Here is a 45,901-nt window from a genome sequence, read left to right on the forward strand (position 1 = left end):
AGGGGTGTTCCAGCGGAGTGAGGCGTTGGTGTTTCCTGGAACACCCCTCATCCGTCGCCTGCGGCGACACCTTCTCCCACAGGGGGAGAAGGAGAACGCTAGGCCTTCCAGGGATCCGCCACCCTTGGCCAGATCGGCCGCGTCAGCTTCTTGTAGTCGGTCACCGCCGGATTGCTCGGATAGGAACTCGGCGCCGAGACATAGATGATTTCGGCGGCGATCGGTTCGAATCCGGCATAGAAATGATTGGTCGACTTGATCAGCAGCACATCCTTGCTCATCGGATCGACGCCGATGTTGGAGAAAACATCCGGTTCGAAGGTTTGCGTGCGGTTGGTGTTGAGGATGATGTCGACCTCGGTGCCTTCGATGCGGACCAGCGCCGTTGGCCCCAGCGTCACCCGGCTTGGCCCGAAACTCTGCCAGCCTTCCGCAACCGTCTTCAGCACCTTGACCCGCGCGTCGATCGGCTCGCCGGCCAAGGGCCCGGCCTTGCCGCCGAAGCGCAGGTCGATGACCGCGCCCTCGCCCGCCGCGTGGCAGAAGGTGACGGCGATCGGATCCCAGATCGTCGCGACGCCGACATTGTCCAGGCCGCGCGCCAGCATCTGGCGGAGCACGAATGTTCCGTCGCCGGCGACGCCGCCGCCGGGATTGTCCCAGATGTCGGCGATCACCACCGGCTTGCCTTTGTTTTCGGCGTGCACGGCGAGCGCCCGGTCGATGCCGTCGGCGGCGTTCAGCATCGGCATCGCCGTTTTTTCGCGCAGCGCGTAGAGTTCGCGTCCCAACCGCTCCGCCAGCGCGTCGCCGCCGGCCTTGTCATTGTCGGTGACCACCAGGATGCGCGTGCCCATCTCGGGCACGTCGGCCGCCATGAAACCGTGGATGACCGAGACCGATAGGACCCCGTCCTTGCCATGCATCGCCTTGATGCGGTCGACGAAGGACCGCATCGGCTCGCGGCTGGTCGGCAGCACCTGGATCATGCGGCAGTCGAAGGTCGAGATGACCGGCTTGATGTCCCCGCGCGCCGCCGCGAGGCCAAGCTCGACGACATGTTCGCCACGCTCGTAGAAATCGGTGTGCGGGAACTCGAGGAAGTAGGCCATGACGTCGCACGCCGCCACGCGCTTGGGCGTCAGATGGCTGTGCGGATCGAACTCGGAAGCGATCACCACGCCGGGCCCGACAATAGCCCGCACCCGTTCCAGCAGGTCGCCCTCGCAATCGTCATAGCCTTGCGCCACCATGGCGCCATGCAGGCCGAGGATGACCGCCTCGACCGGCAGTGCCGCCTCGAGCTGGCCTAGGATCTCGTCGCGCAACGCCTCATAGGTCTGCCGCTGCACCAGGCCGCCAGGCTCCGCCCAGGTGGCCGTGCCTTCGATGACGGTGAGGCCTTCGGCGGCAGCGCGGCGGCGCAAGGCGACGATCGGCGAGGAACACAAAGTCGGCGTTTCAGGATGCTTGCCGGGTCCGGCATAGAAGGCCATCTCGAACGAGGCCCGGTCAGTCGGCACGGGCGAGAAGGTGTTGGTTTCGGTCGCCAGCGAGGCGGTGAAAATGCGCATTGTGGGAATTCCGCTTCACTCTGTCAGTTCGTGGCCGTTGCGGCCGGGCATGTAGACGAGATCGTTGGCCGTGGCGACAGCGGCGCGTGCGATGACATGAAAAACTCCGCTTTGTTGATCGTCCCGTTACTTGACCGCCCCCAGCGCCAGTCCCCTGACGAGGTAGCGTTGCAGCCAGACGAACAGGATCGCCACCGGCAAGGTCGCCAGCAGCGTGGCCGCCATCACATGATGCCATTCGATGGTGTAGCGGCCGGCGACCAACGAGAACACCTGGATCGGCAGCGTATAGCTTTCCTGGCTGCGCAGCATGGTCAGCGCCACGACGAATTCGTTCCAGGCATTGATGAAGGTGAAGATCGCCGTCACGGCGATGGCCGGCAGGCAGAGCGGCAGGAACACTTTTCTCAGCGTCAACCAGCGGCCGGCGCCTTCCATCCACGCCGCTTCCTCGAGATCGCGCGGAATTGTGTCGAAATAGCTTTGCAGCATCCACACCGTGAAGGCGACGTTGAAGGCCATGTAGATGAAGCCGAGTGCGGTCGTCGACTCGACCAGCCCCCACGCCGCCATCAGCCGGAACAGGCCAAGCACCAGCACGATCGGCGAGATCATCTGCGAGATCAGCAGGAACTGCCGGAACGCGCCGTAGCCGGCAAAGCGGAAGCGCGACATGGCGTAGGCCGCCGGAACCGAGATCAGGATGGCGCCGATCGTGGCGATGACCGACACGTAGAGGGAGTTGGCGAGTGCCTGGCCGAAGCCGGTCGCCACCCACATGTCGGAAAAGTTCGACCAGCGGAATTCGCTCGGCCACCAGGTCGGCGACAGCACCTCCTGCCGTGGCTTGACCGCGGTCAGGAACATCACGGCGAACGGGAAGATCGTCACCACGATCAGCGGCGCCAGCAGCAGCCAGGCAATGACAGTGCGTTTCAGCTTGCTCCTCATGCGCGTTGCTCCCGCATCGCCAGCCGCACATAGATCATCGTGAAGATCAGCAATATGGCGAACATTACCAGCGACACCGCCGAAGCCTCGCCGAGTTTTCCGATGCGGAAGGCCAGCTTGTAGAGATGGGTGACCAGGATATCGGTCGAGTTGGCCGGCCCGCCCTGCGTCATCACCCAGATGATCGGAAAGGAGTTGAAGACGTAGATGGTGTTGAGCACGATGGCGATGTTGATGAACGGCTTCAACAGCGGAAAGGTGATCTCGCGGAACTGCTGCAGCGCTGTCGCCCCCTCGAGTGCGGCCGCCTCGTAGAGATCGTCTGATATCGACGACAGGCCGCCCAGGAAGATGGTCGTGGTGAACGGCACCGTCACCAGGATGCCGATCAGCACCTGCATCGGGAAGGCGGTCTCGGCGCTCGCCAGCCACTGGATGTTGTGATCGATGATGCCGAGCCCAAGCAGGGCCGAGTTCAGCATGCCGCTTTCGCCGCTCAGTGCCCAGCGCCAGACCACCGCGGTCATGGTCAGCGACACCGCCCAGGGCAGCATGATGATGACGCGCGCGATGCCGCGGCCGTAAAAGTCGGTGTTGAGGATCAGCGCCACGGGGATGGACAGCAACAGCGCGCCGCCGACGACCAGCACCGTCCACAGGGCGGTGCGCCACAGTGCCGCCGTGAAATCGGGATCGGCAAGCAGAGCCGAGAAGTTGGCGAGGTCGTTGAAGTCGCGAAGCTGGCCGAAGCGGTTGACCTCATGCGTCGAGATCTGGATCAGGTCCCAGACCGGCCAGAAGATGACGACCGCCGCCAGGAACAGGCTGGGCAAGGTCAGGAGATAGGGCAGGAAGCGATTTTGCATCGGCTGGTTTTGTACCGCGTTGCGGGTGAGGTTGCATTGCGCCGGCTTGACAGGGTGACTTGATCCGCCTCGTTCTTCTCAGGACGCCGCTCCAAGATTGCTTGCAAACGACGGCGCTGGCCTCAGCGACCTGCCGCCTCCGCGACGGTCGCGGAAGGGGCGCTTCCTCTCCCCGTCGATCGGGGGAGAGGTGTCGAGCGCAGCTCGACGGAGTGGGGGTCGACCCTTGAGCGCAGGGCGAGACGAGGCGATGCTTGCGCCTTCCTATGCCCGTCCGCGGCGGTTGCCCGGTGGTTCCCCCACTCCGTCTCGGCTTCGCCGAGCCACCTCTCCCCCCTCCGGAGGGAGAGGAAGGAGCCTCACTTTGCGGCCCTATTTTTTCAACACGGCGTTGGCCTTGGCAGCGGCCTCCTTCAGGCCTGCCTCTGGGTCGCCGCCGAGATAGATCTTCTGCATGGCATCGGAGGTGATCTGGGCGACCTCTTCCCAGCCCGGAATGACCGGCGCGAAACGGGCGTCGGGCAGCAGCGCGGTGAAGGCGGCCAGATCGGCGTTGTTGACATAGTAGTCCATCTTGGCCTCCTCCTTGTTCACCGGCAGGAAGCCTTCGCCTTGCGTGAACTTGGCGCGCTGCTGCGTGGTGAACAGGAAGTCCATCAGCTTCCAGGCCTCGTCCTTGTTCTTGGAGTTCTTGAACATGATCATGGAGTCGGTGACGCCATAGGTGCCGCGCGCGCCGCTGGGGCCGGCCGGAATGGCGGCGACGCCATATTTCAGCGTCGGCGCTTCTTCCTTGATCTGGTTGGACAGGAAGGGTGCGGTGATCATCATGCCGACCTTGCCCTGCTTGAACAGGTTCTGCACGTCCTCGCGGTTGTTGGAGGTGACGCCCGGTTCGGTCAGCCCCTCGTCGATCATCGACTTGTAGAGCTTGGCGGCTTCGAGCGCGCCCGGCGTGCCGAGGCCTGACGTGCCGTCCTTGTTCAGGATCTCCGTGCCCTGCGACCACATCGCGTAGTAGTAATAGACGTCGGTCTCGATCTCCTTGCCCTGCAGGCCGAAGCCGAATGTGCCGGAACCGAGCGCCTTGATCTTGCGCGCGTCTTCCTGCAGCTCGGCCCAGGTCGCCGGCGGCTTGGCGATGCCTGCCTTCTCGAACAGCTCCTTGTTGTAATACAGCGCGCGCGCCGAGGCCGCGATCGGCAGGCCGTAGGTCTTGCCCTCCATGATCGAGGGCGACAGGAACGTGTCGATGAACCGGCCCTTGAATTCGGGGGTAATGTAGCCGTCGAGCGGTTCGGCGACGTCCTGCTGGACGAAGTCGATCAGCCAGCGCGTGCCGATGATCGACAGGTCCGCGTTGGTGCCGGCGGTGATGTCGGTGGTCAGCTTCTGCAGCAGCACATCCCACGGCACCACCTCGAACTTGACGGTGATGCCGGGATTGGCCGCCTCGAATTCCTTCTTGACGTCGGCGAAATAGGGGCCAGTCTTGGCGCTGTATTCGGCCACGGTGACGCGAACCTCGCCAGCATCCGCGTGCGCCGTCAATGCCAGCATGCTCATTCCGGCCATCAGGCCGGCAGTCCATTTTGCAAAGCTCATGCGATGTCTCCCATTTGATGTCGCACCCCGCGCGCCTCTTCACGTCGGGAGCGGAAGATTTATGTGACTTTCCTACATTATCCATCATTTGGTGCCTTGCAAGCAGATACTTATGTTGCTTAATTACATTCCGTAGACGCAGCCTGATTAGCTCTGTCTGAACTCCGGGAAGGACGGCCAGGGTGGTTTCGAAAGCCGAGTTCGAAGGCAAGACCGTCGTGGTGACAGGCGCGGGCGGTGGCCTGGGCACGGCCATCGTGGCGCTGATGGCACAAAGGGGCGCCAGGGTGATCGGCTGCGACCAGTCCAGCGACGCTCTGGGCAGTCCGCACCTTGCCGGCCGCCACGTCTTCGATCTTCTCGACAGGGCTTCGATCGAGGCGGCGATCGCCGCCATCCTCGACAGGGACGGCGTGCCCGACATCCTCGTCAACAATGCCGGCTGGACGCGCGCCGAGACCATTTCCGCGCTCGACGCCGGCAAGATCGAGCAGGAACTGGACATTAACCTGACCGGCGTGATGACCTTCGCCGATCCGCTGGTCAAGGCGATGGCCGGCAAGGGCTCCGGCAGCGTCGTCTTCATCTCGTCGGTCAACGCCATCGCGCATTTCGGCAACCCCGCCTATGCCGCGGCGAAGGCCGGCATCAACGCCTATGCCAAGGCGATCGCCGTCGAGCTCGGCCGCAGCGGCCTGCGCGCCAATGTCGTCTGTCCGGGATCCATCCGCACCGCCGCCTGGGACCATCGCCTTGCCAAGGATCCCGAGGTCCTCGGCAAGCTGCAGCGTCTCTATCCGCTCGGCCGCATCGTCAACGCCTCGGAAGTGGCTGAAGCCGTCGCCTTCCTCGCATCCGATCGCGCATCGGGTGTGACCGGCGTGGTGATGCCGGTGGACGCGGGCCTGACGGCGGGTTGCCTGCCCTTCATCGACGACATACTGGGGGGATGACCGTGACCGACGTCGAGTTCCGCGACCTGTCGAAATCGTTCGGGCAGCACAAGATCCTCGAAAACATCAGCCTCGACATCAGGAGCGGCGAGTTCGTCGTGCTCGTCGGCCCGTCCGGCTGCGGCAAGTCGACCTTGCTTCGCATGCTGGCCGGGCTGGAGACGATCACCTCGGGCGACCTGACGATCGGCGGCGTGCGCGCCAACGACCTGCCGCCGCAGCAGCGCAACATCGCCATGGTGTTCCAGTCCTATGCGCTGTTTCCGCATCTGAAGGCGGCGGACAATATCGGCTTTGGCCCCAAGATCCGCGGCGAGGCGCGCGACGCGATCGACCAGAAGGTTAAGAAGGCGTCGGGCGTCCTCAACCTCTTCTCCTATCTCGACCGCTACCCCCGCCAGCTGTCGGGCGGCCAGCGCCAGCGCGTCGCCATGGGCCGCGCCATCGTGCGTGAGCCGTCGGTGTTCCTGTTCGACGAGCCCCTGTCCAATCTCGACGCCCAGTTGCGCGTGCAGATGCGCGTCGAGATCAAGGCGCTGCACCAGCGACTGAAATCGACCATCGTCTATGTCACCCACGACCAGATCGAAGCCATGACCATGGCCGACCGCATCGTCGTGATGGACCGCGGCAGGATCCAGCAGGTCGGAGCGCCGCTGGAGCTCTATGACCGGCCGGCCAACAAGTTTGTCGCCAGTTTCCTCGGCTCGCCGTCGATGAGTTTCGTGTCCGGGGCGCTGAAGGCGGCGCCGGGCAAGACCTGGTTCGAATCGGCGGGGGGCGGCCGGCTGGCGCTTGCGAGCAGGTCGGTGCCGGCGGGTGGCACGGTGGAGGCCGGCATCCGGCCGGAGCATTTCGTCATCGGCGAGGCCGTCGACGCAATGACGATCAGGGTCGATGTCGTCGAGCCGACCGGCTCGGAGACCCATGTCTATGGCGCCATCGGCTCCGATACGGTGCGCGCCGTGTTCCGCGACAGGGTGCCGGTCAGTCCCGGCGACCTGCTGCCGGTCTCGGTCGATCCGGCCAACATCCACCTGTTCGACAAGGCGACGGGCCTGCCCGTGTGACGAGACCGATATGAGGACACCGGCCGACATCATCACGCGCCTGCAGCTGATATCGCAGGATGGCACGAAGTCGGATCGCAAGCTCGCCGACTTCGTGCTTGCCGACCTCGATTTCGTCTCCAAGGCGGCAATCTCCGAGATTGCCGCGCGCGTTGGCGTCAGCGAGCCGACGGTGACTAGGTTCTGCCGCAACCTCGGCTGCGAGGGCCTGCGCGACTTCAAGTTCTATCTGGCGCAGGCCATCGCCATCGGCGGCCAGTATTTGTCGCCCGAACCTTTGAACCGTGACATCCGCGAGCAGCGCATTGCGTCCGCCATCACCGAGGCGGCGATTTCGGCCATCCAGCGCGCCAGCGAAAACCTCGACATGACGACGCTGGTCGGAGTCGCCGCGCGCATCGCCACCTCCGGCAATGTGCTCTGCCTCGGGTCCGGCGGCATCTCGTCGATGATGGCGACGGAGATGCAGAACCGGCTGTTCCGGCTCGGCCTTTCGGCACTGGCGCAAGTCGACGGCCAGCTGCAGCGCATGTACGCCGCCGTTGCCACGCCCGAAACCACGCTGGTCGCCTTTTCCGTTTCGGGCTATGCGCGTTCGGTCATCGACGCCGTGCAGGTCGCCCAGCAATATGGCGCCACCACCATCGCCATCACCGCGCCGGACTCAGCACTTGCCAAGGCCGCCGACACGGTGATCCATTTCCAGCCGCTGGAGGATGGCAACATCTACAAGCCGACATCGTCGCGCTACGCGCTGCTGGCGATCGTCGACATGATCGCCACCTCGGTGGCGGAAGCGCGGGGGCCCAAGGTGCTGGAAAACCTTCGCCGCATCAAGCAGAGCGTGAACACGCTGAAGGTCGATGATCCGCGCCTGCCGCTGGGCGATTGAGAACCCCGAAGTCCATCAGGGCCGGCGCTCGAGCGCCTTGATGCTTTCCACCAGCGTTGCCGGATCACCGAGAACGCGCAAGGTCTTGAGGCGGGCGGTGCCGCCGACGATGACCGACACGGACGACGCCGGCACGCCGAGCGCCCTGGCGACCAGCTTTTCCAGCGCCTTGTTGGCAGCCCCGTTTTCAGGCACAGCGCGGACGCGGGCTTTCAGGTGGCTGCGTCCATCCGCTGAAGTCTCCGCACCTTCAAGCCTGTCCAGTTCGGACTTTGGCGTCAGCCTGACAAAGAGGTCGATGCCATCGCGGCCAATCCTGAAGACTGCGGCCGGTTCCACGGATCAGTAGAACAGCGACCGCACCGTGCTGTCCAGGAACCGCTCCAGGAAGAAGATGATCAGCAGCACGATGATCGGCGTGATGTCGACGCCGCCGAGGTCCGGCAGCAGGCGCCGGATGGGACGGAACACCGGTTCGGTCAGCCGGTAGAGCATGCCGCCGATGTTGTTCACGACCTGGTTGCGCGAATTGACGACGTTGAAGGCGTATAGCCAGGAGAAGATCGCCGCGGCGATGATCACCCACCAGTAAAGTTCGAGCGCGTAGATCAGCGTGTCGATAAGCGCGTTCATTCCAAGCTCCATTGATTGCGCGACATGTAGCCATTGCGCGCGACACCGGCAAGGGCAGGCGACGCGCCTCACCGGCCCGGCGCCCTAGCACCGCGGGATTCGGCAAAACGCCGCCTTGACAGAAAACCACCGTGCCCGATAAATGCGCCATCCGCTGGACGGGGCTGTAGCTCAGCTGGGAGAGCGCGTCGTTCGCAATGACGAGGTCAGGAGTTCGATCCTCCTCAGCTCCACCAGCGGAATTTCCAAGCATCTGAGATCCAAGCCTGTTTTCAAGGCCGATGTCTCCGTCCCCACTTTGTGGCGGCCGGTGGAGACACGACTGCCTTGGTAAGACTGGCTGTCGCTGACCTCTGGCGAGGATCCTTGGCGAGATGCGGGATCAGCCCTCAGCCCATCGGCACGATACGCGCCTGGCCGAATAACCGCGTCCTCCTCGTGACAAATCCCGGAACCACAAAATGACTGCGAAGTTGGTACTTGGCCGGTCGCACAGGTGGGTATCCGATGATGGCGACCGAGATCAGATCAAGACCAACGAAGCAGAAGGATCAGGAGAAACCCCATGGCCAGAGTGAAAACCGGCGCCCCCGGCACTACGGATCAGATGCCGCGATGGGAAGGGCCGCCCGAAAATCGGCCCGCAGGCTACCTGCCGGCAGAAGACAATCCCGATGTCGACCGCGACGCAGCAGGCGAGAACCTGCAGGACCCCGACCGGAGCGATCTTTCCGACGCAACGACGACCAAGGACAATCCCCCTTCCAGAGACGATCGGATCCGCAACCGCGCATACGAGCTTTGGGACGCGGATGGTCGACAGCACGGCAGCCACGAGCATCATTGGCACCAGGCAGCGCGCGAGATTGACGACGAGTAACCACAGGAGGATTCACATGCCACGCGGTGACAAATCGAAATACACGGACAAGCAGGAGCGCAAGGCCGATCACATCGCCGAGGGTTATGAGAAACGCGGCGTATCGGACAAGGAAGCCGAGCGGCGCGCCTGGGCAACCGTCAACAAGGACGACGGCGGCGGCAAGAAAGAGGGCGGTTCGGGCCGGGGCCAACACACGGGCCATCCGGCCGCCCACAACGGCGGCGAGAAGGGCGGCAAGGCTGCCGCATCAAGGTCCGCGGCTGACCGTTCGGCATCCGCGAAGAAGGCCGCCGCAACCCGCAAACGGAATGCGGAACAGCACGCTTGATGGTGCTGACGTCGGCCGTGGAGGCGATTCCGGCCCTCCACGGCCGCCGTGACACAGAGCATTGATTTCCGCCGACGCCATGATGCGCTTAGTCGCGCGTGCCGTCATAGTCATGCTGCGCGCGTTCGAGTTCCGGTCCATAGATCCTGGACCATTCATAGAGCGCGTCGAAGGGTTGCCGCAGCGAGAGGCCGAGCGGAGTGATCGTATATTCGACACCGACCGGCGTCGTCGTCGCCAGAACCTCGCGCCGAATGAGCCCATTGCGCTCCAGCCGCTTGAGCGCGTCGGCCAGCGCCTTGTGCGTGATGCCGTCGAGGCGCCGCATGATCTCGTTGAAGCGCGAAGGCCTGGTGCACAGCACGGTGAGAATCAGGACCGACCACTTGTTGGCGATCTGCTCAAGCACCGGCCGCACCTTTTGGACGTCGATCAACGCCTCGGCGGAGACGGGCTTGGGGCGGCGGGACGGACTGGCCGTCGCGGGCCAGTCTTCAACCAGGGCGGACATAGGTATACTCCTCGATATCTGCTTTACATATAGTGCGTAATTGACCCTAGGTATACAGAATATATCTCTGCGCCATCACCTTTGATGGAGTTCACCATGAGCAGTCTGAAAAACAAGGTCGCCCTCGTTGTCGGCGGCGTAGGCGGCATAGGCGGGGCCGTTTCGCAACGCTTCGCCAGCGAGGGGGCGCTGGTCTACGCCACCAGCCGCAAGTCGGCCGACACCGCGGCCGAAGCGACGGGCGCCGGCGGCATCCGTTCCGTACAGGCCGACGCAAGCAACAGCGCCGACCTTGAGCGCGTCTTCGAGCAGATCAGGTCGGAACAGGGACGCATCGACGTCCTCGTCGTCAATGCCGGCCTTTCCGAACACGCCCGGCTCGAGGATATTTCGGAGGATCATTTCGACAAGACGTTCGGGCTGAATGTCCGCTCTCTCGTCTTCGCGGCAAAGGGTGCCGTCAACCTGATGCAACCCGGCGGAACGATCGTGCTGATCGGCTCCATCGCCGGCGACATCGGCACCAAGGGATACGGCGTCTACGGCGCCACCAAGGCGGCGGTCCGCGCGTTCACCCGTACCTGGGCCAATGAACTCGCTCCCAATGGCATCCGCGTCAATGTCGTCAGTCCCGGCCCGACGGACACGGCGATGATGGCGGCGGCTTCGGAAGAAATCCGCGGGGCCCTTTCCTCCATGATCCCCCTTGGGCGCATGGGCCGGCCGGACGAGGTGGCAGCCGCGGTCCTCTTTCTCGCCAGCGACGAGAGCAGCTTCACGACCGGCGCGGAACTGGTGGTCGATGGCGGCATGGCACAGGTCTGACGCGACCGAATTAGTCGCGCAAAGTGTAGCCCAACGGCAGCTTGACGAGCGAGCTAACGCCTTCCGGGGGTGCCGGCACAGTGGCGCCTCTCAACATGTCGAACGCGCTGCGATCGAGATCCGGATCTCCGGACGACCCGGTTATGCGAACGGAGGTGACGCGGCCGGAGAGATCGATGTTGAAGGCGACGTTCACGGTTCCCACCGAGCGGCGAGCTCTCGCGGCGCTCGGATAGCGCTTGTGCCGATTGATCCACGAGGTTAGCCGCGACTTCCACTTCGCGGCATCGCCGGATCTCAACGCCGGTTGCGCCGACTTCGGCGCCGCTGTGCTGGCGGCGGACGGCGCATCGGCGCTGGCGACCGTGACCGTCCGGGATGGCGAGGCCTTCTCCTTCCTCGGCCGTGGCTTGGTCTTGTCGACCGGCTTTTTCGCCTTGTCCGCGACCGGTCTTTTCTTTTCCTTTGCAATCTCCACCGGCTTCGGCTGGGGCACCGGAATGACCACGTCGGGCGCGACCGCCTGGACGATGTCGGGGACGACCTCGTCCAGCGGTGGCTGGTCGGCCTCGTGGACGACATCGGTTCGAGCGGGATCGGTTTCCTCGGGTGCAAGCGCGCCCGGCGGGTCCGCCTGTTCGGCCGTTTCGGCTCGGGTGGGTTCGGTTTCGTCGGGTGGAACCATGTCCGGTCGATCAACGACCGGTCCCGTCTTGTCCGCCGGCTCTTCAGGCGATATTTCCGTGGCCGGCGTCGGTTCGGTCTGGTCGGGAGTCTGGGCGTCCAGCGCGGCGACCTGTTCCTCCACGGCCGGCATCACCACCATCGGCATCACGTCGATCGTCTGTGCCGGCGGCGGACCGCCATCCGCCTCATTGACCATGCTGAAGTCCTGCACGGCGTAAGCGACCGCGACGTGGGCTCCAAGGACCAGTGCTGCCGCGCCACTCCACAGGCCGAGATCGCGCCAGCCGAAGCGCGACGGCGCTGCCCCGGGGAAGGCGGCCGGCAGCGTCATGGCACAGCTGCTCCGGTTGCCGGCGGCGCTGCGGCATCGGCTGCCTCCAGGCCGACCAGCGCGATCTTCAGATAGCCGGCCCCGCGCAGCAGGTTCATCACCTCCATCAGGTCGCCATAGCCGACCGCCTTGTCGGCACGCAGGAAGATGCGGGTCTGCTTGTCGCCCTTGGTCCTGCCGTCCAACGTGGCGGCGAAAGCTTGGCGCGGCACACTGTCATTGCCGATCGCCAGTGTCAGGTCGTCCTTCAGCGTCAGGAACAGTGGCGTCTCGGGCCTGGGTGCCGGCGTCGCGGTCGACCCCGGTAGATCGACATTGACATCCACCGTGGCCAGCGGCGCGGCGACCATGAAGATGATCAGCAGAACCAGGATGACATCGATGAACGGCGTGACATTGATCTCGTGGTTCTCCTCGAGATCGTCATCCATGGCCGGGCGGATTCTGCCTGCCATGGATCTATGCCGCAGCCGGAGTCGTCGCCGGCGTGACGCGGCGGAAATCCAGGTCCCGGCTGACCAGCCGTTCGACACCGGCCGACGCATCGGCGAGGATCTGCCGGTAGCCCGCGATCGAGCGGGCGAAGACGTTGTAGATGACGACTGCCGGTATCGCCGCGACAAGGCCCATCGCCGTGGCCAGAAGCGCCTCGGCGATGCCCGGCGCGACCACGGCGAGATTCGTGGTCTGCGCCTGCGATATGCCGATGAAGGCGTTCATGATGCCCCAGACGGTGCCGAACAGGCCGACGAAGGGCGCCGTCGAGCCGATCGTCGCCAGCACGCCGGTGCCGCGCGACATGCGTCGCGCCGCCGCCGCCTCTATGCGAGAAAGGCGTGAGGTGACCCGCTCCTTCAGCCCGTCTCCGGAGACATGGTCGAGCGCGCCGGCCGAAAGCGCTGTCTCCTCCTCCGCCGCGCGCAGCAGCAGCACGCCTGGGCCGCTGTTGCGGTCGAGCGCGCTGCTGGCCTGCCTCAGCGTCGCTGCCTCGCCGATCGCCCGCACCGCTAGGCGGATGCGCAGCTTGCCGCCGAATATCTCCAGTGACTTGGCCAGCCATATCGTCCAGGTAACGAGGGACGCGAAGGCCAGCCCGACCATCACCGCCTTCACGATGATATCGGCGGCCATGAACATGCCCCACGGCGACAGATCATGCGGCAGCGCCATCGCCATGGTCGAAGGCACGGCCTCAGCCGGCGCGGCGGTGCCTGATTGGCTTTGGAATGCCTGCGGCGAAACCGTGGCTGGCGCGGCATTCGACGGCGTCGTTACCGCTGGAGCCTGAGCCACCGCGCCATTCGCCGGTGGCTGCTGGGCCAAGGCGCCGCCGGCCGACAGGATCGCGCATGCGGCCAGGGCCGCGAGGAGGCCGTTTCTCGACAAGGGCTTCGTCCTTATTCACATGCGGCCGGCCGCGCCCTGTCCGCATAGGAGGGGGTCCGCCATTCGCGATCCGGCGAATGGCCGACCTGCCTTCAGACCCGGCAAGGCGCTGCCGCTCCCCTGCCTGACTATAAAACATGATTATGATAGTCAACATTGAAGATGGGGCTGGGCCTAACAATGCCGCAACCCGATACTTCATCGTTCTGGAACTGATGCGCCGTAGGGATGCAGGGCCGATGCGGCCCGCCATGTCGCTAAATTGCCTTGCCGTGGCGCCCAGACGCGTCATCATGCACGACAGCCGCTCGCAGCGCCTGTCGGACCGTCTAGATGCCGCCGGCATCACCGTTCTGACATGCAACTACGAAACGGTGGAACTGGGCGGCGGCGGGCTGCATTGCTCGAAGGCGCCCCTGATCAGAGATCCGATCTGACATGACGCTGCTTGCCATCGAGGATATGGCAAAGACCTATGACAAGGTCACCGCGCTCACCGGGATAAATCTCTCGGTCGAGGCGGGCGAATTCGTCACGCTGCTCGGGCCTTCCGGGTCCGGCAAGACGACCTTGCTGATGTCGCTGGCCGGCTTCATCACGCCGAGCAAGGGGACGATCAGCCTCGACGGCAAGGACATAACCCATCTCGACCCGGAGGACCGCGATTTCGACTTCGTGTTGCAGGGCTATGCCCTCTTCCCGCATCTGAGCGTCGCCAACAACATCCCGCGAGCGGCCGGGCGACGTGCTCACCGTATGGCTGCGCCCAGAGGACATCCGGCTCGGCTAGGCCACCGGCGACGGCATCGGCTTTCGCGCCACGGTGATCGAGAATTCCTTCGTCGGCGCACTCGAGCGCATCCTCTTGCGGACATCGGCGGCGAGCAGCTGGTCGCCACGCTGCACTCGGAAGCCGACATCTTTACACGCGGGGGCAGGTCATCGACTGTCGGATCGATCCGGCGGCTATTGGCGTCCTGCCGGGCGCTATAAGGCAAAGATTGAAGGGGCAGCCAAGACAAAGGCGCCTGCAACAGACCGCTGGCAAGCGGTGGAAGGAGAGACCGGATGATCAAGGCGACGCCCTTCGACTTTCCCTATGACGGCCGGCTGGTCGCCGAAAACACCGCCCTTGTCGTCATCGACCTGCAGGAGGATTTCCTGTCGACGTCCGGCTATTTCGCCAGGCAGGGCTATGACCCCTCGCCGTTGCGCGCGATTCTGCCGGCCGTGAACCGGGTGATATCGGCCGCGCGCGCGGCGGGTCTCAGGATTGTCCATACCAAGCAGGGCTACCGGGCCGACATGGCCGACATGACGCCCTACGAGAAATGGCGGCGCAAGCGGGCGGGCCTCGAAGGAACCGACATCCTGCTGCGGTCGAGCCCAGGTTTCCAGATCGTTCCGGAGATCGACGTCGCGGCACACGACATCATCGTCGACAAGACCTGCAACGGCGCCTTCACCTACACCGATTTCGAACATGTGCTGCGCGCGCAGGGCATCACGCATCTGCTGTTTTCAGGCTGCACCACCGATGTCTGCGTGCACACGACGCTGCGCGAGGCCTGCGACCGAAATTTCCAGTGCCTGACCATTTCCGACGCCTGCGCGAGTGGCGATGCGAAGGCGCATGAGGCGGCCCTTCACATGGTCACGGTCGAGAACGGCATCTTCGGCGCGCTGGCGGATTCGGAAGCCGTCATCGCGGGATTGTCCAGGCTGTCCGGCGAGGCGCACCGACATGCCGTCGCATGAAGCGGAAATGACAGCCGCCGGATCGGCGACCAGCCGGTTCTAGTGTCGCTGATGCGGCGACCGACAAGGGGCTTGCCGAGCTCGCCGGAAGCCCGGATCGCCGCAAGGTGAGTGAGGAACGCGTGGCCGCGCTTGGCGGCCGGTCGATCGCCTTCTACGCGACGCTGGGCGCCTACGACTTCGTCCAGGTTTTCGAAATGCCCGACAACGAGGCGAGGATGCAATATGTCCTGACCGCACGGCGCGACGGTTTCGTCGACCCGCTTATCCTGCCGGCCTTCGACCCGGCGACCTTCGGAAAGATCGTCGGAAACGTCCTGGGCTGAAGCGTGCCCAACTTGCCGGTCAGACCCGGGCCTGCATCCTCTGGGCGGGGTGCGGCGCAAAGGCTCCTGCTTGCGGCACCTCCGCTTCGCGGCGCGCCGGCGAGTTGCGCAGCAAGGCCAGCGTGTCCCGCCCGACCGTTGCGATCTCGCGCGGCGTGTCGACGCCGACGATCATGAATTCATCGATGCCGAGCCCCGCATAGGCAAGCAGCGACAGCGCGACCTGGGCCGGCGGCCCGGACAGGTCGACCGCCTTGTGGCCGGCCGCGGACGCGCCCTGGTGGATCCGGACCGGAAGCGCGAAGCGCAATTTGCCGGCTCGGCCATGTTCGGCGGCGGCTGCACGCACCCGCTCCATAAGCTGGCCGACGTCGTCGATCGAGCCCGGCGCCAGTTCGAAGACATCGGCATGCCGGCCGGCCACTCTGAGCGCCGTGCCGGATTGCCCGCCCATGCGAATGGTCAGGTCGGCGCCATGCGGACCCTTGCGGGGCACGTAGCCACCGTTGATGCTGTAGAACGCGCCTTCGTGATCGAAGGGCCGGTCGTTCGACCACAGCCGCTTCAGCAGCACCAGATATTCGTCGATGCGCTGCCAGATGACCGTGTGCCCGACCGGCCGCGTTTCGGCATCGTCGTCGCTCAACGGCTCGCTGAGCATCCGCAGCGCCAGCCGGCCGCCCCTCCTGGCATCGATGGCGGCCAGTTGCCGCGCAGCCACCACCGGGTCGATTACCCCGGCCCAATGGGTGAGGACGACCTCGAGCGACGAGGTGCGGTCAAGCACCTGGGTGGCGATGTCCATGTTGGTCAACAGGCCCGCCGTATCGTCGACGACGATCTTCTGGAAGCCGCCATCCTCGATCAGCCCAAGCCTGGTCGCCGTCTCGGCGAAGTCGTAGAAGAAAGGAGCCGAGTTGTCGGCGGCGTGCGTCCTGCCGGGAACATGCGTGAACTCGAGCGGCATTGCCGTCTCCTCCATCACTGATGCGGTGAAATCCGAACGCCAGCCGCGCGTAATCGCGCCGCGACACGGGTTCATTCAACTTCGGATGCGGGACAGTGGCGTCGAGCCACCTCTGCTCAGGGAATAAAACCCAGGACAATTGCCCCGGTGAACACGAAGGCGAGGGCAAAGACGAGATAGGCAAAGGCACCCGCATAGGCTGGACGGAAGGCCTGGGCACTGGCCCCCCTCTGGTCGCCGCGATCCGTCTGAGCGTTCTGGATATAGGACATATCGACCTCCGTCTCGCCGGTTAATCTATAAAATCAGTAGACTTTGTCGATTGCTATTTTTGGGCCTTTATGGGGGAATTTTCCTTTGATTGCCGCCCGTACTAGAATTTCATACTAATAATTCCGCTTTAGGCCTGGTCTGGCCAATGTGAAAAGCGGGCTAAATCATTGCCTTGTGCGTTCCCGACCCATATCCGCGCAACGGCCGGACCGGCCCTTGCCGCTAATTCCGTCGCGGTATGGTTGACGATGGGCCGTTGACGCTTGGCCATCCGACGCGGGCGCGATAGCATCTCCAGGCAGCGGATTGAACCATCCAACGGGGAGCGGGAGCATGGGCACAAGACTGGCTGGCAAGGTCGCCATCATTTCGGGCGGCGCGACGGGAATGGGCGGGGCGGCATCTGAGCTGTTCGCCGCGGAGGGCGCCAGGGTGGCGATCATCGACCGTAACGGCGAGGCAGCCGCGGCCACCGCGGCGGCGATCCGCGCGCGCGGCCATGTCGCCGAGCATTTTATCGCCGATGTGTCCGACGAGGCGCAAGTCGAGGCGGCGGTGAAGGGTGCGACGGAAAAACTCGGCCCGGTCACGGTGCTGTTCAACCATGCCGGCACCATCGTGATCAAACCCTTCCTTGAGACCACCGTTCAGGAATGGGATTGGCTGCACGCCGTCAATGTCCGCTCGATGTTCCTGATGACGCGCGCTGTGCTGCCCGGCATGATTGCGGCAGGCGGCGGCTCGATCGTCTGCACCTCTTCGATCTCGGCAGTGGCGGCGACACCGATGGAGGTGCTCTACGACACCACCAAGGGCGCCTGCCACATGTTCGCCCGCGCCATCGCTGTCGAGTTCCGCGACCGCAACATTCGCTGCAACGCCGTCTGCCCCGGCTTCATCCGCACGCCGCACGGCCTGCGCGAAGTCGCGGATCTCGGCCGGCTCGGCGTCGATGTCTCCGACGCCGCCCTTGCCGCACAGCAGGGCCGCATCGGCGAGCCGGAAGAGGTGGCCAAGGCGGCGCTATACCTCGCCAGCGATGAGGCGAGCTTCGTCAACGGCGCGCATCTGTTCGTGGACAACGGCTTTACGGCGATGTGATCCGACAGCTTGGCGCCCTTCCTCTCCCCCGTCGACCGGGGGAAGGGAATGACGCCAGGTCCTCTACCTTTCCTCGCGTCGGAACGGCTTCAGCAGCGCCGATGGCGCCACCGCGTTGCGCGACATGACCGCCATGGCGACGATGGTGAAGATGAAGGGCAGCATCAGGAACGCTTCATAGGGGATGTGTCCGAGCCCGCTAGCCTGCATGCGCAGTTGCAACGCATCGACAAAGGCGAACAGCAGCGCCGCGCCCGCCGAGCGCCATGGATCCCAGCGACCGAACACGACCAGCGCGATCGCCACCCAGCCGCGACCGGAGACGACGCCGAAGGTGAAGGCGTTGAACTGCGCCATCGACAGGAAGGCGCCCGCCAGCCCCATCAGCGCGCCGCCGAGGATGACGGCCTGAAAGCGCGTGGCGATGACGCTCACACCGGCAGAGTCCGCCGCGCGCGGGTTCTCGCCGACCATGCGCACCGACAGGCCCCAGGGCGTGCGGTAGAGCACGAAGGCGGCGATCGGGATGGCGAGGATCGCCATGTAGACCAGCGCGAACTGGTTGAACACCGCCTGCCCGAGCACTGGAACATCGGACAGAACCGGGATCGGCAGCGTCTGAAATCCCTTGATGCTTGGCGGCACCGATTGCTGGCCGAAGATCAGCCGGTAGAGGAAATAGGCGAGCCCCGACGAGAACAGCGTCACGCCGATCCCGCAGACATGCTGGCTCAAGCCCAGCGCCACGGTGAACAGCGCATGCAGCGCGCCCATCAGCATGCCGGTCAGCACCGCCGCCAGCACGCCGAGCCACAGGCTGCCGCTGAGGCTGGTGGCGGTGAAGCCGGTCATGGCGCAGAGCAGCATGATGCCTTCGATGCCGAGATTGAGCACGCCGGCGCGCTCGGAGAACATTTCGCCGAGCGTCGCAAACGCCAGCGGCGTGGCGATGCGGATGATGGCGGCCAGGAAGCCGACCTGGAAGATCTGCTCCAACACCGCGCTCATGAGGCAGCTCCGACGCGACGGATGCGATAGGCGGTGAAAAGCAACGCCACCAGCATGGCAAGCAGCGCGGTTCCCTGGATGACGTCGCTGAGGAAGGCCGGCACGCCGGTCGCGCGCGACATCGCCTCGGCCCCGGTCATCACGGCGGCCAGGAAGATCGCCGCCGGCACGACGCCCAGCGGATTGAGCCGCGCCAGCATGGCGACGACGATGCCGGAATAGCCGTAGCCTGGCGAGATGTCGCTCATCACCTGGAAATGCACGCCGCCGACTTCGCCGACGCCAGCCAATCCGGCCAACGCGCCCGAGAGCAGCGCCGTCGAGATCAGCACGCGCTCGACATGGATGCCGCCATAACGAGCCGCTTCGGGGTTCTCGCCGGTGACCCTGATCCGGAAGCCGAGCGTCGTGCGCGCGATCAGGAACCAGATCAGCGGCGCGGCGATCAGCGCCACTACGACGCCGAGATGCAGCCGCGTGCCCTCGATCAGCACCGGGAAATTCGCCGAATCCTCGATCGGCGGCGAGATCGGATAGCCGCTGAAGCTGTCCTTCCACGGCCCTTCGATCAGCGCCATCAGCGCATAATAGATGACCGAGTTGAGCAGCAGCGAGCTGACGACATCATCAACCTTGAACTTCACCCGCAGCGTCGCCGGCACAAGGGCAACGGCGGCACCGGCCGCGGCACCCGCCATCGCCATCAGCAGCATGGCGAGCGCCCCCGGCATCGGGATGGCGCCGACGAAGCAGCTGGCCACCGCCCCGGCGAGCAACTGCCCTTCGGCGCCGATGTTCCAGAATTTGGCCCGGAAGGCGACTGCGACCGCCAGCCCGGTGAAGATCATCGGAGCGGCGCGGACCAGCGTTTCGGTGATGGCGTAGCTGTCGCCGAGCGAGGCCGTGAACATCACGCTATAGGATTCGAGCACACCCGCCCCGGCCAGCGCGATCAGGCCGCTGCACAGGATGAGCGTGGCGGCGATCGCCAGCAGCGGCAGCGCCAGGTTGAACCAGGCGGGTGTCGAAGCGCGGACTTCCAGGCGCAGCATCAACTGTGGCCCTCCGCCCCGGTCATCATCAGGCCGAGCCGCGCGATCGTCGCATCGGCGCTGTCGAGCGTGCCGACGATGCGGCCCTCATACATCACCGCGATGCGGTCGCAGAGCACGAGCAATTCTTCCAGGTCCTCGCCGATGACGATGATGCCGCGGCCCTTGGCCCGCATGTCGAGGAACTTTTCATGGATGAAACGGGCGGCGCCGATGTCGAGGCCGCGCGTCGGCTGCGAGACAACAAGCACCTTCGGGTCGAAGGCGAGTTCGCGCGCCAGCAGGGCCTTCTGCAGATTGCCGCCGGACAGCGCGCCAGCACGGGTCATCGGTCCGGGACACCTGATGTCATAGGCCTTGATCTGCGCCTCGGCAAAGGCGCGGATCGCCTCCGGCTTGAGCAACCCCCGGCTGCTGAATGCCGCCGTGCCGATGCGCGGCAGCACCATGGAATCGGCGAGCGGCAGGTTGGTCACCAGCCCTGTCGTCATGCGGTCTTCCGGAATGCGTCCGAGGCCGAGCGCCTGCACCTCGCGTGGCGAGAACCGCGTGACCGTCTGGCCGGAGATCGTCATCCGCCCGGCATCGGGCGCGCGCACACCGGAAATCACCTCCGCCAGCGCGCGCTGGCCATTTCCCGACACGCCCGCAATGCCGAGGATCTCGCCGGCGCGGACGGCAAGCGAGACGTCGCGCAGCGCCGTGCCTGAGTGCTTCGAGGTGGAGATGCCGTCGAGCGTCAGCAGCGCCTCGCCGGGTGTCGATGGCCCCCTCGCCGGCGGCGCGATCTCGTGGCCGCACATCAGTTGCGCCATGGCGCTCGACGTCGTGTTGGCCGGATCGTCGACACGGCCGGCGACACGACCAAGCCGCAGCACGGTGCAGCGATGCGTCAGCGCCCGCACTTCGTTGAGCTTGTGCGAGATGAAGATGATGCCCAGGCCTTGTGCTGCCATCGAACGCAGCGCCGAAAACAGCCCGTCGACCTCGCTCGGCGCCAGCACGGCGGTCGGCTCGTCGAGGATCAGCAGCCTCGCGCCACGAAACAGCGCCTTGACGATTTCCAGCCGCTGCTGCTCGCCGACCGACAAGGCCGATACGGGCAGATCGGGATCAAGCATCAGCCCATGCTGGCGGCCGATTTCGGCCAGCCGCTCGAGCCCGCCGGCGCGATCGATCCGCCCGCTTTTGCCGGGAATACCGATCAGGAGGTTCTCCAGCACCGTCAGCCGCGGCGCGAGGTGAAAATGCTGATGCACCATGCCGATTCCGGCGGCCAGCGCGTCGGCCGAACTGGTGATCCGCACCGGCTTCCCCTGGATCAGGATTTCACCGGCGTCGGGCGCGTAGGCGCCGAACAGCACGTTCATCAGCGTCGTCTTGCCGGCGCCGTTCTCGCCCAGCAGCCCGAGGATCTCGCCCGGCGCGACGCTGAGGTCGACGGCCTCGTTCGCCTTGACGGCGCCGAAACTCTTGGTGATGCCGCGCATTTCGATGAGTGGGGCGGGCACGGACAAGGCGGAATCCTGTTGGCGTTTGAGCGGCTCCTCACCCTCCCCCTTGTGGGGAGGGTCGGCTTACGATCGCAGCGAAGCGAAGATCGTGATACGGGGTGGGGGTGCGGCGCCGGGCGCCGAAGACCCCCACCCCGCTCCGCTTCGCGGATCGACCCTCCCCACAAGGGGGAGGGTAAGAAGCTCAATCCGAAACCGGCGTGTTCTCGTCGACATCAACCCGGAAATTGCCTTCCAGGATCTCGGCCTTCTTCTTCTCGACCAGGTCCTTGACGTCAGCCGGCAGCGTCTTGTCGAACTTGTGGTATGGCGCCAGGGACGAGCCGCCCTTGGCCATGCGCGAGAAATCGCCGTAGTCCTGCGCGGTGAAGACGCCGGCCTTGACCAGCTTGATCGCCTGTTCGACGGTCGGATACATGTCCCAGACCGGGCCGGTGATGACGGTATCGGGGCCGAGGCTCGATTGGTCCGACATGTTGGAGATGGCGAACACCTTCTTTTCCACTGCCGCCTCGATGACGCCGAAGCGCTCGGCGTAGATGACGTCGGCCCCCGCGTCGATCTGGGCGATCGCCGCTTCCTTGGCCTTGGGCGGATCGAAGAAGGAGCCGATGAAGGCGACCTTCTTCTTGATGTTGGGATTGACCTCTTTTGCGCCGGCAAAGAAGGCGTTGACCAGCCGGTTCACTTCGGGAATGCCCATCGCCGCGACGGCGCCGACAGTGCCCGACTTCGACATCTTGCCGGCGATGATGCCGGAGAGATAGGCGGGCTCATGGATCCAGTTGTCGAAGACGCCGAAATTCGGCTCCGCCGGCCCGGCGCCGGAGCCGAACAGGAAGGCGGTCTTCGGGAACTGTTTGGCCGTGCGGCGCGATTCGCGCTCGGCGGCGAACGCATCGCCCAGCACCAGCTGGTAGCCGCCCTGCGCGTATTCGCGCATCACGCGGCTGAAATCGGCGGTCTGCACCTTCTCCGACCATTTGTATTCGATGCCGAGTTCCTTCACGGCTTTCTGCAGGGCGACATGGATCTGGTTGTCCCATGGCTCCTCGATCGGCGTGGCGAAGATCGCCGCCACCTTCAGCTTCTTGTCCTTGGCGAAGGCGGCATTCGGCAGCATCGCCGCGGCGAGGCCAAGCGCGCCTAGTTCCAGCAGATTGCGGCGCGACAGCCCTTCCTGGGCAAGGCGAAATTTGGTCTTGCGGTTATCCATTGCAGTCCCCTCTGTTCGACAGCCGTGTCGAGCCGGCTGTTCGCGAAAATGTCAGACAGGCAACTATGGAACGGGTCCGGAGTTTTGTCCACATGGTCAAATTTGGCGGGTGGGTGCCCCCATGGAGCACCCTCAATGCTTGATCCTGTCCCGCATCGCGTACCACAGCATCCCCAGCACATAGAGCGGCCCGCGCAGCGCCGTGCCGCCGGGGAACGGCATCGGCGTCAGCGTCGAGAACAGGTCGAGCCGTGACGCGTCGCCGGTGATCGCCTCGGCCAGCAGCTTGCCCGACAGCGTCGACAGGATGACGCCCTTGCCGGAATAACCATGCGCGAAATAGACCTCGCCATAATGCCCGACATGCGGCAGCCGCGACGTCGTCACCGACACCAGCCCGCCCCAGGCATGGTCGATGCGGCAGCCCTTGAGCTGTGGGAAGGTGGCTTCCATATGCGGCCGCACGAAGCCGGCAATGTCGGCCGGCGGCGACGGCGTGTAGCGCTCGCCACCGCCGAACAGCAGCCGTCCATCCGCCGACATGCGGTAATAATTGACGACGAAGCGTGTGTCGGACACCGCGACATTGGCCGGGATGACGTTGCGCTTGCCTTCCAGCGGCTCGGTGGCGACGATGTAGTTGCCGACCGGCATGATGCGGCTGTTGACGCGCGGCTCCAACCCATCGAGCAGGGCATCGCCCGCCAGCACGACATGCCGGGCCCTGACTGAACCCTTCGCCGTCGAGACCCGGATCAAAGGCTCGCGCTCCAGCTTTACCGCTACCGAGTTCTCATGGATGGTGACGCCGGCCGCGGATGCCGCGCGTGCGAGGCCGAGCGTGTAGTTCAGCGGATGCATGTGGCCGCCCAGCGGCTCATACATCGCGCCATGATAGGATGTGTCAACCTTGGCGCGGGCGTCCGCCGCCGACAGGATTTGGGCGTCGCGGAATTTCATTACGCTCTCAAGGCATTTCGCCTCTTCTTCCAGATCCCTGAGATCGGAGCCGTTGACCGCGCCGACCAGATGGCCGGTCAGCCGGAGGTCGCAATCGATGGCATGGCGCTCGATGATGTCGAGGACGAGCCCGCGCGCCTCGAAGGCGAGGTCGAACAGCACTTTCGCCCGCTCGGGACCGTAGAGCTTGACGAGGCCCTTGGCGCCCTTGCGCAGGCCGGGGATCATCTGGCCGCCATTGCGTCCCGAAGCGCCCCAGCCGATCTTGCCGCCTTCGAGCAGCACCACCTTCAAGCCGCGCTCGGCGGCGTGAAGGGCGGCCGACAGGCCGGTGCAGCCGCCGCCGACAACCACGAGGTCGGCGTCTACATCGCCGGCGAGTGCCGGATGGTCGGGCGCCGGATTGGCCGTGGCGACATAGTAGGATTTGTCGATATCGAGGCCCGAATTGAAACCGGTTGAGCTGGAGGCCATGATCACACCTTCAACAGCAGGTGGTCGCGTTCCCAGCTCGTCACCACGCTCTGGAACAGGTCGAGTTCGACGCTCTTGACGCGCAGGTAGGTCTGGAAGAAATCCTCGCCGAGCAGTTTCCGCACCGGGTCGCAAGCCGTGAAACGGTCCAGCGCCTCCTCCATGGTTTTCGGCAGGGTGCTCTTGATCTTGTAGGCGTTGCCCGACGCCTCGGCAGAGCGCGCCAGTTTCTGTTCGACGCCAAGATAGCCCGCCAGCAGCGAACCGGCGATCGCCAGATAGGGATTGCAATCGGCGCCTGGCAAGCGGTTCTCCACCCGCCGCGCGGCGCGGCCGCCGGCCGGCACGCGCAGGCCGCAGGAGCGGTTGTCGTGCGACCATTCGATGTTGGCCGGGGCGCTGTGGTTCGGCCTTATGCGCCGGAACGAGTTCACGTTGGGCGCGAACAGCGGCATGATCTCGGGCACGTATTTCTGCAGCCCGCCGATGAAATGGCCGAACATCTCGGTGTCGGCATCGTCGGCGGTGGCAAACAGCGCATTGCCGGCCTCATCGACAACGGACATATGCAGGTGCATCGAGCTGCCCGCCTGGGCCGCGATCGGCTTGGCCATGAAGGTGGCATGCATGCCGCATTGCTGCGCGGCCTGCCGAGTCAGCCGCTTGAACAACAGCACCTTGTCGGCCAAGGGCAATGCGTCGCCATGCAGAAGATTGATCTCCAGCTGCGCCGTGCCCGATTCATGGATCAGCGTGTCGAGCGGCAGCCCGGCGGCGACGGCATAGTCATAGACGCGCCGCATCACCGGCTCGAATTCCTCTAGCGCGGCCATGTCATAGGGGTGCTGCACGCCCTCGGCCCGGCCATTGGCGCCCACCGGCGCGGTCAGCGGCTGATCGGGATCGGGGTTGGGGGCTGTCAGATAGAACTCCACCTCCGGCGCCACCACAGCGCGCCAGCCGCGCTGCTTGTAGAGATCGAGCACCGCCCGCAGCACATGGCGCGGCGAGGCCATCCATGGCCGGCCATCCATGTGGAAGGCATCGGCGAAGACATAAGCCTTGCCGGCAGCGGCACCCGGCGCCAGGCAGAGCGTCGAGACGTCAGGCACCATGCGCATGTCCGGGTCCGAATAGGCAAAGCCCTCGTCGATCGAGCCGGAATAGCGGCCGTCGATGCTGACCAGGAAGGCGCTGCTCGGCAAAAACAGCGCGCGGTCTTCCAGCGCGTTGAGGAATTTCGCCGTTGGCAGCGCCTTGCCGCGCAGTACGCCGTTCATGTCGGGCACCAGGCACTCGACTTCGTTGATGCCGTGCTGGGCCAGCCAGGCCCCGGGGTCGTTGGAGATCGCAGCGATCGTCATGTTAGGCATTTCGTCCATGTCCGTATCAGAGAAAGTATAGCTTGTGCGGCCTCATCCGCTCCCGGTTTCAACGCCATCTCGGCGCATTGTCCTTGAGGCGGGCGCGCATGGCATTGTCGGCCGGGAGGCCCCTATCCCACAGCTGGTTCCGCCAATCCGGCGGCCGCAAGCACGTATGAATAAGGAGCCGTGGCGGCATCCGTGCCGGCGGCTGACCTGGCCTGTGCGTCAGGCCAGTTCGAACCGCTCCACCGCCCGCATGATGCCGCGCAATTCGGCGAGACCCTTGAGGCGTCCGATCAGCGAATAGCCGGGATTGATCCTGGTCTTGCCGATATCGTCGGCGAGCAGATGGCCATGGTCCGGACGCATCGGTATGCGCCAGTCGGCCCTGCCCTCTCCGCGCCGCCGCGCCTCTTCCTTCATCAGCGCAAGGACGACGTCCGCCATGTCGGTGGAGCCCTCGAGATGCTCCGCCTCGAAGAAGGAGCCATCCTCCTCGCGCGTCACGTTGCGGAGATGCGCAAAATGGATCTTCGGCGCGAATTCCGCGATCATCGCGACAAGGTCGTTGTCGGCCCGCACGCCATAGGATCCGGTGCAGAAGGTCAGGCCGTTCGCCGGGCTGTCGACCGTCTCCAGGATGAAACGCGCATCCTGCGCGGTGGAGACGACACGCGGCAGCCCGAACAGCGAGAAGGGCGGATCGTCCGGATGGATGCACATGCGCGCGCCGACATCCTCGGCGACGGGGATGATTTCCTTCAGGAACCAGGCGAGATTGGCGCGCAATTCCGCCGGGCCGATCGCGTCGTAATCGGCGAGCGCGTCGCGCATCGTTTCGCGATTGTATTTGCGCTCGGTCGCCGGCAGCCCGGCAATCAGGTTGCGCTCTATCCTGGCGATCTGTTCGTCGCTCAGGCTCTTTAGCCGCGCTTCCGCTTCCTTGAGACGCTCCGGGCTGTAGCTCGCCTCGGCATTCCGGCGCCTCAGCACGAACACATCATAGGCGGCGAAATCGATCGCGTCGAAGCGCAGCGCGTAGCCGGTCGTCGGCAGACGGTAGGCGAGATCGGTGCGGGTCCAGTCGACGACAGGCATGAAATTGTAGCAGATCGTGGCAATGCCGGCCTTGGCCAGCGCCCGGATCGTGTCCTTGTAGAAGCCGGCGTAACGCTGCCGCTCGGCAGAGCCGATCTTGATAGAGTTGTGGACGGGGATGCTCTCCACCACCGACCAGGTCAGCCCCGCAGCCTCGATGATGCGCTTGCGCTCGAGTATGGCGTCGAGCGGCCAGGCGCTGCCATCGTAGATGTTGTGCAGGGCCGATACGATGCCCGTCGCTCCAGCCTGTTTGACATGGTCGAGCGTGACCGGATCGTCCGGACCATACCAGCGCCAGCTTTGTTCCATGATTGTCTCTTGTTTGGTTGCGACGCGCCATATTGTCGGGCAACCCATATTGTCGGACAACAAAGACGTGTCAAATCGGAGTTTCGGCAATGAAGGATTTCGACGGCAAGGTAGCCCTGGTGACGGGGACGACCGGGATCGGCCTCGCCAGCGCCAGGCGTCTTGCGGCCGGCGGCGCGGCGATCCTCGCCTGCGGCATCGAAGCGCGAGCCAATGCCGCCATGCAGGCGGAACTGGACGATGCGGGCTTCGCCGCGTTGGTGGTGACGACCGACGTCGCCGTGCCGGACGAGGTGGCCAAGGCAATCGCTGACGGCGTCGCGCGCTTCGGCGGACTGGACATCATCGTCAACTCGGCCGCCGTGCATCCCTACGGCACGGCGACCAGCACGGATTTCGAGACCTGGAACCGGACGATGTCGGTCAATGTCGGCTCGATCTACCTCACGGCCCGTTTTGGCATTCCCGAAATGATCAAGCGGGGCGGCGGCGCCATCGTCAATGTCGCCTCGGTCCAGGGCCACGCCTGCCAGCAGGACGTCGCCGCCTACGCCACCACCAAGGGCGCGATCCACACGCTGACGCGCTCGCTCGCGCTCGACTATGCGCGCCAGGGCATCCGCGTGAACTCGGTCAGTCCGGGCTCGATCCGCACGCCGATCCTCGAACGGGCGGCGCGCGGCGACAACGGCACGGACGCCGATGTCGAGGCGGCCTTCAGGCGCTTCGGCGAGGCGCATCCGATTGGCCGCATCGGCGAGCCGGAGGAAGTGGCCGAACTCATCGCCTTCCTGTGCTCGTCGAAGGCGGGCTTCTGCACCGGCGCCGATTACAAGATCGACGGCGGCCTGACCGCCGGCATCGGCGTCAAGTGAGAGCCGGCCCAGAGCGCAGCGTCGGCCTGATCAGGCTATTGCGTCGGTTTCCCAGCTGCCGGTCTCGGCTAGCCGCTTCAGCAGGGGCGCCGGTCTGAACACGTCCTTGCCGGTCCGCTGATACCAATATTCGAGCCGCCCGATGATCTTGCCAGGCCCTTCCAGCCCGGCCCAGAACATCGGACCGCCCTTGCCGACGGGAAACCCGTAGCCATTGACCCAGATGACGTCGATGTCCGAGGCGCGGGCGGCGATCTTCTCTTCGAGGATTTTCGCGCCCTCGTTGACCAGCGGATAGAGCGTGCGCTCGATGATCTCCTCGGCGCTGATCGTGCGCGCTGCGATGCCGCGCTCCGCCGCCTTGTCGCGGATCAGCGCCTCGACCTCCGGATCGGCAACCGGTGTGCGCGCGCCGGCCTCGTAGAGGTAGAAGCCGCGGCCGGTCTTCTGGCCGAAGCGCCCTTGCTCGCACAGCGTGTCGGCGATGACCGCCGTCTGGCCGCGTGCCTTGCGGTTGCGCCAACCGATGTCGAGGCCGGCGAGATCGCCCATCTGGAACGGGCCCATCGGCCAGCCGAAATCGGTGAAAGCCTTGTCGATCTGGCGTGGCGTGGCGCCTTCCAGCAGGAGCGCCTCGGATTCCGAACCGCGCGCGGCCAGCATGCGGTTGCCGACGAAGCCGTGGCAGACGCCGACGACGACGGCTACCTTGCCGATCCGTCGCGCCATGTCGACCGCGGTCGCCAGCGCGTCCGGCACTGTCTTCTCGGCCCGCACGATCTCCAGCAGCTTCATGACATTGGCCGGTGAGAAGAAATGCAGGCCCAGCACATCCTGCGGCCGCGAGGTCGAGGCAGCGATTTCGTTGATATCGAGATAGGAGGTGTTGGTGGCCAGGATGGCACCGGGCTTGGCGATCGCATCGAGCCTGCCGAAGACCTCTTTCTTGACCGCCATGTCCTCGAACACCGCCTCGACGATCAGGTCGCAATCGGCAAGGTCGGCATAGTCGGTCGAGCCCTTGAAGCGGGCGAGGCGCTCATGGCTGGCCTCTTCGGTCAAGGAGCCGCGCGTGACGGAAACGGCATAATTCTTCTCGATCGTGCCCAACCCGTGGCGCAACGCCTCGTGGCTGGCCTCCAGCAAGGTGACGGCATAGCCACCGTTGGCGAAGGACATGGCGATGCCGCCGCCCATCGTCCCGGCGCCGATGACGCCGACACGGGCGATCCTGCGCTTGGCCGTGTCCTTGCCGGGAAATTTTGCCGCCTCGCGTTCGGCGAAGAACAGATGCCGCTGCGCCCGCGACTGATCGCCGCCGACGAGGTCCACGAACAGCGCGCGCTCCGCCGCCAGCGCCTCGTCGAAAGACAGCGTGACGGCATTGCGCACCGCCCGCGCGCAGGCGATCGGCGCGTCCAGCCCGCGCGCCTTCTTTGCGAGTTCCGCGACCTCGACGTCGAAGGCGGCAAGATCGGTGTCCTTGAGCCCGTCATCGCGATCACGCACCGGCGTGAAAGGCCCGCCCTTGCGCGCGATCTCCCGGGCGAAGTTCACGGCGTGCGTGGTCAGGTCGCCCTCGAAGACGGCATCGACGAGACCCGCTTCATGCGCCTCGGCCGCGCCGATCGGCGCTCCGGAAACGATCATTCGCAATGCCTTCACCGCGCCGACCAGACGCGGCAGCCGCACCGTGCCGCCGCCACCCGGCAAGATGCCGAGCTTGACTTCCGGCAAGCCGAGTTTGGCGCCGGCATCGGCGACCCGAAAATGGCAGCCAAGCGCCAGCTCCAGCCCGCCGCCCAACGCCGTGCCGTGGATGGCGGCGACCGTCGGCTTGGCTATGGTTTCCAGCGTTGCGATGATGGCCCTGAGCTCGGGCTGTTGCATCGGTTTGCCGAATTCGGTGATGTCGGCTCCGGCTACGAATGTCCGGCCGGCGCAGGCGATGACAATGGCGGCGACCGATGGATCGTCGCGCAACTCGACCAGCGCCTGCATCAGCGGCTCGCGGACATGAAAGCTCAGCGCGTTGACCGGCGGATTGTCGATGGTGACGACGGCGACATCGCCTTCGCGGTTGAGCTTCAGGAAATTGGACAAGCAAGACCTCCGGCAATGGTGCGCGGCCTGAAGCCGCCGGACCGCATTACAGTGCTCTGACACGGATGGGAACCGGATGCGGGCCTTGGCTCAACGACAGACGGTGAACAGGCTGGCGCCCGACGGCTTCCGCGGCAATCATAAAGGCGCGGAGAAGGCAGGCCGGTCAGCGTGTCGGGCTATCGCACCGCCTTCTGCCCGCCCGCCGCCGTGATCACCCCGACGATGATCAGCCCCGTCAGCAGCAGCCGCACGCCGGCGCTGACGCCGAACGTGTTGAGCATGGTCAAAAGCAGGACCAGGAACAGCGCCGCGCCCCAAACGCCGGGAACATTGGCCTTGCCGCCGGCCACCGAGGTGCCGCCGATGACGACGACGGCGATCGAAGCCAGCAGGTATTCATTGCCGATGTCGACATTGGCGCCGCGGAAATAGCCGGCGAGCAGCGCGCCATCGATGCCGCCGAGCGCTCCCGACAGCGTGTAGGTGAGGAACCGGATGCGGCCGACATTGACGCCGGCAAGCCAGGCGGCGCGGATGTTCTGCCCGATCGCCAGCACGGAGCGGCCGTAGATCATGCGCTGCAGCGCAATGGCCGCGCCGACGGTGAACAGAACGGTGAGGATCGCCAGCACGGGTATGCCCAGGATCTGCCGGTTGGCGAAATCGGCGAAGCCGGGCGGCGGCTTGATCTGCAGGCCGCGACCGTAGCTTATGTCGATCGACTGGATGATGAAGCTCGCCGACAGGGTGGCGATGATCGGCGGGATGCGCAGCGCCCAGATCAGCAAATAGTTGACGGCGCCGATCGCTGCGCCGCAGGCCAGCGCCGCCAGCAACCCGACCACGATCATCGAATCGCTGCCGCCCATGACCTTCATCGCCACCGCGCTGGCCAGGCCGATATTGGCCGGCAGCGACAGGTCGACATTGCCGGGCCCGAGCGTGATGACGAACATCTGGCCGACGCCGACGATGACGGTGAACACCGCCAGCGACAGCGCCGCGGTCACCATGCCGCCGGCGCCATAGCCGCCGGTGAAGATGATCGTCGCCAGCCACACGACAAGCGCGCCGAGGAAGGACCAGACCCAGGGTTTGGCGACAAGCGATTTCACCAAAATCATCGCTCACCTCTCCTTGCGGCTGATCAGCACCCGCGCCGCCAGCACAATGATCAGGATGGCGCCGTTGGCCGCCACCTGCCAGTCGGGCGGAATGTGCATGAAGGTGAGCAGCGGTGACGCCGCCAGTGCCAGCGTCAGGGCGCCGATCACCGCGCCGATCGGCGACACCCGGCCGCCGACGAATTCGCCGCCGCCGAGGATGACGCCGGCGATCGCCAGCAGCGTGTAGCCATTGCCGATATTAGCGTCGGCAGAAGTGGTGATGCCGATCAGCGCCAGGCCCGAGAGCACGCCGAACAGGCCGGCCAGCGAAAACAGCACGATCTTGGTCTTGAGCAGCGACCAGCCGGCGCGCCCGAGGGCCGCCGGATTGCCGCCCGAGCCGCGCAGGATCACGCCATAGGAGGTCCGCATCAGGCCGAAATGGACGACCAGCCCGATCAGCAGCGCGGCGATGATCGGGAACGGCACGAAGGGCGGCTTGAACGCCATGATCGAAAGCAGCCAGTCCGGCGCCTTGCCGCCCGGTTTCGGCAAGACGAGAATGGCCAGCCCCTGCCAGACGAAGCTCATGCCCAGCGTCACCACGATCGACGGCAGATTGCGCAGATGGATCAGCGCGCCCAGCAGCGCGTAGACACCGATCGACCCGAGCAGGATGAGAACGCCGATAAGCGGCGCATCCTTCAGCCAGGTCGCGGTGACGCAGCCGACGAAACCGACGAAGGTGCCAATCGACAGGTCGAGCTCGTTGCCCGCTATGACGAACATCTGCGCGATCGTCGCCAGCGCGATCGGGATCGCCAGGTTGAGCATCAGGCTGAAGCCGAAATAGCTGATGGCGCGCGGGTTGAGCCAGGCGATGGCGATCAGCACCAGCGCCAGCGACAGCGCCGGCAGCAGCCCGCGAAGCAGCCGCGCGCGGGCCAGCGCGCCACGCTCGGCGGAATTCCTGGCGGTGGCGTCCATGTTGGCCGCCGTCATCTCAGGCCGCATCGCCGAAGGAGGACTGGATGATCTTCTCCTCGGTCAGCTCGTCGCGGCCCAGATTGGCGACGATCCGGCCGTTCTTGAAGACATAGATGTGGTCGCAATTGTCGAGCTCTTCGGTTTCCGTGGTGTACCAGAGGAAGGTGCGACCGTTGCGCGCTTCTTCGCGCACGAGGTCGTAGACCTCCAGCTTGGTGCCGATATCGACGCCGCGCATCGGGTCGTCCATCAGCACGATCTGCGCGTCCGAGCCGAGCGCACGGGCAAACAGCGCCTTCTGCTGGTTGCCGCCCGACAGCGAGAAGATGTTGTTATTCATGTCCGGGGTGCGGATGCCGATCTTCTTTTGCCAGAACTGGGCGAGTTCGGCTTCCCGCCGCGGCGAGATCAGCAGCCCGTTGCGCAGCCGCGCCAGCGAGCGGATGCCGATATTCTCCGATATCGACCATTGCGGGAAGATGCCGTCCGACTGACGGTCGCCGGCAACCAGCGCCACCGGCGCGGTCACCTCGACCCCGGCCCTGGAGCGCGAGGCCGCGGCGAAGATCGCCAGCAGCAGGTCGGTCTGGCCATGCCCCGCCAGCCCGGCCAGGCCGATGACCTCGCCCGCGCGGGCGACGAGTTCGGTACCGTCCTTCTGTCCGGCGGGCCGCGCCCGGACCCGCAGCGGACCGGTCCCGGTCTTGGCGGCGGCGACTTCGGCCGCGATCTTCTGGCGCGCTTCCGCGCCGCCCATCGCCGTGACCAGCCGGTCGCGGTCGAAGGCACTAGCGGCGTCCGTGACGACCACCTTGCCGTCGCGCATCACCACGATGCGGTCGGCATTCCTGAGCACTTCGCCCAGCACATGCGAGATCAGGATGCAGCTCTTGCCGCCGGCGACGAAGCGACGCACGAAGGCCAGCAGCTGCCCGGCCGTATGCGCGTCGAGCGACGATGTCGGTTCGTCGAGGATGACCAGGTCGAGCCGATCCTGCGTCACCGTGAAGGCGCGCGCCACCTCGACCATCTGGCGCCGGCCGATCGAAAGGTCGCCGACAATATCCCACGGGGATATGCCGTGCCCCGGAAAGATCTCGTCGAGCTTTGCGGCGATCAGCTCGGCCGCCTTGCGCCGCCAGCCGAAACCCTGCAGCGAGGCATGGTTGATGCGCGTGTTCTCGGCAACGCTGAGATTGGGGCACAGCGACAGTTCCTGGAACACGCAGCGTATGCCAAGCCGTTGCGCCCGCGACACCGAATAATTGTTCTCGATGCCGCCATGCACGGCGATCGTACCGCTGTCGGGCACGCTTGTGCCCGCCACCATGTGCATGAGAGTCGACTTGCCGGCGCCATTGTGGCCGACGAGGCCGACGCATTCGCCGGGGCCGACATGAAAATCCACCCCGCCCAGTGCGCGAACGGCGCCGAAATGTTTTTCGGCGCCGTTCAACCTGATGATGTCGGCGTTACCTTCAGCCATGCTCAACGATACCTGCTCGATGGTCCGGTCGGCAACGCGTCTTCCAGCCTCACTTGATGTTGGCTTTGATCGCCGCCATCGCGTCTTCCTGGGTGTATTCGTGGGTGGCGACGCCGCCTTCCTTGATCTTGGGCAGCGCTGCTTCGAAATCGTCCTGAGTGAAGGCCAGATACGGCACCAGCAGGTCGTGCGGAATGTCCTTGCGTCCGTCGAGCACCTGCTGCGCCACCCAGAAGGCGAGCGACGACACGCCGGGCGCGATCGACGCGGACCATGTCTGGTAGCCGTCCTTGTCCTTCTGTTCCTTCCACCATTTCAGCTCGTCCTGGCGGTTGCCCATGATGATGGTCGGGCGCGGCTTGCCGGCGGCGGCGAAGGCCTGCGCGGCACCGTAACCGTCACCGCCCTGGTCGACGATGCCGATCACGTCGGGCAGCGACGGCAGGATGGTCGCGACCGCCTTCTGCGCCGTTGTCTGGTCCCAGTCGCCGGTCACCGAACCGACGATCTTGAACTCGGGATGGGCGGCCACGCCCTCGAGGATGCCGGCATGGATGGCATCGTCGATCGAGGTGCCGGCCAGGCCGCGGATTTCCAGCAGGTTGCCGCCCTTGGGCTGGAACTTGGCCATCTGCTCGACTTCCTGCTTGCCCATGTCCTTGAAGTCGACGACGACGCGGTAGGCGCAGGGTTCGGTGACGATGCCGTCGAACGAGACGACGACGATGCCGGCATCGCAAGCCTGCTTGATGGCGCCGTTAAGCGCATCCGGCGAGGCGGCGTTGATGACGATCGCGTCATAGCCCTGCAGGATCAGGTTCTGCACCTGGGCGGCCTGCGTCGGCACTTCCTTGTCGGCGGTGGTGAAGATGTCGGCGGCGCCGACGACCTTGTCCTCGACCGCCTTCTTGGTGACGATGCCATAGCTGTCGAGCATCGCCTGGCGCCACGAATTGCCGGCATAGTTGTTGGAGAAAGCGATCTTCTTGCCGCTGGTGTCGGCAAATGCCGTGCCCGAGGCGAGCATCGCGGCAAGGGTACCCAATACGAATAGTCTCTTCATGTCATACTCCTCCCAAGAGTTGCTGGTCGTAGTGATCGGTCGATGGTGAGTGGCTCGATTTCCTGTTTTTTATCTATTGTCAGACAAATGCAGATGGCCGGCAAGCTGTCAACTGCAATCAGCGGGAGCCCGCCGATCAACTTGCGGTGCAATGATTGAAAAGGCTTCGCGTTCTGGTCTAGGGAGTGGGCCAGGAGAGAGCGAGACAGAATGCCAGTGACGCCAGATCTTGCTCCGGGCGCCCCGGGAATTCCGGCGCGCTGGACATCGAGCGCCAAGAGTGGCGTCGGGACCTCGCTTTCGCCGGCCGGCCGGATCTGGTTCACGATCAGCCACGGCATCCTCAACGAGGTCTACTATCCCCGAGTCGACAGCGCCTGCACACGCGACCTCGGCCTGATCGTCACCGGCCCCGACGGCTATTTTTCGGAAGAGAAACGCGATGCCGCCCACATCATCGAACCGTTCGAGGATGGCGTACCCGCCTACAGGCTGGTCAACAGCGCCATCGATGGCGCCTACAGGATCGAGAAGCGCGTTCTCGCCGATCCGGCACGGCCAGCGCTGCTGCAGGAGATCATCTTCACCCCGCTCACGGGCAGGCCCGGTGACTACCGCGTCCACGCGCTGCTGGCGCCGCATCTTGTCAATGCCGGCATGGGCAACACCGCCTGGGTCGGCACCCACAAGGGCAAGCCGGTGCTGTTTGCCTCGGGTCGCGGCACCTGCCTGGCATTCGCCTCGTCGCTGCCCTGGCGAACCGCGTCGGCAGGCTATGTCGGCGTCTCAGACGGCTGGCAGCAACTGCGCGACGCAGGCCAACTCGATCCGGCCTGCCAGCGCGCCGCGGACGGCAATGTCGCGCTGACGGGCGAGATTGGCTTTACCCCGACCAGGACAAGGGCCGTCCTGGCCTTGGGTTTTGGCGCAACGCCCGACGAGGCCGCCGAAAATGCCTTCGCCAGCCTGAAGCGCGGTTTTGCCGCCGCTGCGAAATCCTACGTCGGGAACTGGCGCAAATGGCAGGGGTCCCTGCTGCCGCTCGACCGCCACGCCCAATCCGGGATCAACTTCTACCGTGTCTCGACCGCAGTCCTGGCGACGCACCAGGCGATCACCATACCGGGTGCCGCTGTCGCAAGCCTGTCCATCCCCTGGGGCTTCGACAAGGGCGACGACGACCTCGGCGGCTATCATCTGGTCTGGCCGCGCGACCTGGTCGAGACGGCCGGCGGTTTTCTCGCCGCCGGCGACGCCGCCTCGGCGCTGCGGATCCTGGATTATCTGCGCTTCATCCAGCAGCCGGATGGCCATTGGCCGCAGAACGCCTGGCTCGACGGTTCGGCCTATTGGCCCGGCATCCAGATGGACGAGTGCGCCTTTCCGCTGCTGCTGGCCGACACCCTGCGCCGCGCCGGCGCCCTTCCGCCCGCCAGGCTCCTGGACTTCCTGCCGATGATCGAGCGTGCCGCCGGCTATGTCGCGCGCAACGGTCCCGTCACCGGAGAGGACCGCTGGGAAGAGGATGCCGGCTACAGCCCCTTCACGCTTGCCGTCGAGATCGCGGCCCTGCTAGCGGCGGCAGACCTTCTCGACGCCTGCGGCAAGCCCGATCCCGCGGCCTATCTGCGCGAGACGGCCGACGGCTGGAACGACCAGGTCGAGCGCTGGACCTATGTCGCCGGGACCGAGATCGGCCGGCAAGCCGGCGTCGCGGGCTACTATGTCCGCATCGCGCCACCCGACAGCACTGAAGCCGGTTCGCCCAAGGACGGCTATGTCCCGATCAAGAACCGGCCCCCCGGCGATACCGACCGGCCCGCCGGGGAAATCGTCAGCCCGGACGCGCTGGCGCTGGTGCGCTTCGGCCTGCGGGCGGCCGACGATCCGCGCATCGTCGACACGGTCAAGGTCATCGACGCGCGCTTGCGCCGCGACCTGCCGCAAGGCCCGCTCTGGTACCGCTACAATCGCGATGGCTATGGCGAGCACGACGACGGGTCGCCCTTCGACGGCACCGGCCAGGGCCGGCCGTGGCCGCTGCTGGCCGGAGAGCGCGCCCATTACGAACTGGCAGCTGGTCGCAAGGACGAGGCGGCCGGCCTGCTCAAGGTGCTGGAAGGCTCGGCCGGAGCGGGTGGCCTGCTGCCGGAGCAGGTCTGGGACGGCGCCGACCTGGCCGAGCGTGAGTTGCTGCATGGGCGCCCCTCCGGCAGCGCCATGCCGCTGGTCTGGGCGCATTCGGAGCACATCAAGCTGTTGCGCTCGCTGCGCGACGGCGCGGTCTTCGACATGCCGCCGCAGGGCGTCAAGCGCTACATCGAGGACAAGACCACATCGCCGCTCAGGACATGGCGGTTCAACAACAAGATCCGCTCGCTGCCTGAGGGAAAGACGCTGCGCGTAGAACTGCTCGCCGCGGCGACGATTCACTGGAGCACCGACAATTGGGCAACGGCCCGGGACAGCGACACGACGGAGAACGCTTTCGGCATTCATCTGGCCGATCTGCCCACGGCCGGCCTCCCCAAGGGAAGCACGATCATCTTCACTTTTTTCTGGCCCGGAACCGGCGATTGGGAGAATGTCGACTTCTCCGTCATATCAGGCGACCCAGATAGCCAGTAGATCCTCCCCGACAAGATTGATTCTTCTTCAGGAAACAGGGACGAAACCATGCAGATCGGAATGATGGGACTGGGCCGGATGGGCGCCAACATGGTCCGGCGACTGATGCGCGACGGCCATGAATGCGTCGTCTACGACATCAACCCCGCCAGCGTCGCGGCCCTGGTGACCGACGGCGCGCTGGGTGCGGCGTCCATGGCGGAATTCGTCGGCAAGCTGGCCAAGCCGCGCTGCGTCTGGCTGATGCTGCCGGCGGCCATCACCGGCAGGATCATCGACCAGGTCGCCGCCCTGATGGAGCCCGGCGATATCGTCATCGACGGCGGCAATTCCTATTATCACGATGCCGTCGACCAGGCCGCGAAACTGGCCGGCAACGGTATCCACCTTGTCGATGTCGGCACCAGCGGCGGCGTCTGGGGGCTGGAGCGTGGCTACTGCCTGATGATCGGCGGCCCGGACGTGGCGGTGCAACATCTCGATTCGGTCTTCGCCACGCTGGCGCCCGGCGCGGACGCCGGCGCACCCACCCCAGACAAGACGGCAGGCACGGCGCCCTTCGGCTATTTGCATTGCGGGCCGAGCGGCGCCGGCCATTTCGTCAAGATGGTGCATAACGGCATCGAATATGGCGTCATGGCCGCCTATGCCGAGGGCATGAACATCCTGAAATCGGCCAATGCCGGCAAAAGGCCACGCACGGCGGATGCTGAGACCAGCCCGCTGGAAAACCCGCAATACTATCAGTTCGACATCGACCTCGCGGAAGTGGCCGAAGTCTGGCGGCATGGCAGCGTCATCGGCTCCTGGCTGCTCGACCTGACCGCAGGCGCACTCAAATCCGACCCCGCATTGGCGAATTTCGGCGGCAGGGTCTCTGATTCCGGCGAGGGACGTTGGACGCTGAAGGCGGCGATCGACACCGGCGTGCCGGCGCCGGTGCTGTCCTCGGCACTGTTCGACCGCTTCTCCTCGCAAGGCGAATCCGAATTCGCCGACAAGCTGTTGTCCGCCATGCGGTATGCCTTCGGCGGCCATGTCGAGAAGCCGAAGGGCGGCAAATGACGGTGGCAGGGGAGACGCGCGCATGAGCCCGGAACGGTCCGACACGCTGGTGCTTTTCGGCGCCACCGGCGACCTCGCCCACAAGAAGATCTTCCCCGCCCTTTACCGGATGGTCGCCAAGGGAACGCTCACCGAACCGGTGATCGGTGTGGCCTTCGACGCCTGGGATCTCAAGCAGCTGCAGGACCGGGCGCACGACGGCATCGTCAAGACGCACGGCACGATCGACGAACAGGTCTTCGCCAGGCTTGCCTCTCTGCTTCGCTATGTCAGCGGCGACTATCGCGACTCGGCCACTTTCGAGAAACTGAAGAGCGCGCTCGGCAGCGCCCAGCGGCCGCTGCACTACATGGCGGTGCCGCCGACCATGTTCGAGACGGTTGTCCAGGGCCTGGAGCAATCCGGCACCGCGCACGGCGCCAGGCTGATGGTGGAAAAACCGTTCGGCCATGACTTGCAGTCGGCGCGCTGGCTCAACCGCGTCCTGCACCTGGTGTTCGACGAACAGTCCACCTTCCGCATCGACCACTATCTCGGCAAGGAGGCGATCCAGAACCTGCTCTATTTCCGCTTCGCCAACTCCTTCCTCGAGCCGATCTGGAACCGCAACTACGTCGAGAGCGTGCAGATCACCATGGCCGAGGATTTCGGCGTCGAGGGCCGTGGCCGCTTCTATGACGATGTCGGAGCCATCAGGGACGTCATCGAGAACCACCTGCTCAACATCCTGTTGCTGCTCGCCATGGAGCCGCCGGTCGGCCGCTCGGCCGACGACCTGATCGACGAAAAGGTGCAGGTGCTGCGCGCCATCCGGACGCTGACCAGGGACGATGTGGTGCGCGGTCAGTTCAAGGGCTACCTCGACGAGCCCGGCGTGAAGCCGAATTCGCCGGTCGAGACCTTCGCCGCGGTGCGTTTCTTTGTCGACACATGGCGGTGGCAGGACGTGCCGTTCTTCATCCGCGCCGGCAAGAACATGCCGGTCCATGTCACCGAGGTGGTGGTGCGGCTGAAGCGGCCGCCGCTCGACGTCTTCGACCCGATCAAGCCCGCCGACCAGAACTATGTCCGCTTCCGCATCGACCCGCAGGTGGTGATCGCGATCGGCGCCCAGCGCAAGGAGGCCGGCGACGACATGATCGGCGAACAGGTCGAGCTGACCGCTCTCGACGACAGCAAGGCCGACATGCCGCCCTATGAGCGGCTGATCGGCGACGCCATGAATGGCAACGGCCAGCTCTTCACCCGCCAGGACGCCAGCGAACTTGCCTGGCGTATCGTCGGCCCGGTGCTCGGCGACACCACGCCGCCACACCTCTACGAGCCGCTGACCTGGGGCCCTGCCGATGTCATGAGCGGCTTCGCGCCGCCCAATGGCTGGATCGATCCGGTGAAGTGAAAGGGGTACGCAATGGCCAGATCAGCGAAGCGACCCGAGGCGGACGCCGGCAAGATCGTGATGGTGGTCGACATCGGAGGCTCGCACGTCAAGATCCTGACCAGCGCCGGCGGCGAGGAGCGCCGTGTCGACTCCGGACCGGGCCTGACGCCGGATGACCTGATCGATGCGGTGAACAAGCTCGCCGACGGCCTGTCCTACGACCTCATCTCGATGGGTTATCCCGGACCGGTCAGCCAGAACAGGCCGCTGGCCGACCCCGCAAACCTCGGCGCCGGTTGGGCCGGCTACGATTTCGCCGCGCGATTGGGCAGGCCGGTGAAGATGGTCAATGACGCGTTGATGCAGGCGATCGGCAGCTATGATGGCGGACGCATGCTGTTTCTCGGTCTGGGAACCGGCCTCGGCGCCGCCATGATCGTCGCCAATGTCGCCCAGCCGATGGAACTCGCCCACCTTCCCTACAGGAAGGGCAAGAGCTTCGAGGACTATGTGGGCGAACGCGGCCTCGTAAAGCGCGGCAAGAAGAAATGGCGCGGATATGTCTTCGACGTCGTTGACCGGCTTCGCGCCGCCATGCAGCCGGACTATGTCGTCATAGGCGGCGGCAATGTCGACAAACTGAATGAATTGCCGGCCGACTCAAGGCGCGGCGACAACACACGCGCTTTCGAAGGCGGATTTCGTTTGTGGCGCGACAAGGCGCTGATAGTCTGATATTGTTACTGTTCAGTATAGTTGTTCAAAACAACGTGTGATCGCGATACCAAGTCATTGCATTGGCCAGATTCGCCGACTAGGAATTCCGCGCCACAACCTCGCCGCTCGTCCCGTGGACGAGCAAATGATGCCGCGGCATTTGATTTTGCGCATGATCCTTTCCGGAAATCGAAACCGATTTTCAGCTCATTCGCGTTAGACGGAGAAATAGATTGACCGACGATAACGACAGCGCCCGTAAAGACATCGACCTTCTCGAACTCACCGCCCACATCGTGTCGGCTTATGTCGAGAAGAACCGCCTGCCGGTTTCCGGCCTGGCTGACCTCATTGCCAGCGTCAGTGCTTCGATCAGCGGGCTGGGCCAGCCGGTCGCCCCGGTGGCGGCGCCGCTGGTTCCCGCCGTCAACCCGAAGAAATCGGTGACGCCGGATTTCATCATCTGCCTCGAGGACGGCAAGAAGTTCAAATCGCTGAAGCGTCATCTCGGCGTGCACTTCAATCTGACGCCGGACGCTTATCGCGCCAAGTGGGGCCTGCCGGCGGACTATCCGATGGTTGCCCCCAACTATGCCGCCTCGCGCTCGCTGCTGGCGAAATCGATCGGCCTCGGCCGCAAGGCCGCCGAGGTGGCGCCCGTCAAGGCCAAAGGTCGGAAGGCCAAGGTTTCTGCCTGAACCGATACAGCTCTGTGGCAATGAAGTGATGAAGCCCTGCCGGCGCATTCACCCGGCGGGCTTCATGCTTGCGGCCTGGATGGTCCGGGCCGGTTCTTGGGGTGAGCGATGAACTACACCAGGATGGTGATCGAGAAAGAGGCGCCCGAGGAATACGGCTACGACCGCATCCGCTTCAATCTCTCCGAAAGCTCGATCGCGGACCAGAAACTGTCCGACATCGGCCTGTCGCTGCCCGACCTCACGCTCTTCTACGGCGAGCATCGCGGCGACAAGGAATTGCGCGCGCTGATCGCGGCGCAGGACACCGGCATCTCACCCGATGATGTGCTGGTCACCGCAGGCGCCGCCGGCGCGCTGTTCATCATCTCGACCGCGCTGCTTTCGGCGAGCGATCACCTGGTCGTCGTCAGGCCAAACTACGCCACCAACATCGAGACCCCTAGGGCGATCGGCTGCGCCATCGGCTTTGTCGACCTGGCTTTCGAGGAAGGCTTCGCCATCGGCATCGACCGCGTCAAGGCGGCGATGCGGCCGAACACGAAGCTGATCAGCGTCACCTGCCCGCACAACCCGACCGGCACGATGATGGACCGGGCGGACCTCGATGCGCTGGTGACGCTTGCCGAGGCCAATGGCTGCCATATTCTGGTCGACGAGACCTACCGCGATCTCTCCTATGGCAGGCGCCTGCCATCGGCGGCCTCGCTGAGCACCAAGGCAATCAGCGTCTCATCGCTGTCCAAGGCGTTCGGCATTCCCGGCATCCGCATCGGCTGGCTGGCCACCAGGGATGCCGCACTTCAGGAGACGTTCCTCGCCGCCAAGGAGCAGATCGGCATCTGCGGCAGCGTCATCGACGAGGGCATCGCGCGCGGCATGATGGAGCGCCGCGACGCGTTCCTGGCCAGGCTGTTGCCCGAAATGGCGAAGCGCCGCGACATCGTCCAGGCCTGGATCGACCGCGAGCCGCTTGTCGACTGGGTACGGCCTGAAGGGGGCGTCGTCGGCTTCCCGCGCCTCAATGTCGATGCCGGCTTCGACCTCGACCGGTTTTATGTCGACCTGCTGGAAAACCACGGCACCTATGTTGGCCCCGGCCACTGGTTCGAGATGGGCAAGCGCTTCTTCCGCGTCGGTTTCGGTTGGCCGGCGGAAGCCGAGTTGAGGGGCGGCCTGGAAGCCATTTCGGCCACTCTGCGGCAGTAACTTCCGCGTGCAAGACAAGGAGCGGGGAGAAAGTCCCTTGATCCAGGCCTGATTTTAACGCATATGCGCGCCGAACTTTATCAAGTTCCATTGGCCGGAACAGCGCCCATTCGGGAAGTGCCCCGCCGGCATCGCATCGGCCCGAAAATCGTTTCGATTTTCGGAGAGCACGATGCGAAAACTAACAAGTGTTGGAGCGCACTTTGTGGGTCCGGTCGGGCGCACGTCGCTCCAATGCACTCGCAACGGGGCCTATCTCCATGATGCCAGAACAAACGTCGCCGGAGCAGCGCTACGCCGCGTTCCGGCATAAGGCCTTTCTCAGCTACTGGACGGCCCGCTTCCTCACCACCTTCGCGACCATGATCGTCTCCGTTGCCGTCGGCTGGCAAATCTATGATTTGACGCGCGATCCGTTCGACCTTGGCATTGTCGGCATCGTTCAGTTCCTGCCGTCGCTGCTGCTGGTGCTGGTGACCGGCGTCGTCGCCGACCGCTTCGGCCGCCGGCTGATCATGGCGCTGGCAACGGTGGTCGAGGCAGGCTGTGCGCTCGTTCTCCTGTACTTCACCCTGCGCGGCCTCGTCAGTCCGCTGCCGATCTTCGTCGTTCTGGCGCTGTTCGGCATGGCGCGGGCCTTTTACGGACCGGCCTCGTCATCGCTGTTCGCCAACCTGGTGCCACCGGAAGATTTCGGCAATGCGATCGCCTGGAACTCGTCGGCGTGGCAGACGGCAACGATCGTCGGGCCGGTCGCCGGCGGCCTGCTCTATGGCGTTTCTCCGGAGGCCGCATACGCCGTCGCCTCCGTCCTGATGCTGGTGGCCGGCATGCTGATCTTCACCATTCCCAAGCCAGTCCAGCAAACCGCCACCGACAAACCGACGATGGAGACGCTATTTGCCGGCTTCCGCTACATCTGGAGCGAGAAGATCGTGCTTGGCGCCATCTCGCTCGACCTGTTCGCCGTGTTGTTGTCGGGTGCTTCGGCCCTGCTGCCCGTCTATGCCCGCGACATCCTGCAGCTCGGACCCTGGGGCCTCGGGTTGCTGCGCTCGGCTCCCGGCATCGGCGCCATCTGCGTCGCCATCTGGCTGGCCGGCCATCCGATCCGCAACCATGCGGGCCTGATCATGCTCGGCTTCGTCGCCGCGTTCGGCGCCTTCACCGTGCTGTTCGGCCTGTCGACCATTACCTGGCTATCGATCGTCGCGCTCGCCTTCCTTGGCGCCACCGACATGTTCAGCGTCTACATCAGGGAGACGCTGATCCAGCTGTGGACGCCGGACGATGTGCGTGGCCGCGTCAATGCCGTGAACCAGGTCTTTGTCGGTGCCTCCAACGAGGTCGGCGAATTCCGCGCCGGCACGATGGCGGCTTTGATCGGCACGGTTCCGGCGGTGGTGATCGGCGGCGTCGGCGCCGTCGCGGTCGCGGGATTGTGGGCATATCTGTTCCCGCAATTGCGCAAGGTGCGTCATCTCAGGGGCCGCAACTGATTGAGCGCCGCAGACAGGCCGATGGAGTCGATGCGGCCGACCACCATGACCCCCTGTACTAGCGTTGCCCTTTGTGTCGACGGCGGAAATGTCGACCAGGCGGGGGTGACGATTGCCTCGGTGGTGGCGCACCTCTCACCCGGGCCACCCCTCACGTTTCATGTATTCCACGGTGAGCCACCCAGCCGTCGCTCGCGCCGCCTAGCGAGGCTGCGGGTTGGCCCGCACCGGCTGTTGGTGCATTACGTCGAGAACCGGTTTCGCAACATAGCGCTCTTCGACCACGTCACCCCGGCGGCGTTGCTGCGGTTGCAACTGGGCGAGTTCCTGCCCGCCCTGGATCGCGTTCTGTATCTCGATGCGGACATCCTCGCGGTAGCCGACATCCGGCCGCTCCTCGACACCGATCTTGGCGGTGCCGTGGCGGGTGCCGTTCAGGATCTGGGCCTGCACGCGGCCCTTGCCGAGGAGGCTATTACCGGCCAGCCCGATCATGTGCTCCATGTCCGCGACGCGCTCGGCTGGGACCCCGACACCTTCATTTATGTCAACTCAGGCGTGCTGCTGCTTGACCTCGCCGCCCTTCGCCGCGAACGGTTCGGCGAGCGGGCGGGGCAACTTGTGCTCGACCACCCGCATCGGTTCCGCTGGCGCGATCAGGACGCCATAAACCTGCTGCTCTCGGGCCGCGTCGTTCTGCTGGATCCGCGCTGGAACACGATGGTCTGGTTCCTCGAGCGGGAACCGCGCCGCCACCATGCCGATATGGCCGCCGTCGCACTGCAGCGCCGCGATCCCTGGCTGCTGCATTTCTCCGGCGCCTGCAAGCCATGGCATGGCCTTGTCGATATAGAGGACTATCGCCGCTGGTGGCGCGCCGCCCTGCGCACGTCGCCGGTCTGGGGCATGAGGTGGCTCGGGCTGCGGCTGGCGGCAGCGGCCTCGCCGGCAGCGAGGTTGATACAGCGGCGACGCCGGCGCCGGCGTGCAAAGCCGCTCTCGCCCGGCGCCACTCGATAGGCGCGCGCGATCAGGATCTGCCCTGGCTGGACGCCGGTCTGCCGAAAATCGTCCGCAGGAACTCGTCCAGCCAGCGCTTCAAGTGCATGTCCCAGATCAGCCGGCCGCCGAGATGATCGCGCCCGGGCTGCGCGCCAGGCAGCTCGAAGCGTTGGGCGCCGCGCACCACCCAGCGCTGCATCATCATCCGGGTCAACTCGCCATGGAACTGGATGCCCCAGGCGTTCTCTCCGTAGCGAAATGCCTGGTTGGGATAGGTTTCCGCCGTCGCCAGCAGCGTCGCGTCCCGGGGCAGCGAAAAGCCTTCGCGGTGGAACTGATAGACCATCTCCGGCCAGGGCATCAGCTGCTTGCCGGCTTCGGTTGCCGCCAGCTTGTACCAGCCGATCTCGACCAGCCCTTCGCCATGGCCCTCGACCTTGCCGCCGAGATGATTGGCCAGCATCTGCGCGCCGAGGCAGATGCCGAGGAACGGCCGGTTCTCCTTGAGCGGAACCTCGAGCCAGTTGGTCTCGCGGCGGACGAACTCGTCCTCGTCATTGGCGCTCATCGGCCCGCCGAACACCACCGCGCCGGCGTGTCCTTCCAGTGTTTCCGGCAAGGCATCGCCCAGAGGCGGGCGACGGATGTCGAGATCGAAACCCTCTTGCAGAAGCATGTGGCCGACGCGTCCGGGGCTCGAACTCTCCTGATGCAGTACGATCAGGATCTTGGGCTTCGAACTTGTCTGGCGCGGCATTGGCAGGCGAATATCCTATTCGTCCGAGGAGGTTCCGGTGGCGCCGGGCGCGTGCGCGGCCGCAGTGCGGCGCGCCTCGATGCGGTCGCGGCGCTCGACGCCGATCAGTTCGGCGACGCGCCAGACCGTGTTGTCCTCCAGCTCGTGCAATTCGCCATCGGCATAGACGATCTCCCACATCAGGCCGATGAAGGCCTTGCGCGCGTCGGCATCGAGGTGGCGCTTGAGCACGCTGGTGAAGGCATGCAGGTCGATCGACTCATTGTCCGCCCGCTCGCCGGCGGCGGCCAGCGCTTCGAGCTCGTCGCCGCTGATCGAATAGCTCTGCGCCAGCACCGCCTTGAACTTCTCCCATTCGACATCCTGGCGCACGCCGTCGGCATTCATCACATGGTAGAGCA

General features: G+C 65.2%; 45 protein-coding genes, 1 tRNA gene and 1 pseudogene. 21 read left to right on the forward strand and 26 right to left on the reverse strand.

Annotated elements, in window-relative coordinates; genetic code table 11:
- Window positions 1-98: 98 nt before the first annotated feature.
- The 4 genes from WC739_RS05775 to WC739_RS05790 all read right to left on the reverse strand — a co-directional run bounded on the left by WC739_RS05775 (window position 99) and on the right by WC739_RS05790 (window position 4,996).
- Window positions 99-1,574, reverse strand: coding sequence for a M81 family metallopeptidase (locus tag WC739_RS05775; RefSeq protein WP_372952056.1), 1,476 nt, complete (start codon window positions 1,572-1,574; stop codon window positions 99-101).
- 126 nt (window positions 1,575-1,700) lie between these two features.
- Entirely contained in the window at window positions 1,701-2,525 is an 825-nt protein-coding gene (locus WC739_RS05780) for a carbohydrate ABC transporter permease (protein WP_372952057.1), read from the reverse strand.
- Window positions 2,522-3,391 (reverse strand): carbohydrate ABC transporter permease, encoded by an 870-nt coding sequence (locus WC739_RS05785; RefSeq protein WP_372952058.1) that lies wholly within the window; start codon window positions 3,389-3,391, stop codon window positions 2,522-2,524. The genes WC739_RS05780 and WC739_RS05785 overlap by 4 nt, the downstream gene beginning before the upstream one ends.
- Window positions 3,392-3,763: 372 nt before the next feature.
- A complete protein-coding gene (locus tag WC739_RS05790) occupies window positions 3,764-4,996 on the reverse strand; it encodes a sugar ABC transporter substrate-binding protein (protein ID WP_372952059.1) in 1,233 nt (410 codons plus the stop codon).
- Window positions 4,997-5,178: 182 nt separating this feature from the next.
- Here WC739_RS05790 and WC739_RS05795 point away from each other — a divergent pair, with 182 nt between their 5' ends.
- From WC739_RS05795 to WC739_RS05805, 3 genes are read left to right on the forward strand one after another with little or no spacing between them, the layout of a single operon-like run.
- Window positions 5,179-5,949, forward strand: a complete 771-nt coding sequence (locus WC739_RS05795; protein WP_372952060.1) for an SDR family oxidoreductase — start codon at window positions 5,179-5,181, stop codon at window positions 5,947-5,949.
- A 2-nt stretch (window positions 5,950-5,951) separates the two neighbouring features.
- Window positions 5,952-7,019 carry an ABC transporter ATP-binding protein gene (locus tag WC739_RS05800; RefSeq protein WP_372952099.1) on the forward strand — a complete coding sequence of 356 codons (1,068 nt, stop codon included), beginning with the start codon at window positions 5,952-5,954 and terminating at the stop codon, window positions 7,017-7,019.
- A 10-nt stretch (window positions 7,020-7,029) separates the two neighbouring features.
- Window positions 7,030-7,911 carry a MurR/RpiR family transcriptional regulator gene (locus tag WC739_RS05805; protein WP_372952061.1) on the forward strand — a complete coding sequence of 294 codons (882 nt, stop codon included), beginning with the start codon at window positions 7,030-7,032 and terminating at the stop codon, window positions 7,909-7,911.
- Between the two features lie 15 nt (window positions 7,912-7,926).
- On the opposite strand, the gene WC739_RS05810 is transcribed toward WC739_RS05805, so the two are convergent.
- Complete coding sequence (locus tag WC739_RS05810; RefSeq protein ID WP_372952062.1) at window positions 7,927-8,250, reverse strand: DUF167 family protein; 324 nt, start codon at window positions 8,248-8,250, stop codon at window positions 7,927-7,929.
- Between the two features lie 3 nt (window positions 8,251-8,253).
- Window positions 8,254-8,544 carry a YggT family protein gene (locus WC739_RS05815; protein ID WP_372952063.1) on the reverse strand — a complete coding sequence of 97 codons (291 nt, stop codon included), beginning with the start codon at window positions 8,542-8,544 and terminating at the stop codon, window positions 8,254-8,256.
- 160 nt (window positions 8,545-8,704) lie between these two features.
- On the opposite strand from WC739_RS05815, the gene WC739_RS05820 reads away from it, so the two are divergent.
- From WC739_RS05820 to WC739_RS05830, 3 genes are all read left to right on the forward strand, one after another.
- Window positions 8,705-8,780 (forward strand) — tRNA-Ala (locus WC739_RS05820).
- A 329-nt stretch (window positions 8,781-9,109) separates the two neighbouring features.
- A complete protein-coding gene (locus WC739_RS05825) occupies window positions 9,110-9,424 on the forward strand; it encodes a DUF2934 domain-containing protein (RefSeq protein WP_372952064.1) in 315 nt (104 codons plus the stop codon).
- A gap of 16 nt (window positions 9,425-9,440) precedes the next feature.
- A complete protein-coding gene (locus tag WC739_RS05830) occupies window positions 9,441-9,755 on the forward strand; it encodes a plasmid stabilization protein (RefSeq protein WP_372952065.1) in 315 nt (104 codons plus the stop codon).
- 88 nt (window positions 9,756-9,843) lie between these two features.
- On the opposite strand, the gene WC739_RS05835 is transcribed toward WC739_RS05830, so the two are convergent.
- A complete protein-coding gene (locus tag WC739_RS05835; protein WP_372952067.1) occupies window positions 9,844-10,266 on the reverse strand; it encodes a winged helix-turn-helix transcriptional regulator in 423 nt (140 codons plus the stop codon).
- A gap of 96 nt (window positions 10,267-10,362) precedes the next feature.
- Between WC739_RS05835 and WC739_RS05840 the strand changes: the two genes are divergently transcribed.
- Entirely contained in the window at window positions 10,363-11,091 is a 729-nt protein-coding gene (locus WC739_RS05840; RefSeq protein WP_372952068.1) for an SDR family NAD(P)-dependent oxidoreductase, read from the forward strand.
- 10 nt (window positions 11,092-11,101) lie between these two features.
- On the opposite strand, the gene WC739_RS05845 is transcribed toward WC739_RS05840, so the two are convergent.
- From WC739_RS05845 to exbB, 3 genes are read right to left on the reverse strand one after another with little or no spacing between them, the layout of a single operon-like run.
- Window positions 11,102-12,109, reverse strand: a complete 1,008-nt coding sequence (locus WC739_RS05845) for a TonB family protein (protein WP_372952069.1) — start codon at window positions 12,107-12,109, stop codon at window positions 11,102-11,104.
- Window positions 12,106-12,564: a TonB system transport protein ExbD gene (gene exbD / locus WC739_RS05850; protein WP_372952070.1), complete on the reverse strand. Its 459-nt coding sequence runs from the start codon at window positions 12,562-12,564 to the stop codon at window positions 12,106-12,108. The genes WC739_RS05845 and exbD overlap by 4 nt, the downstream gene beginning before the upstream one ends.
- Window positions 12,565-12,568: 4 nt before the next feature.
- Entirely contained in the window at window positions 12,569-13,495 is a 927-nt protein-coding gene (gene exbB, locus WC739_RS05855) for a tonB-system energizer ExbB (RefSeq protein ID WP_372952071.1), read from the reverse strand.
- A 239-nt stretch (window positions 13,496-13,734) separates the two neighbouring features.
- Between exbB and WC739_RS05860 the strand changes: the two genes are divergently transcribed.
- From WC739_RS05860 to WC739_RS05875, 4 genes and pseudogenes are all read left to right on the forward strand, one after another.
- Window positions 13,735-13,932 carry an arginine deiminase family protein gene (locus WC739_RS05860; RefSeq protein WP_372952072.1) on the forward strand — a complete coding sequence of 66 codons (198 nt, stop codon included), beginning with the start codon at window positions 13,735-13,737 and terminating at the stop codon, window positions 13,930-13,932.
- A 1-nt stretch (window position 13,933) separates the two neighbouring features.
- Complete coding sequence (locus WC739_RS05865; protein WP_372952073.1) at window positions 13,934-14,488, forward strand: ATP-binding cassette domain-containing protein; 555 nt, start codon at window positions 13,934-13,936, stop codon at window positions 14,486-14,488.
- A gap of 75 nt (window positions 14,489-14,563) precedes the next feature.
- Window positions 14,564-15,253, forward strand: a complete 690-nt coding sequence (locus WC739_RS05870; RefSeq protein ID WP_372952074.1) for a cysteine hydrolase family protein — start codon at window positions 14,564-14,566, stop codon at window positions 15,251-15,253.
- Between the two features lie 71 nt (window positions 15,254-15,324).
- Window positions 15,325-15,579, forward strand: a pseudogene (locus WC739_RS05875) (GYD domain-containing protein); the annotation flags it as partial.
- 19 nt (window positions 15,580-15,598) lie between these two features.
- On the opposite strand, the gene WC739_RS05880 reads toward WC739_RS05875, so the two are convergent.
- Both WC739_RS05880 and WC739_RS05885 read right to left on the reverse strand, forming a co-directional pair.
- Window positions 15,599-16,546, reverse strand: a complete 948-nt coding sequence (locus WC739_RS05880; protein ID WP_372952075.1) for an LLM class flavin-dependent oxidoreductase — start codon at window positions 16,544-16,546, stop codon at window positions 15,599-15,601.
- Between the two features lie 116 nt (window positions 16,547-16,662).
- The gene (locus WC739_RS05885) at window positions 16,663-16,818 is read right to left on the reverse strand and encodes a hypothetical protein (RefSeq protein WP_372952076.1); all 156 of its coding nucleotides are present in this window, start codon (window positions 16,816-16,818) and stop codon (window positions 16,663-16,665) included.
- 334 nt (window positions 16,819-17,152) lie between these two features.
- On the opposite strand from WC739_RS05885, the gene WC739_RS05890 reads away from it, so the two are divergent.
- The gene (locus tag WC739_RS05890) at window positions 17,153-17,920 is read left to right on the forward strand and encodes an SDR family NAD(P)-dependent oxidoreductase (RefSeq protein WP_372952077.1); all 768 of its coding nucleotides are present in this window, start codon (window positions 17,153-17,155) and stop codon (window positions 17,918-17,920) included.
- Window positions 17,921-17,983: 63 nt separating this feature from the next.
- Here WC739_RS05890 and WC739_RS05895 read toward each other — a convergent pair whose 3' ends face one another.
- The 7 genes from WC739_RS05895 to uxuA all read right to left on the reverse strand — a co-directional run bounded on the left by WC739_RS05895 (window position 17,984) and on the right by uxuA (window position 26,921).
- Window positions 17,984-18,928, reverse strand: a complete 945-nt coding sequence (locus WC739_RS05895) for an ABC transporter permease (RefSeq protein ID WP_372952078.1) — start codon at window positions 18,926-18,928, stop codon at window positions 17,984-17,986.
- On the reverse strand, window positions 18,925-19,980 hold the full coding sequence (locus WC739_RS05900; protein WP_372952100.1) for an ABC transporter permease: 1,056 nt from the start codon (window positions 19,978-19,980) through the stop codon (window positions 18,925-18,927). Before WC739_RS05900 ends, WC739_RS05895 begins: the two co-directional genes overlap by 4 nt.
- Entirely contained in the window at window positions 19,980-21,491 is a 1,512-nt protein-coding gene (locus WC739_RS05905) for an ABC transporter ATP-binding protein (protein ID WP_372952101.1), read from the reverse strand. The genes WC739_RS05900 and WC739_RS05905 overlap by 1 nt, the downstream gene beginning before the upstream one ends.
- 187 nt (window positions 21,492-21,678) lie before the next feature.
- Window positions 21,679-22,710, reverse strand: a complete 1,032-nt coding sequence (locus WC739_RS05910) for a BMP family protein (RefSeq protein ID WP_372952079.1) — start codon at window positions 22,708-22,710, stop codon at window positions 21,679-21,681.
- 132 nt (window positions 22,711-22,842) lie between these two features.
- Window positions 22,843-24,144, reverse strand: coding sequence for an NAD(P)/FAD-dependent oxidoreductase (locus WC739_RS05915; protein ID WP_372952080.1), 1,302 nt, complete (start codon window positions 24,142-24,144; stop codon window positions 22,843-22,845).
- 2 nt (window positions 24,145-24,146) lie between these two features.
- Complete coding sequence (locus WC739_RS05920) at window positions 24,147-25,526, reverse strand: glutamine synthetase family protein (protein WP_372952081.1); 1,380 nt, start codon at window positions 25,524-25,526, stop codon at window positions 24,147-24,149.
- 210 nt (window positions 25,527-25,736) lie between these two features.
- Window positions 25,737-26,921, reverse strand: coding sequence for a mannonate dehydratase (uxuA, locus tag WC739_RS05925; protein WP_372952082.1), 1,185 nt, complete (start codon window positions 26,919-26,921; stop codon window positions 25,737-25,739).
- Between the two features lie 89 nt (window positions 26,922-27,010).
- Here uxuA and WC739_RS05930 point away from each other — a divergent pair, with 89 nt between their 5' ends.
- Window positions 27,011-27,796 carry an SDR family NAD(P)-dependent oxidoreductase gene (locus WC739_RS05930; RefSeq protein WP_372952083.1) on the forward strand — a complete coding sequence of 262 codons (786 nt, stop codon included), beginning with the start codon at window positions 27,011-27,013 and terminating at the stop codon, window positions 27,794-27,796.
- Between the two features lie 30 nt (window positions 27,797-27,826).
- Here WC739_RS05930 and WC739_RS05935 read toward each other — a convergent pair whose 3' ends face one another.
- The 5 genes from WC739_RS05935 to WC739_RS05955 form a co-directional block, all read right to left on the reverse strand.
- Window positions 27,827-29,899: a 3-hydroxyacyl-CoA dehydrogenase NAD-binding domain-containing protein gene (locus WC739_RS05935; RefSeq protein WP_372952084.1), complete on the reverse strand. Its 2,073-nt coding sequence runs from the start codon at window positions 29,897-29,899 to the stop codon at window positions 27,827-27,829.
- A gap of 179 nt (window positions 29,900-30,078) precedes the next feature.
- The gene (locus WC739_RS05940) at window positions 30,079-31,026 is read right to left on the reverse strand and encodes an ABC transporter permease (protein WP_372952085.1); all 948 of its coding nucleotides are present in this window, start codon (window positions 31,024-31,026) and stop codon (window positions 30,079-30,081) included.
- A 3-nt stretch (window positions 31,027-31,029) separates the two neighbouring features.
- Window positions 31,030-32,010, reverse strand: coding sequence for an ABC transporter permease (locus tag WC739_RS05945; protein ID WP_372952086.1), 981 nt, complete (start codon window positions 32,008-32,010; stop codon window positions 31,030-31,032).
- Window position 32,011: 1 nt separating this feature from the next.
- The gene (locus tag WC739_RS05950; protein WP_372952087.1) at window positions 32,012-33,481 is read right to left on the reverse strand and encodes a sugar ABC transporter ATP-binding protein; all 1,470 of its coding nucleotides are present in this window, start codon (window positions 33,479-33,481) and stop codon (window positions 32,012-32,014) included.
- A 49-nt stretch (window positions 33,482-33,530) separates the two neighbouring features.
- A complete protein-coding gene (locus WC739_RS05955) occupies window positions 33,531-34,544 on the reverse strand; it encodes an ABC transporter substrate-binding protein (protein WP_372952088.1) in 1,014 nt (337 codons plus the stop codon).
- A 210-nt stretch (window positions 34,545-34,754) separates the two neighbouring features.
- On the opposite strand from WC739_RS05955, the gene WC739_RS05960 reads away from it, so the two are divergent.
- The 8 genes from WC739_RS05960 (at window position 34,755) to WC739_RS05995 (ending at window position 44,761) form a co-directional block, all read left to right on the forward strand.
- A complete protein-coding gene (locus tag WC739_RS05960) occupies window positions 34,755-37,172 on the forward strand; it encodes a glucan 1,4-alpha-glucosidase (RefSeq protein WP_372952089.1) in 2,418 nt (805 codons plus the stop codon).
- A 48-nt stretch (window positions 37,173-37,220) separates the two neighbouring features.
- Entirely contained in the window at window positions 37,221-38,237 is a 1,017-nt protein-coding gene (gene gnd, locus WC739_RS05965; RefSeq protein ID WP_372952090.1) for a phosphogluconate dehydrogenase (NAD(+)-dependent, decarboxylating), read from the forward strand.
- 22 nt (window positions 38,238-38,259) lie between these two features.
- Window positions 38,260-39,636 (forward strand): glucose-6-phosphate dehydrogenase, encoded by a 1,377-nt coding sequence (gene zwf / locus WC739_RS05970; RefSeq protein WP_372952091.1) that lies wholly within the window; start codon window positions 38,260-38,262, stop codon window positions 39,634-39,636.
- A 12-nt stretch (window positions 39,637-39,648) separates the two neighbouring features.
- Window positions 39,649-40,353, forward strand: coding sequence for an ROK family protein (locus WC739_RS05975; RefSeq protein ID WP_372952092.1), 705 nt, complete (start codon window positions 39,649-39,651; stop codon window positions 40,351-40,353).
- 215 nt (window positions 40,354-40,568) lie between these two features.
- Window positions 40,569-41,033, forward strand: a complete 465-nt coding sequence (locus WC739_RS05980) for a MucR family transcriptional regulator (RefSeq protein ID WP_372952093.1) — start codon at window positions 40,569-40,571, stop codon at window positions 41,031-41,033.
- A 108-nt stretch (window positions 41,034-41,141) separates the two neighbouring features.
- Entirely contained in the window at window positions 41,142-42,242 is a 1,101-nt protein-coding gene (locus tag WC739_RS05985) for an aminotransferase class I/II-fold pyridoxal phosphate-dependent enzyme (RefSeq protein WP_372952094.1), read from the forward strand.
- A gap of 260 nt (window positions 42,243-42,502) precedes the next feature.
- Entirely contained in the window at window positions 42,503-43,741 is a 1,239-nt protein-coding gene (locus tag WC739_RS05990) for an MFS transporter (protein WP_372952095.1), read from the forward strand.
- Between the two features lie 45 nt (window positions 43,742-43,786).
- On the forward strand, window positions 43,787-44,761 hold the full coding sequence (locus tag WC739_RS05995; RefSeq protein WP_372952096.1) for a glycosyltransferase family 8 protein: 975 nt from the start codon (window positions 43,787-43,789) through the stop codon (window positions 44,759-44,761).
- A 10-nt stretch (window positions 44,762-44,771) separates the two neighbouring features.
- On the opposite strand, the gene WC739_RS06000 is transcribed toward WC739_RS05995, so the two are convergent.
- Window positions 44,772-45,500: a glutamine amidotransferase gene (locus tag WC739_RS06000; protein WP_372952097.1), complete on the reverse strand. Its 729-nt coding sequence runs from the start codon at window positions 45,498-45,500 to the stop codon at window positions 44,772-44,774.
- A gap of 15 nt (window positions 45,501-45,515) precedes the next feature.
- Window positions 45,516-45,901 (reverse strand): TerB family tellurite resistance protein (locus tag WC739_RS06005; protein WP_372952098.1); only part of this gene is annotated, 386 nt, incomplete at its 5' end.

The organism is Mesorhizobium sp., from assembly GCF_041661565.1.
Taxonomy (GTDB): Bacteria; Pseudomonadota; Alphaproteobacteria; order Rhizobiales; family Rhizobiaceae; genus Mesorhizobium.

Excerpts from the sequence above, each read along its gene's own strand:
- WC739_RS05775 (WP_372952056.1), bottom strand. The coding sequence starts at position 1,574 with ATGCGCATTTTCACCGCCTCGCTGGCGACCGAAACCAACACCTTCTCG.
- WC739_RS05780 (WP_372952057.1), bottom strand. The coding sequence starts at position 2,525 with ATGAGGAGCAAGCTGAAACGCACTGTCATTGCCTGGCTGCTGCTGGCG.
- WC739_RS05785 (WP_372952058.1), bottom strand. The coding sequence starts at position 3,391 with ATGCAAAATCGCTTCCTGCCCTATCTCCTGACCTTGCCCAGCCTGTTC.
- WC739_RS05790 (WP_372952059.1), bottom strand. The coding sequence starts at position 4,996 with ATGAGCTTTGCAAAATGGACTGCCGGCCTGATGGCCGGAATGAGCATG.
- WC739_RS05805 (WP_372952061.1), top strand. The coding sequence starts at position 7,030 with ATGAGGACACCGGCCGACATCATCACGCGCCTGCAGCTGATATCGCAG.
- WC739_RS05815 (WP_372952063.1), bottom strand. The coding sequence starts at position 8,544 with ATGAACGCGCTTATCGACACGCTGATCTACGCGCTCGAACTTTACTGG.
- WC739_RS05825 (WP_372952064.1), top strand. The coding sequence starts at position 9,110 with ATGGCCAGAGTGAAAACCGGCGCCCCCGGCACTACGGATCAGATGCCG.
- WC739_RS05830 (WP_372952065.1), top strand. The coding sequence starts at position 9,441 with ATGCCACGCGGTGACAAATCGAAATACACGGACAAGCAGGAGCGCAAG.
- WC739_RS05835 (WP_372952067.1), bottom strand. The coding sequence starts at position 10,266 with ATGTCCGCCCTGGTTGAAGACTGGCCCGCGACGGCCAGTCCGTCCCGC.
- WC739_RS05840 (WP_372952068.1), top strand. The coding sequence starts at position 10,363 with ATGAGCAGTCTGAAAAACAAGGTCGCCCTCGTTGTCGGCGGCGTAGGC.
- WC739_RS05845 (WP_372952069.1), bottom strand. The coding sequence starts at position 12,109 with ATGACGCTGCCGGCCGCCTTCCCCGGGGCAGCGCCGTCGCGCTTCGGC.
- exbD (WP_372952070.1), bottom strand. The coding sequence starts at position 12,564 with ATGGCAGGCAGAATCCGCCCGGCCATGGATGACGATCTCGAGGAGAAC.
- WC739_RS05860 (WP_372952072.1), top strand. The coding sequence starts at position 13,735 with ATGCGGCCCGCCATGTCGCTAAATTGCCTTGCCGTGGCGCCCAGACGC.
- WC739_RS05865 (WP_372952073.1), top strand. The coding sequence starts at position 13,934 with ATGACGCTGCTTGCCATCGAGGATATGGCAAAGACCTATGACAAGGTC.
- WC739_RS05870 (WP_372952074.1), top strand. The coding sequence starts at position 14,564 with ATGATCAAGGCGACGCCCTTCGACTTTCCCTATGACGGCCGGCTGGTC.
- WC739_RS05880 (WP_372952075.1), bottom strand. The coding sequence starts at position 16,546 with ATGCCGCTCGAGTTCACGCATGTTCCCGGCAGGACGCACGCCGCCGAC.
- WC739_RS05885 (WP_372952076.1), bottom strand. The coding sequence starts at position 16,818 with ATGTCCTATATCCAGAACGCTCAGACGGATCGCGGCGACCAGAGGGGG.
- WC739_RS05890 (WP_372952077.1), top strand. The coding sequence starts at position 17,153 with ATGGGCACAAGACTGGCTGGCAAGGTCGCCATCATTTCGGGCGGCGCG.
- WC739_RS05895 (WP_372952078.1), bottom strand. The coding sequence starts at position 18,928 with ATGAGCGCGGTGTTGGAGCAGATCTTCCAGGTCGGCTTCCTGGCCGCC.
- WC739_RS05900 (WP_372952100.1), bottom strand. The coding sequence starts at position 19,980 with ATGCTGCGCCTGGAAGTCCGCGCTTCGACACCCGCCTGGTTCAACCTG.
- WC739_RS05910 (WP_372952079.1), bottom strand. The coding sequence starts at position 22,710 with ATGGATAACCGCAAGACCAAATTTCGCCTTGCCCAGGAAGGGCTGTCG.
- WC739_RS05915 (WP_372952080.1), bottom strand. The coding sequence starts at position 24,144 with ATGGCCTCCAGCTCAACCGGTTTCAATTCGGGCCTCGATATCGACAAA.
- WC739_RS05920 (WP_372952081.1), bottom strand. The coding sequence starts at position 25,526 with ATGGACGAAATGCCTAACATGACGATCGCTGCGATCTCCAACGACCCC.
- uxuA (WP_372952082.1), bottom strand. The coding sequence starts at position 26,921 with ATGGAACAAAGCTGGCGCTGGTATGGTCCGGACGATCCGGTCACGCTC.
- WC739_RS05930 (WP_372952083.1), top strand. The coding sequence starts at position 27,011 with ATGAAGGATTTCGACGGCAAGGTAGCCCTGGTGACGGGGACGACCGGG.
- WC739_RS05940 (WP_372952085.1), bottom strand. The coding sequence starts at position 31,026 with ATGATTTTGGTGAAATCGCTTGTCGCCAAACCCTGGGTCTGGTCCTTC.
- WC739_RS05945 (WP_372952086.1), bottom strand. The coding sequence starts at position 32,010 with ATGACGGCGGCCAACATGGACGCCACCGCCAGGAATTCCGCCGAGCGT.
- WC739_RS05950 (WP_372952087.1), bottom strand. The coding sequence starts at position 33,481 with ATGGCTGAAGGTAACGCCGACATCATCAGGTTGAACGGCGCCGAAAAA.
- WC739_RS05955 (WP_372952088.1), bottom strand. The coding sequence starts at position 34,544 with ATGAAGAGACTATTCGTATTGGGTACCCTTGCCGCGATGCTCGCCTCG.
- WC739_RS05960 (WP_372952089.1), top strand. The coding sequence starts at position 34,755 with ATGCCAGTGACGCCAGATCTTGCTCCGGGCGCCCCGGGAATTCCGGCG.
- gnd (WP_372952090.1), top strand. The coding sequence starts at position 37,221 with ATGCAGATCGGAATGATGGGACTGGGCCGGATGGGCGCCAACATGGTC.
- zwf (WP_372952091.1), top strand. The coding sequence starts at position 38,260 with ATGAGCCCGGAACGGTCCGACACGCTGGTGCTTTTCGGCGCCACCGGC.
- WC739_RS05975 (WP_372952092.1), top strand. The coding sequence starts at position 39,649 with ATGGCCAGATCAGCGAAGCGACCCGAGGCGGACGCCGGCAAGATCGTG.
- WC739_RS05985 (WP_372952094.1), top strand. The coding sequence starts at position 41,142 with ATGAACTACACCAGGATGGTGATCGAGAAAGAGGCGCCCGAGGAATAC.
- WC739_RS05990 (WP_372952095.1), top strand. The coding sequence starts at position 42,503 with ATGATGCCAGAACAAACGTCGCCGGAGCAGCGCTACGCCGCGTTCCGG.
- WC739_RS05995 (WP_372952096.1), top strand. The coding sequence starts at position 43,787 with ATGACCCCCTGTACTAGCGTTGCCCTTTGTGTCGACGGCGGAAATGTC.
- WC739_RS06000 (WP_372952097.1), bottom strand. The coding sequence starts at position 45,500 with ATGCCGCGCCAGACAAGTTCGAAGCCCAAGATCCTGATCGTACTGCAT.